Source organism: Pseudoalteromonas distincta (genome assembly GCF_000814675.1).
Lineage (GTDB): Bacteria > Pseudomonadota > Gammaproteobacteria > Enterobacterales > Alteromonadaceae > Pseudoalteromonas > Pseudoalteromonas distincta.
This window is the reverse complement of record NZ_JWIG01000010.1, coordinates 1-57,671: the sequence shown is the minus strand read 5'-3', so window position 1 is coordinate 57,671 and position 57,671 is coordinate 1. Positions and strand designations below refer to the sequence as shown.

Annotated in this window: 49 protein-coding genes and 1 pseudogene (1 of these 50 running past the window's edge); 21 read left to right on the top strand and 29 right to left on the bottom strand. The window is 38.2% G+C overall.

The window, feature by feature from the left end; translation table 11 throughout:
* The 8 genes from QT16_RS07335 to QT16_RS07300 form a co-directional block, all read right to left on the bottom strand.
* Positions 1–1,036 carry the 5' portion of an EAL and HDOD domain-containing protein gene (locus QT16_RS07335; RefSeq protein ID WP_039487615.1) on the bottom strand. Its footprint begins 179 nt before the window's first position, so the window shows 1,036 of its 1,215 coding nt (coding positions 1–1,036); it begins with the start codon at positions 1,034–1,036; its stop codon lies off the left edge, out of view.
* Positions 1,037–1,125: 89 nt separating this feature from the next.
* A complete protein-coding gene (locus QT16_RS07330) occupies positions 1,126–2,661 on the bottom strand; it encodes a glycogen synthase (RefSeq protein ID WP_039487613.1) in 1,536 nt (511 codons plus the stop codon).
* Positions 2,662–2,741: 80 nt separating this feature from the next.
* Positions 2,742–4,043, bottom strand: coding sequence for a glucose-1-phosphate adenylyltransferase (glgC, locus tag QT16_RS07325; RefSeq protein ID WP_002958601.1), 1,302 nt, complete (start codon positions 4,041–4,043; stop codon positions 2,742–2,744).
* A gap of 14 nt (positions 4,044–4,057) precedes the next feature.
* Positions 4,058–6,595 carry a glycogen/starch/alpha-glucan phosphorylase gene (locus tag QT16_RS07320; RefSeq protein ID WP_039487611.1) on the bottom strand — a complete coding sequence of 846 codons (2,538 nt, stop codon included), beginning with the start codon at positions 6,593–6,595 and terminating at the stop codon, positions 4,058–4,060.
* Positions 6,588–8,651 (bottom strand): glycogen debranching protein GlgX, encoded by a 2,064-nt coding sequence (gene glgX / locus QT16_RS07315; protein WP_052201235.1) that lies wholly within the window; start codon positions 8,649–8,651, stop codon positions 6,588–6,590. Before glgX ends, QT16_RS07320 begins: the two co-directional genes overlap by 8 nt.
* Positions 8,644–10,851, bottom strand: a complete 2,208-nt coding sequence (glgB, locus tag QT16_RS07310) for a 1,4-alpha-glucan branching protein GlgB (RefSeq protein WP_039487610.1) — start codon at positions 10,849–10,851, stop codon at positions 8,644–8,646. The genes glgX and glgB overlap by 8 nt, the downstream gene beginning before the upstream one ends.
* Positions 10,852–12,846, bottom strand: coding sequence for a 4-alpha-glucanotransferase (gene malQ / locus QT16_RS07305; protein WP_039487608.1), 1,995 nt, complete (start codon positions 12,844–12,846; stop codon positions 10,852–10,854).
* A gap of 9 nt (positions 12,847–12,855) precedes the next feature.
* Positions 12,856–13,158, bottom strand: a complete 303-nt coding sequence (locus QT16_RS07300; protein WP_002958606.1) for an isoamylase early set domain-containing protein — start codon at positions 13,156–13,158, stop codon at positions 12,856–12,858.
* A gap of 386 nt (positions 13,159–13,544) precedes the next feature.
* Here QT16_RS07300 and QT16_RS07295 point away from each other — a divergent pair, with 386 nt between their 5' ends.
* On the top strand, positions 13,545–14,477 hold the full coding sequence (locus QT16_RS07295) for a hypothetical protein (RefSeq protein ID WP_039487606.1): 933 nt from the start codon (positions 13,545–13,547) through the stop codon (positions 14,475–14,477).
* Positions 14,478–14,534: 57 nt separating this feature from the next.
* Here QT16_RS07295 and QT16_RS07290 read toward each other — a convergent pair whose 3' ends face one another.
* The 3 genes from QT16_RS07290 to QT16_RS07280 form a co-directional block, all read right to left on the bottom strand.
* The gene (locus QT16_RS07290; RefSeq protein WP_039487604.1) at positions 14,535–15,704 is read right to left on the bottom strand and encodes a cache domain-containing protein; all 1,170 of its coding nucleotides are present in this window, start codon (positions 15,702–15,704) and stop codon (positions 14,535–14,537) included.
* Between the two features lie 101 nt (positions 15,705–15,805).
* Positions 15,806–16,180 carry a hypothetical protein gene (locus tag QT16_RS07285; RefSeq protein ID WP_033020651.1) on the bottom strand — a complete coding sequence of 125 codons (375 nt, stop codon included), beginning with the start codon at positions 16,178–16,180 and terminating at the stop codon, positions 15,806–15,808.
* A gap of 266 nt (positions 16,181–16,446) precedes the next feature.
* On the bottom strand, positions 16,447–16,875 hold the full coding sequence (locus tag QT16_RS07280) for an Lrp/AsnC family transcriptional regulator (RefSeq protein WP_002958609.1): 429 nt from the start codon (positions 16,873–16,875) through the stop codon (positions 16,447–16,449).
* Between the two features lie 194 nt (positions 16,876–17,069).
* Here QT16_RS07280 and QT16_RS07275 point away from each other — a divergent pair, with 194 nt between their 5' ends.
* The 4 genes from QT16_RS07275 to QT16_RS07260 are packed head-to-tail and all read left to right on the top strand — an operon-like array spanning position 17,070 to position 21,674.
* The gene (locus QT16_RS07275) at positions 17,070–18,275 is read left to right on the top strand and encodes an aspartate aminotransferase family protein (protein ID WP_039487597.1); all 1,206 of its coding nucleotides are present in this window, start codon (positions 17,070–17,072) and stop codon (positions 18,273–18,275) included.
* Positions 18,276–18,325: 50 nt separating this feature from the next.
* Positions 18,326–19,360, top strand: a complete 1,035-nt coding sequence (gene astA, locus QT16_RS07270) for an arginine N-succinyltransferase (protein WP_039487594.1) — start codon at positions 18,326–18,328, stop codon at positions 19,358–19,360.
* Between the two features lie 7 nt (positions 19,361–19,367).
* On the top strand, positions 19,368–20,834 hold the full coding sequence (gene astD / locus QT16_RS07265) for a succinylglutamate-semialdehyde dehydrogenase (protein WP_039487586.1): 1,467 nt from the start codon (positions 19,368–19,370) through the stop codon (positions 20,832–20,834).
* 36 nt (positions 20,835–20,870) lie between these two features.
* Complete coding sequence (locus tag QT16_RS07260) at positions 20,871–21,674, top strand: DUF1338 domain-containing protein (protein ID WP_039487584.1); 804 nt, start codon at positions 20,871–20,873, stop codon at positions 21,672–21,674.
* Between the two features lie 80 nt (positions 21,675–21,754).
* On the opposite strand, the gene QT16_RS07255 is transcribed toward QT16_RS07260, so the two are convergent.
* A complete protein-coding gene (locus QT16_RS07255; RefSeq protein ID WP_002958615.1) occupies positions 21,755–23,035 on the bottom strand; it encodes a flavohemoglobin expression-modulating QEGLA motif protein in 1,281 nt (426 codons plus the stop codon).
* A gap of 146 nt (positions 23,036–23,181) precedes the next feature.
* Between QT16_RS07255 and QT16_RS07250 the strand changes: the two genes are divergently transcribed.
* The 7 genes from QT16_RS07250 (at position 23,182) to QT16_RS07220 (ending at position 29,960) form a co-directional block, all read left to right on the top strand.
* Positions 23,182–23,439, top strand: a complete 258-nt coding sequence (locus QT16_RS07250) for a DUF3081 domain-containing protein (protein WP_002958616.1) — start codon at positions 23,182–23,184, stop codon at positions 23,437–23,439.
* Positions 23,439–23,744, top strand: a complete 306-nt coding sequence (locus QT16_RS07245) for a hypothetical protein (RefSeq protein WP_002958617.1) — start codon at positions 23,439–23,441, stop codon at positions 23,742–23,744. Before QT16_RS07250 ends, QT16_RS07245 begins: the two co-directional genes overlap by 1 nt.
* A 409-nt stretch (positions 23,745–24,153) precedes the next feature.
* The gene (gene betI, locus QT16_RS07240; RefSeq protein ID WP_052201234.1) at positions 24,154–24,729 is read left to right on the top strand and encodes a transcriptional regulator BetI; all 576 of its coding nucleotides are present in this window, start codon (positions 24,154–24,156) and stop codon (positions 24,727–24,729) included.
* A gap of 1 nt (position 24,730) precedes the next feature.
* On the top strand, positions 24,731–26,194 hold the full coding sequence (gene betB / locus QT16_RS07235) for a betaine-aldehyde dehydrogenase (protein WP_039487768.1): 1,464 nt from the start codon (positions 24,731–24,733) through the stop codon (positions 26,192–26,194).
* Positions 26,195–26,205: 11 nt separating this feature from the next.
* Positions 26,206–27,873, top strand: a complete 1,668-nt coding sequence (gene betA, locus QT16_RS07230; protein WP_039487583.1) for a choline dehydrogenase — start codon at positions 26,206–26,208, stop codon at positions 27,871–27,873.
* Positions 27,874–28,031: 158 nt separating this feature from the next.
* Positions 28,032–29,249 carry a BCCT family transporter gene (locus QT16_RS07225; RefSeq protein WP_002958621.1) on the top strand — a complete coding sequence of 406 codons (1,218 nt, stop codon included), beginning with the start codon at positions 28,032–28,034 and terminating at the stop codon, positions 29,247–29,249.
* Positions 29,250–29,258: 9 nt separating this feature from the next.
* The gene (locus QT16_RS07220) at positions 29,259–29,960 is read left to right on the top strand and encodes a TorF family putative porin (RefSeq protein ID WP_024603578.1); all 702 of its coding nucleotides are present in this window, start codon (positions 29,259–29,261) and stop codon (positions 29,958–29,960) included.
* Between the two features lie 79 nt (positions 29,961–30,039).
* On the opposite strand, the gene QT16_RS07215 is transcribed toward QT16_RS07220, so the two are convergent.
* The 3 genes from QT16_RS07215 to fdxA all read right to left on the bottom strand — a co-directional run bounded on the left by QT16_RS07215 (position 30,040) and on the right by fdxA (position 35,054).
* Positions 30,040–31,950: a putative bifunctional diguanylate cyclase/phosphodiesterase gene (locus tag QT16_RS07215; protein WP_039487578.1), complete on the bottom strand. Its 1,911-nt coding sequence runs from the start codon at positions 31,948–31,950 to the stop codon at positions 30,040–30,042.
* 400 nt (positions 31,951–32,350) lie between these two features.
* Complete coding sequence (locus tag QT16_RS07210) at positions 32,351–34,594, bottom strand: carbohydrate binding family 9 domain-containing protein (protein ID WP_039487765.1); 2,244 nt, start codon at positions 34,592–34,594, stop codon at positions 32,351–32,353.
* A gap of 136 nt (positions 34,595–34,730) precedes the next feature.
* On the bottom strand, positions 34,731–35,054 hold the full coding sequence (gene fdxA / locus QT16_RS07205; RefSeq protein WP_002958626.1) for a ferredoxin FdxA: 324 nt from the start codon (positions 35,052–35,054) through the stop codon (positions 34,731–34,733).
* Between the two features lie 194 nt (positions 35,055–35,248).
* Between fdxA and QT16_RS07200 the strand changes: the two genes are divergently transcribed.
* Entirely contained in the window at positions 35,249–36,856 is a 1,608-nt protein-coding gene (locus QT16_RS07200) for an NAD(P)/FAD-dependent oxidoreductase (RefSeq protein ID WP_002958627.1), read from the top strand.
* Positions 36,857–36,951: 95 nt separating this feature from the next.
* On the top strand, positions 36,952–38,451 hold the full coding sequence (locus QT16_RS07195) for an amidase family protein (protein ID WP_039487575.1): 1,500 nt from the start codon (positions 36,952–36,954) through the stop codon (positions 38,449–38,451).
* A 32-nt stretch (positions 38,452–38,483) separates the two neighbouring features.
* On the opposite strand, the gene QT16_RS07190 is transcribed toward QT16_RS07195, so the two are convergent.
* Both QT16_RS07190 and dapA read right to left on the bottom strand, forming a co-directional pair.
* Complete coding sequence (locus tag QT16_RS07190; protein WP_039487573.1) at positions 38,484–39,788, bottom strand: DEAD/DEAH box helicase; 1,305 nt, start codon at positions 39,786–39,788, stop codon at positions 38,484–38,486.
* A gap of 129 nt (positions 39,789–39,917) precedes the next feature.
* Positions 39,918–40,835 (bottom strand): 4-hydroxy-tetrahydrodipicolinate synthase, encoded by a 918-nt coding sequence (gene dapA / locus QT16_RS07185; RefSeq protein ID WP_039487570.1) that lies wholly within the window; start codon positions 40,833–40,835, stop codon positions 39,918–39,920.
* Positions 40,836–41,005: 170 nt separating this feature from the next.
* On the opposite strand from dapA, the gene QT16_RS07180 reads away from it, so the two are divergent.
* Positions 41,006–41,659 (top strand): DUF6058 family natural product biosynthesis protein, encoded by a 654-nt coding sequence (locus tag QT16_RS07180; RefSeq protein WP_039487567.1) that lies wholly within the window; start codon positions 41,006–41,008, stop codon positions 41,657–41,659.
* Positions 41,660–41,755: 96 nt separating this feature from the next.
* Complete coding sequence (locus QT16_RS07175; protein WP_039487566.1) at positions 41,756–42,616, top strand: delta-class carbonic anhydrase; 861 nt, start codon at positions 41,756–41,758, stop codon at positions 42,614–42,616.
* Between the two features lie 77 nt (positions 42,617–42,693).
* Here QT16_RS07175 and QT16_RS07170 read toward each other — a convergent pair whose 3' ends face one another.
* The 7 genes from QT16_RS07170 to QT16_RS07140 form a co-directional block, all read right to left on the bottom strand.
* Positions 42,694–43,458, bottom strand: coding sequence for a 2-keto-4-pentenoate hydratase (locus QT16_RS07170; RefSeq protein WP_039487565.1), 765 nt, complete (start codon positions 43,456–43,458; stop codon positions 42,694–42,696).
* Between the two features lie 138 nt (positions 43,459–43,596).
* Positions 43,597–44,001, bottom strand: coding sequence for a hypothetical protein (locus QT16_RS07165; protein WP_002958658.1), 405 nt, complete (start codon positions 43,999–44,001; stop codon positions 43,597–43,599).
* A 294-nt stretch (positions 44,002–44,295) separates the two neighbouring features.
* Positions 44,296–44,640, bottom strand: coding sequence for a hypothetical protein (locus tag QT16_RS07160; RefSeq protein ID WP_039487564.1), 345 nt, complete (start codon positions 44,638–44,640; stop codon positions 44,296–44,298).
* Positions 44,641–44,734: 94 nt separating this feature from the next.
* The gene (locus QT16_RS07155) at positions 44,735–44,956 is read right to left on the bottom strand and encodes a hypothetical protein (RefSeq protein ID WP_039487563.1); all 222 of its coding nucleotides are present in this window, start codon (positions 44,954–44,956) and stop codon (positions 44,735–44,737) included.
* Between the two features lie 449 nt (positions 44,957–45,405).
* Positions 45,406–45,693, bottom strand: coding sequence for a putative quinol monooxygenase (locus tag QT16_RS07150; RefSeq protein ID WP_024605502.1), 288 nt, complete (start codon positions 45,691–45,693; stop codon positions 45,406–45,408).
* A gap of 79 nt (positions 45,694–45,772) precedes the next feature.
* Positions 45,773–46,588 carry a 2,5-didehydrogluconate reductase DkgB gene (dkgB, locus tag QT16_RS07145; protein WP_024605501.1) on the bottom strand — a complete coding sequence of 272 codons (816 nt, stop codon included), beginning with the start codon at positions 46,586–46,588 and terminating at the stop codon, positions 45,773–45,775.
* Positions 46,589–47,005: 417 nt separating this feature from the next.
* Positions 47,006–48,178: an MFS transporter gene (locus tag QT16_RS07140; protein ID WP_039487557.1), complete on the bottom strand. Its 1,173-nt coding sequence runs from the start codon at positions 48,176–48,178 to the stop codon at positions 47,006–47,008.
* Between the two features lie 116 nt (positions 48,179–48,294).
* Here QT16_RS07140 and QT16_RS07135 point away from each other — a divergent pair, with 116 nt between their 5' ends.
* Together QT16_RS07135 and QT16_RS07130 are read left to right on the top strand one after the other, a co-directional pair.
* Complete coding sequence (locus QT16_RS07135; RefSeq protein ID WP_039487554.1) at positions 48,295–49,182, top strand: LysR family transcriptional regulator; 888 nt, start codon at positions 48,295–48,297, stop codon at positions 49,180–49,182.
* 107 nt (positions 49,183–49,289) lie between these two features.
* Complete coding sequence (locus QT16_RS07130) at positions 49,290–50,330, top strand: metal-dependent hydrolase (RefSeq protein ID WP_039487549.1); 1,041 nt, start codon at positions 49,290–49,292, stop codon at positions 50,328–50,330.
* A 74-nt stretch (positions 50,331–50,404) separates the two neighbouring features.
* On the opposite strand, the gene QT16_RS07125 is transcribed toward QT16_RS07130, so the two are convergent.
* Entirely contained in the window at positions 50,405–51,367 is a 963-nt protein-coding gene (locus tag QT16_RS07125; protein ID WP_039487545.1) for a sensor domain-containing diguanylate cyclase, read from the bottom strand.
* A gap of 324 nt (positions 51,368–51,691) precedes the next feature.
* Positions 51,692–51,961: a hypothetical protein gene (locus QT16_RS07120; protein ID WP_039487544.1), complete on the bottom strand. Its 270-nt coding sequence runs from the start codon at positions 51,959–51,961 to the stop codon at positions 51,692–51,694.
* Positions 51,962–52,202: 241 nt separating this feature from the next.
* Here QT16_RS07120 and QT16_RS07115 point away from each other — a divergent pair, with 241 nt between their 5' ends.
* Both QT16_RS07115 and ykgO read left to right on the top strand, forming a co-directional pair.
* Positions 52,203–52,469 carry a type B 50S ribosomal protein L31 gene (locus QT16_RS07115; RefSeq protein ID WP_039487543.1) on the top strand — a complete coding sequence of 89 codons (267 nt, stop codon included), beginning with the start codon at positions 52,203–52,205 and terminating at the stop codon, positions 52,467–52,469.
* Positions 52,466–52,600 (top strand): type B 50S ribosomal protein L36, encoded by a 135-nt coding sequence (gene ykgO, locus QT16_RS07110; RefSeq protein WP_002958669.1) that lies wholly within the window; start codon positions 52,466–52,468, stop codon positions 52,598–52,600. The genes QT16_RS07115 and ykgO overlap by 4 nt, the downstream gene beginning before the upstream one ends.
* A 63-nt stretch (positions 52,601–52,663) precedes the next feature.
* On the opposite strand, the gene QT16_RS07105 is transcribed toward ykgO, so the two are convergent.
* On the bottom strand, positions 52,664–53,050 hold the full coding sequence (locus tag QT16_RS07105) for an OsmC family protein (protein ID WP_002958670.1): 387 nt from the start codon (positions 53,048–53,050) through the stop codon (positions 52,664–52,666).
* A gap of 82 nt (positions 53,051–53,132) precedes the next feature.
* A complete protein-coding gene (locus QT16_RS07100; protein ID WP_039487539.1) occupies positions 53,133–53,522 on the bottom strand; it encodes a cytochrome b562 in 390 nt (129 codons plus the stop codon).
* Between the two features lie 614 nt (positions 53,523–54,136).
* Here QT16_RS07100 and QT16_RS07095 point away from each other — a divergent pair.
* Positions 54,137–56,933: pseudogene (locus QT16_RS07095) on the top strand (TonB-dependent receptor domain-containing protein).
* A 102-nt stretch (positions 56,934–57,035) separates the two neighbouring features.
* Here the strand turns inward: QT16_RS07095 and QT16_RS07090 are convergent.
* Positions 57,036–57,671: integrase core domain-containing protein (locus tag QT16_RS07090; RefSeq protein ID WP_039486341.1), on the bottom strand; the 636-nt coding region annotated here is incomplete at its 5' end.

The following is a 57,671-nucleotide window of genomic DNA, read 5'->3' as shown; positions in this document are numbered from 1 at the left end:
CCGTTTTTATTTCATCAGGGAAAGGTAGCTTTTCAACAAGCAAGCTCATTGGTTGATCAAGGATTGCATCCAGTAACGAGAATAATCCTGTTAAAAATGCTTCGCCTGACTGACTCTTATTAACCTTTTTTGCCACCAGCTCACAAAAGCGAGCGCGTACAACACACACTTGCATTAGCTCTGCAGGTTTTTTACCCGCTGTATGAGCAGTAACAATAAGGCTCACAAACTTTTTAAGGCGTTCGTGTCCTAAATACACGAGCGCTTGCTTTAATGACGATATTTGGCTTTGTATAGGAAACACACCGCTGTTTATTAATCTTAGTAACTTATATGCGAGTGCAGCATCTAGCTCAAACAGGCTTGCGATGGTTTTAATGTCAGGGCTTTGCTTCATGATTTCTGCGTAAATAGCGACGACTAAACCATAATTATAATCAACGTCGTTTTGCTTGATCATGGTAGGCTTTGCAAAAAAATAGCCTTGAAAATAATCAAACCCCATATCAAAGGCAAGCTCATAGTCTTCTTGTGTTTCTATTTTTTCGGCTAGTATTTTTATTTGTTTATGCGCTTGTAACTTAGTAACTATGGGCTGTATTTCGCTAAGAGGTGTAATTGCAATATCAAATTTAATGAGCTTCACAAGCTTTAAAAAACGATCCCATTGTGGTTTATATACAAAATCATCGAGCGCGAGTTTGTAGTTACTATGAAATAAACCTCGGCATAGCTCATAGTTGTCGTCGGTAGGTTCTATGGTTTCGAGCAACTCAATCACAACGTCTTGACATGGTAAGAAAGCACATAAATCGAGTTTTAATGATTCAGGTCCTATATTAATAAGTGCTTTTTTGCCTGATGTAATATGGCGTGTACCTAAATTTAATTGATTTTCCATAATAAGCCTTGCTGTTGCTTGGCCTTCTGCAATATCTGGAAAATAATTTTTTGGACTATCACGAAAAAGTAGCTCATAGGCTACTACTTTTTTACTTCGATTGAATATTGCTTGCCTTGCAACAAATACAGACACATTACCTACTTCTTAGCTTTTATATAATACTAAGTAATTAAACCCTAAGCAGGTAGATTTGTCACTAAACTTTAAAGTACACAAACGTTTTACCGGTATAAGGTTGTTATATAATCAGTTGCCACTTGTGGCCACGAAAAACGCATTTGCTCTGCGCTGTGCTTAATTTTATGCCATCTTTTAGGATTTTGCTTTTTAATTAAGAGAGTTTCGTCTAAACAGCTAATTAAATTACGCGTTTGCGTTGCCAACGTGTCTCCATTAAAGCTAAAACCATTTTCGTGGTGTTTAACAGTATCTTTTAATCCGCCAACACTGTGTACTAAACACGGTTGCCCCGCTCGCATTGCTAGCATTTGGCTAATACCACACGGTTCAAACGAGCTTGGCATTAAAAATAAGTCACCTAATTGATACATTAAATCGCCAACACCTTGCCCATAGCCCTTTAAAAATAAAAGATTGGAATTACGCGCCATTGCTTTGGTAAATATGCTTTCGAGCTCTTTGTCACCCGAGCCGAGAATAATAAGTCTGCCGTTATGTTCATTAATTAATTGGCACACTTTATCAATAGCTAAAACCCCATTAACCTGCTGGCACAATAACAACACTTTTTGCTCAGTAAGACGGCCAACGCTTGTAACTAATGGACCGTTATTAACCGTTGCTTTAAATTGCTGTAGTCGTTGGTGGGCAATATAATAGCCACTTTGTAACTGCTCGCTATTTGCCATCCAAGTAAATAAAGTTTTCTCTGCTTGGCTATAAAAATCAGCGAGAGTTGCTCCTTCAAGTGCATTGATTGGATATTCGCAGCCATTTAAAATACCAACAAGCTTGCCTTGGCTTGCTGCATTTTGCAGATCTTGCTCAAGCCCTTCGCCACCAAAAAAACCATCTTCGTAATTGCTAGGTTCGAGAACCTCTTGGCTATAAGTTGGCGATACAACATGTATTTTATCGCATAGATTTATTGCACTGCGCATAGGATTAAAACAATGAGGGTAACGCGGGTCGCATAATTGCTGGCCATTATAACTAAGTGATGGAAACCACGCCTCTAAGCTTGAATCATCATGTTTGAAAGGTCTTATACCTTGCAGTGCAATATTATGCACTGTGAAGGCAATAGGTAAGGTATTAAGTGAGCTATAACGTGGCTCAAACTTAAGTAAAACTACAACGCAGGCACTGTGCCAATCATGTAAATGCAGCGCTGCAGGGCGCTTTAATACACCTTGTAATAACGCTTCGCAGACGGCTGCGTTAAATAGAGCAAATTTAGTCGCATCAGTTGCAAAAGGCCTCCCCGGTGCATCATTACAATATACACTGCCTGATTCACTAAATAACGGGTGGCTAATAACAATTTGGCTTACATTAGTTTGGGCTTGTTGTACTTTAAAAATGGTTAATACATGGGGTTGAGCATTAAATGCAACAGTTACTTCACCTACATAAATACGCTCAAGCGGCTCAAACCCGTAATCAGGAATAACAACATCAACCGTTATACCTTGCTTAGCGAGTGCCCTAGGTGCATCGCGTACTACATCTGCCACACCGCCTACTTTTGCGCCTGGTAACGCGTCATTTTCTGCTGCAACCATTAATACATGCATTAATTTATTATTTCCTTTAAACCTGTGTGAGCTTGCTCACAAATGAGCAAGCTATGTTGTCGTGCTTATCTAACTTGTTGTTACGCTAGCTTTTTATTTTCTCGCGCTTGGCGTTCTAACTTTTTTGCAAGCTCAGTGAGCATATCACGTGTAACAAGAACGATACCTTTTTTAGATACCCTAAAGCCGTTTTCTTCATCTGTTTTTTTGTCAAAACCGATTTCAAGACCTGCCGGTATTTCACAGCTTCTATCTATTATTGCGCGTTTTATTTTACAACCTCGGTTTATAACCGCACCGGGTAAAATAACCGACTGCTCAATGGTACAAAATGAGCGAACGTGAACGTTAGAAAACAATAGGGATTTTCTAACCGCAGAGCCCGAAATAATACACCCACCCGAGACTGTTGAGTCTAAAGCCATACCGCGCCTATCTTCGTCATCAAAAATAAACTTAGCAGGTGGTAGTTGCTCTTGATAAGTCCATATTGGCCACGTTGGATCGTATAAATCAAGTTGTGGTTCTGGCATTACCAGTTCCATATTAGCTTCCCAGAACGAATCAAGCGTACCTACATCTCGCCAATAAGGTTGCCCTTCTTGGTTTGGATCTCTAAATGGGAAGGCAAACACATTATGCTCTTCTATAATCGCTGGAATAATATCGTGACCAAAATCGCGTCCAGAGCCTTCATTTTCAGAATCTTTTTTAAGTTGCTCAAACAAAAATTCAGTATTAAAGATGTAGTTCCCCATTGATGCTAAACATGTACCTGGCTTGCCGGGTACGGAGCTCGGCATTGCTGGTTTTTCATCAAAACGACACACTCTATTTTCTTCATCAACGGTCATTACACCAAACGTGTCTGCGGCTTCCTCTACTGGGACTTCAATACAACACACTGTCATATCTGCGCCTTTTTGCACATGTTCAGCCAATAAAGCACCATAGTCCATACGGTACACATGATCTCCAGACAAAATCATCACATATTTAGGAAGCTCGTGACGAATAATATCTATGTTTTGAAAAACAGCATCTGCGGTTCCACAATACCAATCATCACCTTGGCGCTGAGATGCAGGTAGTATTTCAACCGACTCTCCTAGCTCTTTTTTAAAGTGCCCCCATGCGCGGTTTACATGGCGTATTAATGAATGTGATTTATATTGTGTAGCAATACCAACACGTCTCACACCCGAGTTAATGCAGTTTGATAGTGGAAAATCGATAATTCGATGTTTACCACCAAAGTAAACTGCTGGCTTTGCTCGCCAATCGGTTAACTCATGCAGGCGAGAACCGCGACCGCCTGCCAGTATTAACGCGTAAGTTTCTCTGGTTAGGCTACTTATGTAGCGATTTGCATAATTAGGCATAATACTCTCTCCATTTAGTCTAGGCTGTTAGTGGCATGGCTTTTAGTTGTCGTTAAGTCTGTTTCACTAATATTGAGGGGTTCTAAATGCCAAATATCTTCACTGTATTGGCTTATGGTTCTGTCACTTGAAAACATACCACTGGCTGCTGTATTTAAAATACTCATTTGTGTCCAGTAGGTCTGATCTGCGTAAGCTTTATCAACTTCTTTTTGAGCTGCTACATAACTTTCAAAATCGTGAGCAACAAGCCATGGATCGTGCGGGCTCTTAATTGCATTTGTTATGTCGTCAAATAAGCATGGTTCAAATAAATTAAAATGCCCGCTATCGAGTAATTGCATCACATTCTTTAAATCGCTATTTTGCGATATTAAATGCTCTGGATTATAACGTGATTTAATATCGTCAATTTCGTGCGCTTGTGCGCCAAACAAAAAGAAGTTATCAGCACCAACAGCATCTCTAATTTCAATGTTTGCGCCATCCAGCGTGCCTATTGTCAATGCACCATTCATCATAAATTTCATGTTGCCAGTACCAGACGCTTCTTTGCCTGCGGTAGATACTTGCTCTGAGAGGTCGGTTGCAGGACAAATAACTTCCATTGCGGTTACGTTGTAATTAGGTAAAAATGCGACGCGTAAATATGGCGCAGCTTGAGGATCTTTATTTATAACCTCTGCCACGTTATTAATAAGCTTAATAATTTTTTTAGCCATGTAATAACCCGGCGCTGCTTTACCACCTAATAGAACACAACGAGGAACAAGTCCTTGGGTATCTCCACGGCGAATACGGTCATATAAATGAATCACATGAAGTATGTTTAATAGCTGACGTTTGTATTCGTGGATACGTTTTACTTGTACGTCAAACATCATTGATACATCAAAATTGATATCGCAGCGCGCCTTAACTAAATCAACTAAACGTTGTTTATTTTCACGTTTAGCATTTTGCCACTGCTCATGAAATGCCTTGTCGTCATAAAAACGACGTAGGTCACTAATTTTTGTAAAGTTTTTAACCCAATCATGGCCAATTTTTTCACCAATTAATTCACTTAATACTGGATTACAAAGCGCAAGCCATCGACGAGGCGTTACACCATTTGTTTTGTTATTAAACTTATCTGGCCACAGTGCATAAAATTCTTTAAATAATCCCGCTTTTAACAGTTCAGTATGAAGTGCTGCTACGCCATTTACAGAGTAACTACCTACAATAGCTAAATATGCCATACGAATTTGCGGCTCATCACCCTCTTCAATCAGTGACAATGCACGTTGCTTTTCAACATTTCCCGGCCATTGCTGTGCAACTTGTGCTAAAAAGCGTGCATTTATCTCGTAAACTATTTCTAAAATGCGTGGCAATAATTTTGAAAACAACGAAACAGACCATTTTTCAAGCGCTTCAGGAAGTAGCGTATGATTTGTATAGGCCATTGTTTTAGTTGTGATTTGCCACGCGTCGTTCCAATCTAATTCGTAATCATCAATTAAAATACGCATTAGCTCTGCAACAGCAATACTTGGATGCGTGTCGTTTAACTGAAAAACATGAAAATCAGCAAAGTCACTAAAGCTCTCGCCATGTTGGGAAACCCATTGGTCTACTACGTCTTGAATACTCGCCGATGATAAAAAGTATTGTTGGCGTAACCTAAGTTCCTTACCATTTTCGCTGCTGTCATTTGGATACAGCACCATGGTGATCTGTTCGGCTAGATTTTTTTGTGCGACGGCTTCTGAATAACTGCCCGCATTAAATTCGGTTAAATTAAATTCATCTGTTGCCTCTGATTTCCACAGACGTAGTGTATTTACGATATTGTTTTTATAACCAGGGACAGGTACATCGTACGGTACAGCTAATACATCTTGTGAGCCCATCCATTGACGGTGCTCTCTGCCAAATTTATCTGTGTAACTTTGCACATAGCCACCAAACTTCACACGTTTTGCATGCTCTGGTGCGCTTAGCTCCCATGGATGTCCTTCACGTAGCCAGTTATCTGGTTGCTCAATTTGGTTACCATCTTTAATCGATTGATTAAACATGCCGTATTCGTATCGTAGGCCATAGCCAATAACAGGCAACGCTAAACTAGCACAGCTATCTAAAAAGCAAGCTGCAAGGCGCCCTAGCCCGCCATTTCCTAAGCCAGCGTCGTGCTCGGCGTCTTCAATTGTTTCTATTGTTGTGCAGTACTCTTGTAGTGCTGAGCTTACTTGTTCATCTAAATCTAGATTTAAAACAGCATTACCTAGCGCACGCCCCATCAAAAACTCAAGAGAAAGGTAAGCCGTTTTGCGGCGTTTCTCTTGCTTAATTTGTTGATTCGTTTCTCTGCAGCGGGCCACAAGTCTGTCGCGAATAGTAAGCGCTAATGCGTGATACAAATAATGCTGCGATTCACCCACCTTATCTCGGCCGAGGGTATAATAAAAATGCCGTGTTAAGTCATCTTTAAGCGTACTTTCATCAATAACGGGACCTTCTTGCCAGCCCTTTACTACACACACTTGATCACTTTGTTTAACCATGACTAACATCCTCTAAATTGGCACTAAAAACCCAACTACTTTGTGCTGAAATTTCAACCATCGCATCTTCATTACTGCTCACAGATGCATTATGTACACTTGATAGAATCATTTGCCACGGCGCATTAATTGGCGATGGGGGCATTTGACAAAAAATTGTTTTTTCACTGGCATTAAATACAATCAGCAATGCATGATTGTTTTGCTTATCAAGTAAGCTGTACATTAAAAACTGCCTGGTATCTTCATGCCAGTGAGCATCAGTCATGGTTTTACCCTGTTCGGTAAACCACTTAACGGTAAAACGCTCGTCTATATCATCTAAAAATACACTGTGTTTAAACGCACTGTGCGCACGTCTAATTTTTAATGCATCATCAATAAATCGTGTTAACGAATGATTAAGTTGAGAATCTTTCCAGGCAAGCCAACTAGTGCGATTATTTTGGCAATAAGCATTGTTATTCCCCCCTTGCGAGTGTGCCATTTCGCTGCCAGCGGCAATCATTGGAACACCTTTTGAGAGAATTAAAGTAAGTAAAAAGTTCTTTTGTTGCTGTAAGCGCAGTGCGTTTATTTTAGAGTCACTGGTAAAACCTTCTACCCCACAGTTAAACGAATGATTTGCACTGTGCCCATCTCGATTTTGCTCGCCATTAGCTTCGTTATGTTTATGCTCATAACTCACTAAATCGGCAAGGGTAAAACCATCATGACTCGTTATAAAATTAATGCTATTGAGCGGCCCACGTTGGCTGTGCTCAAAAATATCAAACGATCCATGCAAACGTTTTGCAACGTTGGCAATAATGCCTGTTTCACTTTGCCAAAAACGTCTAATTACATCGCGGTATTGATCGTTCCATTCTCGCCATGGCGGCGGAAATGCACCAAGCTGATAACCACCTGGGCCTATATCCCAAGGCTCACTTATTAACTTAACTTTGTTAAGCACAGGGTCTTGGGCAACTACTTGTAAAAAAGTATGTGCGGAGCTAAAGCCTGCTTTTGAGCGGCCTAAAATGGTCGCTAAATCAAACCTAAAACCATCAACTCCCATTACTTCAACCCAATAACGAAGGCTATCAAGTACAAGTTGCAGTGTTTTAGGGTGGTCAATATTTATGGTATTACCACAGCCGGTATCGTTTATATAGACGTCAGGCTGGCCATCTACTGTGCGGTAATAGGCTAAGTTATCAAAGCCTCTAAGCGATAGTATAGGGCCATCCGCCCCTGCTTCAGCTGTATGGTTGTAAACAACATCTAATATGACTTCTATGTCTGCAGCATGGAGCTCTTTCACCATTTGCTTAAACTCGTTTATATCGTCGTTTACCAAATAGTCTTTATGGGGCGTAAAAAAGTTAAGCGTGTTGTAACCCCAGTAGTTTTGCAAACCTTTCCCTGTTAAAAATTGCTCACTAATAAAAGAATGAACAGGCAAAAGCTCAACGGCTGTAACACCAAAGCTTTGTAAGTGTTCAATAAAGCTTGGGTGGCTTAACCCTAAAAACTTTCCTTGTAGAGATTTGGGAATTTTAGGATGACGACACGTTGTACCTTTCACATGACACTCATAAATAACCGTGTTTGACCAACGGTGATTAGGCTTTTTATGCGTATACAACGTAGGAGCCGCTACTTTTGATTTAGGTATATCAATTGCATTATTTACAGTGCTTTTAGTACCGATTGGCATTTGCCCGTAATGGCGTTCACTCCAAGTAAACTCACCAAACAAGTCTTTTGCATATGGGTCTATCAGCAGCTTATTTTCGTTAAACAGTTGACCATTTTTAGGGTTATATTCACCCTCAACTCTAAAACCATAAAGCGCACCGGCGTTTAATGGCGAAATATGAATACTCCAAATACCACCTTCGTTGATATTCATCGCCATTTTTAGTATTTCTGAATGGCCACTTTTATCAAACAGGCATACATAAGCTTGGCTTGCCCCAGGCGCATAAAGCGCGAAGTTAACCCCATTATCAATAACACTAGAGCCAAGTGGTTCTACATTACCGGGTGCTACATCAAATCGGTTACTCATCATCAACCTTTTGTAAATAAATAGTAGTTAAGCCACCAATGGCAATTGAAATACTGTGTTTAAAACCATGATTTGATTCGTTTATTGCCTGAACTATCTGCGATGAATCTTTAGTTACCTCAACGCCAGAGCCAAAAAACTGAGTATCATCTGTATTTAAAATGACCTTGTAACGCCCTTTACTCGGTACGCCAATAACGTAGTTTTCATAGGACGCGGGGGTAAAATTAGCAATAACAACCACAAAGTTTTTTGCGTTTTTAGCATAGCGAACAAAGCTCAAAATGCTCTGCTGATTGTTATTGTTATCTATCCAGGTAAAACCAGCCGCGCTCGAATCTAGCTCATACAACGCAGGTTGGTTTTTATAAACCGTATTTAGTGTTTTTACCGTTTGCTTTATACCATTATGGCTTTGGTGCTCAAGTAAATGCCAATCGATAGAATGATCGTGCCCCCACTCTTTTCGCTGTGCAATTTCACCGCCCATAAATAAGAGTTTTTTACCCGGGTGTGCCCACATAAATGCGTAATAAGCGCGTAAATTTGCAAATTTTTGCCAATCATCGCCTGGCATTTTTTCAATTAACGATCCTTTACCGTGTACTACTTCATCGTGGCTTAATGGCAATATATAGTTTTCGCTAAACGCGTATACCATCGAAAAAGTCATTTCGTGATGATGATGCTGACGATAAAGCGGGTCGTGCTGCATGTAATGCAAACTATCGTTCATCCAACCCATATTCCACTTATAACCAAAGCCTAAACCGTTGTGCTCAACACTTTGGGTGACACCCGGCCATGCTGTTGACTCCTCAGCCACCATCATAATGCCTGGGTTGTTTTTATAGCTGCGCATATTGACTTGCTTTAGGCACTCAATTGCACCTAAGTTTTCACGCCCACCGTAACAATTAGCAACCCACTCGCCTTCTTTTCGGCTGTAATCTAAATACAACATAGAGGCTACGGCATCTACACGCAGGCCATCTAAACCAAATTGATGTAGCCAATACATAGCATTTGATATTAAAAAGCTTTTAACTTCAGGACGGTCGTAGTTATAAATGTAGGTATTCCAATCAGGATGAAACCCTTGGCGCTTATCAGCATGCTCATATAAATGGGTGCCATCAAATCGATGTAAGCCATGCGGATCGCTTGGAAAATGCCCTGGTACCCAATCAAGTAAAATACCTAAATTAGCTTTGTGGCACTGCTCTACAAAGTATTTAAAGCTGTTGTAGTCGCCAAAGCGGCTGGTAGGTGCAAATAATCCAACAGGCTGATACCCCCACGAACCATCAAACGGGTATTCACTTATTGGCATAAGTTGCAGGTGAGTAAAATTCATTTCAAGAGCGTAGCTAACGAGTTTGTCGGCAAGCTCTGTGTAACTTAAATAGCGGTTGTTTTCGGCGCGTTGCCATGAGCCTAAATGCACTTCGTAAATACTAATTGGTGCATCAATATGGTTACGCTTTTGTCTGTTTTGAAGTGCCTGTTCGCCAAGCTTTATAGGTTCTGGTTTATACTGCAGTACACTTGCAGTGCCAGGTGCTTGTTGCATTTTAAATGCATAGGGGTCGGCTTTTTCGAGCACCTCTCCACTTTGCGCGGTAATTGCAAATTTGTAGCACATGTCAGCTTTAAGGCCTGGTACAAATAACTCCCATACACCACTTGCAGGATGAAAGCGCATAAAGTGGCGATTCGCTTGCCAAAAGTTAAACTCACCAATAATAGAGACACTTGCCGCATTAGGCGCCCATACACAAAAACGCACACCGTCTACGTTTTGTTGAGTACTAAAATGTGCACCAAAATGCGAGTAAGCATGTTCAAGGCTGCCTTCGTTAAATAAATACATTGCCTCTGCATCAAGTGTGCTTTCAAAGCTGTATTCATCATAAAAGGTAACGCTGCTATCTGTGTACTGAGCAATGCATTCATATGGCGCAGTGGGCAAAGCATCAACTTTGGCTATAAATAAGTCACTTTGCTGGTAGCGCTGCGCCTTAATAGTTTTATTATTTAATGTAACACTTACGCTTATTGCACAAGGTAGATAAAAACGAACTTCAACCTCAGCATCCGTTTTATGTGCCCCTAAGAAGCTAAATGGGTCTTTAAATCGCCCTGTATTTAATGCGTGTACTTGTGCATCGTAACTATTTTCATTAGTTGTACTGCTCATTTAACCTTTCCTTATTGAATCGATAGCAGCTAAAAGTGAGGCATTTTTGGTAAAAATTTCTTCACTGGTATGCGTTAATACACGTCGCCAATTAGGATATTCTTTATCTGTTCCGGGGATATTGACCGGATACTTCTGCTCATCTAAGTCATCTATTTGTATTGCAAATAAACGCGATTGAGAGCCTGCTAAACACAATGCAAGTGCGCTATAAACAGTCACTGCTTCACTATGTAATAAAAGCTCAGTTGTATTGCCATGGTGATTAATAAAACGTAGTAACCTTTGTTGCTCTTCTATTCGCTGTTGCTTTAGTTGCTCGTATTCATTGCAAGTTATAAGCTTATATTGTTGCTTAATATCTAAATCATCATGTTGCCACCAGCCTGTAAATGGAGGGACATCGTGATTGGCTATCATTAACAAACAATGTGTTGCTAGCTCATCTACCGATAAAAACTCTCCACTGTGTTGTTTCTCAAAATAAAATAAGCTGTTGGAAAAAATACCGCTAGATGCCAAAGCTTCCCTAACCTCTGGCGGTACGATGCCTAAATCTTCACCAATAACAATACTCTGATTAATATGCGATTCAATTTTTAAAATGGCAAGTAAATGCTCAAACGGATAATAAACATAACAGCCGTCTTGTTCGCCATTGCTTTCAAAGCACCACCATAGGCGCCTAATAGCCATTACGTGGTCAATTCGAAGTCCACCTACGTTTTGCATGTTTGCGCGAATGAGCGAGCGGTAAAATTGGTAGTGATTATTGATAAGGCTTTGGGGATTGAGGGCTGGGAGGCCCCAATTTTGACCTGCTTCAGCCCATGGATCGGGTGGAGCGCCTACACTTGCACCTTGGCTAAACAACGATTGCTGATTTTTAAATTCAGCCCCATCGCCGGCACAACCAACAGCTAAGTCGTTTATTAAGCCAATAGCCATGCCTCTCTCTGCGCAACTTTTTTGACACAGTGCCAGTTGCATATGCGCTTGCCATTGCAGGTAATAAGCAAATGTTAGGTTATCTGATTCGAGGGTATTTAACGTAGTAGAATGAGCATTACAAAAATCAGTAAACGCTTGGCGACGCTCATCACTTGCCGTTAATTCAAACTGATTATAAAGCGCTTCAAATAACGTATACTTTATACGACTTACATTTTCATAATCTATAAACTGATCATTACTTTTAATAAGTGCAGCGACATCATCTTGCTGCATAATGGCGTCAAGGTTTTCGTTATTTATTGCGTCTTCGCTTAGTACGATGGAAATATAAAGAGGATTTAATAAAGCGCGACTATTAGGGCTATAAGGACTGGCTCGCTCTGGCATATCAGCGAATAGCAAATGCAGTGGATTAAGTAATATGTAATCCATGTTTTGGGAGCTGCATAGTTTTGTAAGCGCTAATAAATCGTCAAAGTCGCCAATACCCAAATTCGCTCTATTTTTTAATGTGTAAAGCTGAATAGATAATCCCGTGCGCTTTGTGTCTTCCACTTGATAGACTTGCTCAGGCACGCACCAAATTTGTGTAATAGCGTGTTGCTCACCTACCTGAACATTAGCGTCATGATAGCCAATTGGCATATTATCAATGGGTAGTGCCAGCTCAATATAGCGAACGCCATGCAAGTAATATTCACCAGTGACGGCCAAGTTATAAAGATTATCAAATGCTATGTGCATTCCAAGTGAAGGGACATCAATATTAGCGGCTAAATATTGCTGACGTTCATCTATACGAAGCTTTAACAAACATGTACTTTGCTCAACTAAACTCACACTAGGTACTAAATCCAGCCAAAGCGATGCATCTAAATCATAAGTTAGTTGAGCTATTCCTGCTTCATTATTTGTATCAACACCACAACATTGCAAAGCACGTTTACGCGTTTCTTCGCTAAAAAACACCTGTTCACCTGTATACTTAGTGAATTCAAAGCCAATACCATGCAGGTAAAACAACTGCGAAAGAGCATCCATTGAATCGCCTTAATTAGTGCGTTGAGTATTTACTATGCTGTTTTCTGTGCCAAAAGTATTGCCGATATAACCGTCAGCTTGATGGTCGTTATCCCAAATGTCTCCATTAATCAGATAACGAAAGTGAAATTGTTGATCGATAGGTAAGCGTTGCTTAAATTTAAACACACCTTGTTTTTTATAAAGCTTCATTGGCACTGGTTGCCAATCATTAAATTCACCTAATAAGCAAACTTCTTCTGCCTCTGGATGAGAAAATTCAAAAGTAACTTCAGCTTCATCTTTTGTTTTAAAAAAACGTTTATTCAACATAGCAGGCTCCAACTAAACCAAAAAGGGTACTTAATCTTTGCCACAGGCCATACAACTAAACAAAAAGGCGATGTGGTAACCATCTAAAAATCATTAAACGTGTTATTAGTTAAACAAAACTTTATTTACGCTTTATTACAGTGCAAATAATATTTCAATTACACCAAAAAGGTGCATTAACCTTATATACAATACGCTTTAAATGATACTTAACATACAGAGCAATATTCAAACCAACAAACTATTAAAAACCTCATTAGTTCAATATATAAATATTTATAGCTGCAAATATCCGAAGAAAATTTAAAATCCTAAATTACTTTTTTTATATTACTTCATCATGGATAATACACATCATTCTAATACTCTGAAATATCATTAATTTCATGTTGAAAAAAACCATTTTAATAACTACCACCATCATTTTTTTAGTTGTAGCTGCATTTATTGGTACCTCAATTTATACCCTATACAGTAAAAAAGAAATCTCAGTTGATCCTAAATTAAAAGAAATATCAGGAATAGAATTTGATAAACAGCAACGTTTATGGGCTATTAACGACGGAGGCAATGAACCAAAGCTATATAGACTCAATAAAGACGGTTCTATTGCTAAAGAAATTTTAGTTGAAAACGCTAAAAACATTGATTGGGAAGACATGACCCAAAACAAATTTGGGCACTTCTTTTTAGGCGATTTTGGTAATAACAAAAACGATCGTAGATGGCTCACTATTTATAAAATAGAAAACCCGATAGATATAAAAACAGATACGACTCAAGCAGAAATAATTAAGTTTACCTACCCCGAAATGGATGGCACTCCTATAAAGCCTAATAACCGTAATTTTGATTTAGAGGCATTTGTAGCTCTAGGACGTCACTTATATTTATTTACTAAAAACCGCACAGAACCATTTGATGGTATTACTAAGGTTTATAAAGTGGGCGATCATGCCGCTAATTTTAAAGCCGAGTTAATAGATTCATTTAAAACATGTACCACTTTAGAAAAGCTATGCTGGATAACATCGGCTGCTTTAAGCCCTGATCGTAAAAAGCTGATATTACTTGATTCAACCAGTATTTGGTTATTCGAAAATTTTGAGGGTGATAAGTTTTTTTCTGGCGATGTATCAAAAATTGACTTAGGGATAGTAACTCAAAAAGAGGCTGTCACTTTTTTTGATGACAATACTATTGTATTTACAGATGAAGAGTTTAAAGGTATTGGCGGTAATGCTTATTTTATAAAGCTTGATGAAGCCAAAAAAGAAATTATAAGAAAAAAGCCGACCTCAGAAAAAGTACATCCATAATATAATGTTAGCTAAGCAAAAGTTCCAAAGCTTAGCTAACTTATGAAAGGTATCGAGTTAGTTACTCTTTTCGTTTGACGAATGGAGTGCTTTTTCTACATCAACACCTAAAATCAACACTCCAATATGACTATTATTATCATCTAAAACAGGAAAACTTAGCTGTACTTGAAAATGATGTGTTGATGCATCATATGTAACGCTATCAAAGTTATAGTCCTTTGACTGTTTAAATATTTTAGTAAACTTATTTTCATCTCCTTGCCAGTAATCACTGGTTAACTTACTTATTGCTATATTTTTTCCTTGGCTATCAGTCAATATAAGCTCAGTAACAACACCTTTAAACTGCGATTGCCATTTTTTAAATACCTTAGATAACGGTAAATCAAGCATAGTTAACCCATAAGCATGCCCAACGTGTTTACTTTCTTTTATCCATAGCTGGTCTCGTTTCTTAATTTCAGGCTCACTCAAAGGAGACTCATTACTTATTTGAACTTCTTCGACTAAACTAGGTAAGTTTAATAAGGTTTTAGCGCTACTGTAGAGCCTATCAAGTATTTGCTTTTCTTCACTTTTTGATAGTGAAAATGGAGCTTGCGCACAAGTATTTATATTTTCATCGAACTGCTGCATAAATTCAGGAAGGCGTTTGAGAAGTGAATGCGAAGCAAATAATCCCAAAGGTACATATCTAAAAAATTCTTTTTGGTACTCGTCTTTATTAATGCCTAGCTTAGAGGCTGCTAATTCAAAATCGTCTAAATCAAGTAGGATTCTATCAATCCGTTTATGGTGCATTACATTTACTATTTCTTCTAATGAATTTACTTCTACCTCAGCAATAATATTCTGAGTTTTAAACCAATTTGCTTGATAACTTCCTCTTACTGCACCGTAACGCATTTTGTTTTTTGGTTTTTTAATGCTCTCTGGGTGGGTAAACCAGTACCAGCTTTCTAAAAAAATGGGTGATGATATACGTCCATAAGCTTTCATTTCAGGCATTAAATGGGTTGTGAAATATCCATCTAAGCGCTCTAACTTTACTTCTCTACGTGCACGTAACCATGGCAAGGTTTGTAGCTGAAAAGGGGCTCCCATTTCAAATAAAATACACTCGACTTGGTTGACTGCATTATTAGGTGCCGTGGTGGGTAAGTTTGTCCCAAACTGGAGAGGCTCAGTTAAACCTAATAAAAGAGTAAAAAAATATGCGGGCATAATCTATTGCTAAATAATGTACAAATTAAAATAAGTGTAGCCAAACAGATTAAAATTGCATTATTTGCTGTAATTATTAGGTAACAGCTCTACTTTCCTCGCTATGCAGCGCTGACACAGTTAATAAACCGTTCTGTTAGCAGTGTTACTGTAGCTTTGTCTGTATAGTGCTGCTTAGCATTTTTCATAATATGCTTTGAGCAAACATTTTTAGATTCTTCAAATTGAGAATTGCAGCTAGCAACAGTATTACCTAAAGCTTCCTGATAAGCTTTATCTGCGCACATAGTTAAAGCAAAATCTGTAGCGCCAGCAATTATTTCATTGATATTTACTGAGGATGTTTCGAGTTTAAAATAGATATCACTATACGTATTAACTTCTGTATTCTTCTTTGAAGAAAAATGACTAGCTTTGGCAGTTAAATAATAGCCTATAAGTATGATTGATAATATCACTGTAAAAACCGTTTTCATAATTTCCCTTAAAATAATAATTAATATTATATTTTTTATAGAATAGTACGAATTTTTACATAAATACGAGGGAGTGAGACTCTCTACATCCATGTAAATACTAAATAAATCCTTGTTAAATAATTACTAAAAACGCAATTAAAAACTGTACCTGATTTTATCACTCAAGCGAAATAAAGCAAGAGTCTATAAACAATTTATTTAGCAATGTTTATAGTGACCCTAAATATGTAAACAGTATTTAACGACTCAAGTGTAAAGGGAGATTAACGCTTAAATTTAGTTTCTAAAATAACAGAAGATGTTGTTCGCTCCACCCCATCAAGATTTCCTATATCGTCTAACAAATGACTGAGCTGTTCTAAATTTTGAGCTTGTACTACAGCAATTAAATCAAACTCACCACTTATGGCATATAGCTGTGAAATAGCATCAATTTGCTTAAGCTCAATGTTTGTTTTAGTCGTTAATTTTTGTCTTACTTTTATAGACACATGAGCTGATACCATTTTACTAAGGTAGTCGTCACCGTAATCAACGCTATAGCCTTTAATCACACCGGTTTCTTCTAATTTGAGCATTCGGCTTTGTACTGTTGAACGAGATAAGTCAAGCATTCGTGCAAGATCAGAAATACTCGCTCTTGCGTTTGTTTTTAGTACAGAAAGTAGTTTCTCGTCTTGTGGAGTTATCATAATGGTTATTTTCTTCGTTATTTTGACTTTTATTTTAATCATTTTTCACAAAATAGCACTGCAATTTTAACAGCTAACCTTCGATAATGACCTCTACAAGAAATAATAACGTGTTTGCTGAAGAATAAAGGCTATATTCTTCTTTGAGTTAGCAACTAATCTTTTATCTAAGCCCATTAAATTTAGGTGTAAAAATGCAAGTAACAAGAGACTTATTTAACGACGTAATGGTACCAAACTATAACCCATCAGCAATTATCCCAGTTCGTGGTGAAGGTTCACGCGTTTGGGATCAAAATAACAATGAGTTCATTGATTTTGCCGGTGGTATTGCCGTTAACTGTTTGGGTCACTGTCATCCTGCATTAGTTAAAGCATTAAAAGAGCAAGGCGAAAAAATTTGGCATTTATCAAATGTTATGACCAATGAGCCAGCACTTCGTTTAGCTCAAAAAATGGTTGAAGCAACATTTGCTGATAAAGTTTACTTTGCAAACTCAGGCGCAGAAGCAAACGAAGCCGCGCTTAAATTAGCTCGTCGTTATGCATTGGACGTATATGGCGCTGAAAAAACGCAAATTATTGCATTTAATAAAGGTTTCCATGGTCGAACATTTTTCACAGTCACTGTGGGCGGGCAAGCTGCTTATTCAGATGGCTTTGGTCCAAAACCTGCTGACATAGTACATTGTGATTTTAACGATATAGCGGCATTTGAAGCGCTGATCAGCGATAAAACATGTGCTGTTATGATGGAACCATTACAAGGTGAAGGCGGTATTATTTCACCAACAGATGAATTTGCTAAAAAAGTACGCGAACTTTGTACTAAACATAACGCGTTACTTATTTTTGATGAAGTACAAACGGGTGTTGGTCGCACAGGCGATTTATACGCTTATGAAGGTTTAGGGGTTGTTCCTGACATTTTAACAACGGCAAAAGCATTGGGTGGTGGTTTTCCAATTGGCGCTATGATCACACGTACACCGATTGCTGAGCATTTAAAAATTGGTACTCACGGTTCTACCTATGGCGGTAATCCGCTAGCTTGTGCTGTAGCTGAAGCGGCATTTGATACAGTAAATACACCAGACGTACTAAACGGTGTTAAAGAGCGCGAGCAATTGTTCCGTGACGGATTAAACGCAATTAACGAAAAATACAACGTATTTAGCGAAGTACGTGGTAAAGGCTTATTAATTGGCGCAGTACTAAATGACAAATTTGAAGGACGTGCACGCGACTTTTTAGTAGCAAGTGCTAATAATGGTTTAATGAACCTTGTAGCGGGCATGAATGTAATTCGTTTTACACCGTCTTTAATTATCCCGTTTGAAGATATTAAAGAAGGCTTAGCGCGCTTTGAAAAAGCCGTTAGCGATGTAGTAAACGGTTAATATAGTTTAAATTAGCACGCCTACAGGCGTGCTATTGGAGCAAGCAATAAATGCAAGTATTACGTCCTATTACTGCCAATGATTTTGACGCGCTTAAACAAATAGCGATTGAATCCGGTCATGGGTTTACCTCTTTACCTGTGGACGATACACAGCTTAAAGAAAAAATTGAACGTGCTGAAAAAAGCTTTGCAAAAAACATTAACCAGCCACTTGATGAAAGCTATTTATTTGTTTTAGAAGACAGTGAAACAGGTGACGTTATTGGCACAACCGCTATAGAAGCCGCAGTAGGTTTATCGGTGCCTTTATATCATTATCATTTGGGTAAAACAGTACACCACTCGCCTACTTTAAATGTATATAACACCGTTGATATTTTAAGCATGTGTAACGACTACACTGGTTGCTCAGAAATATGTACATTATTTTTGCGCGAAAATAGCCGTAAAGGCCTAACGGGTCGATTTTTATCTCGTTCACGCTTTTTGTTTATGGCTCAGCACAGCGAGCGTTTTGCCGATACTGTTATCGCAGAAATGCGCGGTGTTAGCGACGAAGACGGTCATTCTCCTTTTTGGCAATGGCTACAAGAGCACTTTTTTAGTATCGAATTTCCACAAGCGGATCACTTAGTTGGCTTAGGCGATAAGGTGTTTATTAGCGAGTTAATGCCTAAATACCCTATTTATGTGAACTTGCTTAGTAAAAAAGCCCAAGCAGTGATTGGGCATGTGCATGAAAAAACGAAACCTGCGCTAAAATTATTAGAAAAAGAAGGTTTTGAGCACAGAGGCTACGTTGACTTATTTGATGCAGGCCCAACGGTTGAAGCAAAGCTTGGTAATATTCGCAGCATTCGCGACTCTCAAGTTTGCCCTATTACTATTGGTGAGCTTGATCACATATCACAAAATAGCTCTGATACGCTGGCTGTATGTAATCAAGGCGTAAGTGGCTTTAGAGCAACATTTACCAAAGACGCACATTACAATCATGCAAAACATACCCTCGTCATTAGCCAAGATGTGGCTAATGCGCTTAATTTAAGCCAAGGAGATGCAGCGCGATTTTTCCGCCTGTAAATAATTTATGAATACACACCTAATTAATAACCAGTGGCATGTGGGACTTGGTCCAGCATTTGAGTCAATCAATCCTAGTAATGGCGATGTGGTATGGCAAGGTAATGGCGCAAACGCTGATCAAGTAGGTTCTGCTATAAAAGCAGCCAGAGTTGCGCAATTACAATGGGCAGACAAACCGCTTGAAGAGCGTATCGCCATTTTAGAAAACTTCGCAGCACAATTAAAAGAACACAGCGAAGAATTTGCTACTATTATTGCACGCGAAACGGGTAAGCCATTATGGGAAACCCGCACCGAAGTGGGCGCAATGACAGGCAAAATAGCTATATCTGTAAAAGCGTACCATGAGCGTACAGGTACAACCGAAAACTCAATGCCCGGTGCTAAAGCGTTTATTAGACACAAACCGCATGGCGTTGTGGCTATTTTTGGCCCGTATAACTTTCCGGGGCATTTACCAAACGGGCATATTGTTCCTGCAATTTTAGCCGGTAATACTGTTGTATTTAAGCCATCAGAATTGACGCCGCACGTTGCAGAATTTACCCTCTCACTTTGGTTAAAAGCAGGTTTGCCAGCGGGTGTTATCAACCTTGTCCAAGGTGAAATTGAAACAGGTAAAGCACTTGCATCTCATAAAGATATAGATGGCTTGTTTTTTACCGGTAGCTCAAACACAGGTCACTTATTACATAAACAGTTTGCAGGACACCCTGGCAAAATTTTAGCACTTGAAATGGGCGGCAATAATCCTCTTATTGTAAAAGATGTGAGCGATATAAGCGCCGCTGTACACGATATTATTCAATCAGGCTTTATTACCTCAGGTCAACGTTGTACGTGTGCACGTCGCTTATTTATTGAAAAGTCGCTCAATGGCGATGCTATTTTAGAAAAGCTAATAAGCGCAACTAAAAACATAGTTGTAGACGACAGTTTTGCTACAGAGCAGCCTTTTATGGGTGCAATGATAAGCGAAAAAGCAGCACTGGGTATGGTTGCCGCGCAAAGTGAATTAGTCTCAAAAGGTGCACAAATCCTTGTTGAACTTAAGCAATTAAAACCAGGCACAGGTTTTGTAAGCCCTGGCATTATTGATGTAACAAGCATTACTGACATGCCAGATGAAGAGCATTTTGGACCGCTTATTAAAGTGTATCGTTACAACGACTTTGACAGCGCAATCATTGAAGCTAACAACACAAGCTTTGGTTTATCTGCAGGTTTACTTAGCGACAGTGAAGATGATTACACTCACTTTTTAAAGCGTATTCGTGCAGGGATTGTTAACTGGAACCGCCCTATTACGGGTGCCTCAAGTGCAGCTCCATTTGGCGGTATTGGCGCCAGTGGTAATCACAGAGCAAGTGCCTATTACGCCGCTGATTATTGCGCATACCCTGTAGCATCTGTTGAGTCAGACAAAGTGAGCTTACCGCAAACCCTAGCGCCAGGCTTGATAATTGAATAAGCAATAAAACCAAAATTTTAGATTTAAGGATTTAACATGCATACTGATGTAAACACATTATTTGAGAGCCTTTGGAAAAACTACTTAAACGTAACTCCATCGGCAGATAAAATTCATGACCTTTTAGGTTCAACGCAAAAAGATGACATCATTAACGATCATATTGCGCTGCGTACATTTAATATTGAAAAAGTGGGTCTTGAAAAGCTCGCAGCTCACTTTTTAGCAATTGGTTACAAAGAATGTGGTGAGTACCACTTTGAAGCTAAAAAACTTTACGCAAAACACTATGAGCATAGCGATCCTAATCAGCCAAAAGTATTTATCTCTGAACTATTAGTTGAAAAATGCTCGCCTGAGTTACAAGCCATCGTAACCGACATGGTTGACAAAATTGATGAAAGCGCAGTAACAGCAGAGAACTTTTTGTATTCAGGCACGCATTGGCAAGTAAGCACTGATACTTATAAACAACTGCTAGCTGAAAGCGAATATGCAGCGTGGATGTCGGCGTGGGGTTACCGTGCCAATCACTTTACCGTAAATATTAATACGCTTGCTAAGTTTGATAACATTTATGATGTTAACCAAGCTCTAAAAAATGCAGGTTTTTCACTTAATACATCAGGCGGCGAAGTTAAAGGCTCACCAGAGGTGTTACTAGAGCAATCGTCAACACTTGCTGATGAATACTCTGTTACCTTTAGTGACGGTGACATGAGTATTCCTAGCTGCTTTTATGAGTTTGCTATTCGTTACCCTAAAGCAGACGGCGAGCTTTATACTGGTTTTGTTGCAGCCTCAGCTGACAAAATATTTGAAAGCACCAACGCTCGATAGCAAAACCTAAAGTACCTTATTTTAAAAAGCCCGTTATGGGCTTTTTTTATGTCGATGTGTCGATAAGTTATATTGATGAATTATAAAAATAGCGGTTTATAATCGTTTTCTAACTTTTCAAACGACAAGTCGCCAATAAAACGGCCAAAGCTCAACCAAGTTGCCAAACCGCGTAAGTCTTTAAAGTGTGGTGGCACAAATTGTGGGCTCTCTATTACGCCTAAATCATGAAGCTGCGATATTAATCTAAAATCATCTATCGATATTTTACCTACCAGTAATAAAGGGAGTCTATCGATTCGTCCAAGCTGTATTGCAACGCGTATTAAGTTATAAACCAGTACAAAGCCTTTAATGTAGGCAATATCTTTTGTAAAAGGCAAGCCTGTTGGCGTACTGCCTCTAAATACACGCTGCGCAAGTGTGTAGCTGTCATCTTTTGATAAACCTTGCGCTACGTAATCACGGTAAATATCTACAAACTCAGCGCCATCTATTACCTTTGTAACGGCTTGAATACGATTCACTAATTTAGATAAACGCCTTGGAGTCGATTTTAAAGTAATAATTTCGGTTAGTACCGCTAAACCTTCTTGGGTAATAGTGGAGCTTGGCGTACCTTTACTCAAACACGTTAAATAAGGCTGAGCTAAACCATTTTGAGTGGTACCTACGTGTATCCACCCTTCGTGAACTTCTAAGATATCAAGTTCACGCTGCGAAAACTTAACATCTTGATTAAGCTTTATATTATTAGCACCTGCGGCTGCATCACTAACAATACCATCGCTAAGCATTACCTCTACGTTTATGCCTGCCATACTAGCGGTTACTTGCTCAGACAAAATACGCACTGCATCAACAGCATCAATATTTTTAGGGTCGTCAGGCAGTATGTCGGCTATAAGTAAATTTTGCAGCGGTTTATCTAGCATATTAGCTAGCTCAGAAAGTGAGGGCTCACCAGCATGAAATAAATCTTTAGGGTGACCAAATAACTCCACCGATAAGTCATGAAACTCTGGTGTGCCACGATACTCAAGCATACTTAATACTGTTTTATACTCTGTGCACATTTTTCCCATGTATTGAGCTATGGGATTTAACTGCCCCAATTGGTTAATAATGTTACGGTGCAAAGTAGAAAACGCTTGGCGTAACTCGCTAGGTACAAAACCAAGATCGCGCTGTTGATAGTATGCACGATCGATCAGTGGATTTTTTTGACATTTTTGTCTAAAAAACTCCTCTTTAGTTTGTTTATCCCAATTAATAGCATCGAGTATCCTAATAGGCGTTTGCAATGCAATTAATTGATCCGATAACTCACGAGTTTTTAGTAGTAACGCCTTGTCTATCATGGTGTAAGCTCAACAATAAATGAATTTTGAGCATAATTTAAAAAGGCCAAATTACAAAGCAATATCACATTTTTTTAGCTATTGTTTTTAAGATGATCGACCCTCATATCTATATCGTATTAGCTTTTTAATAAAAGGTATAAAACATGAAAAACGAAATCGACAATAAACAGATTTTAGCCGTATATGAACGCATAATTCAAAAAGGTGAAATGACTGATGAAGGCAAACATTATCAGGGAGTTACTGCATATTCAGACGTAGACGGTTACACCGTATATCTACAAGGTAGCGGCGTAGAACTGCGCTTTGGTTTTCATAATACTTACCACCTTGACTACGAACATGAAAAGCATAAAGACGACTTTTTGAAAAAATTATATAACATTGCAAACGAGAGCTAATGCACCCACGAAAACTAAGACACCGCCCGACCAGTAAGCTCAATACTACTTTTATTAATCAAGTAGTAGAAGAGCTTAAAGCTAATCCAAGTAAAGTCTCTATTATTCAAGACAACCTAGAACAGTACCGTTCTCAAACTCATTTAAAGCGTGGTTTTTTACTGGCTATAGAACGCTTTGATTGGGTATTTGAAGCAAGCAAAGATATTGATTTCATTTGCCAGCAAATTTTAGCTGATGACTACATTGGCAATAGACTAAGACGTTACCCCCTACTTTTTAAAGGCGTTATTAATAATGCCTGACCTTTCAATACCAAGCGCTTTAAAACGATAAAACCACAAAGTTTACTCTCCATATAAATTTATTAGAGCACTAAGCAATTGCAGGTTTAGTGCTCTTTTGTATCAAAATAATACTATTAGTACTCTAACTATTATTGTTCTAATGGTTTTTTGACATTTTATTCATTTATTACTGTAAACAAATCATTACTATTATTGAATTTAAAAATTAAATTCTCAAGCCACTGTTTTAAATGAAATTAAACAAATAAAAACCACATCTTCTTTGTCCTATTAATTGCTCTTTTATTAATGATTAATCTACATTTTGGCATCTAGGTATTTACTTCAGCCTTGAATTGTTAGAGCTATTACCTTAAGCTTATGTTTATTGAACGTTCAATTAATAAAAATTATGCCTAAAGTCGGAATGGAACCTGTCAGACGTCAGCAGCTAATTGACGCAACTATAGAGTCAGTTGCTACTAAGGGACTACAAGGCACAACAATAAACAGCATTAGTAAAAATGCAGGTTTATCGTCAGGCATCATTAGTCATTATTTTGGTGGTAAGCAGGGGTTAATTGAAGCCACGGTTAGATACTTACTAACAAGCTTAAAGCAAGGCTTAATAAGTAAAGTAAATCATCAAACCACTGCCATTGAGCGTTTAATGTTTATTATCGAAGCCAACTTTGCGCTTGTACAACAGCGTAATGATACAACCCGAACGTGGTTAAGTTTTTGGGCGCAATCGATGCATGATGAAGAATTACACAGACTACAAAACGTAAACAGTAAACGCTTGCAAAGTAATTTAGCATTTTCTTTTAAGCAATTAATGCCTATTGAGCAAGCAAATCAAGCTGCAGAACTTAGCGCCGCAATGATCGATGGCCTATGGTTAAGAGCAGTACTGAGTAAATCAGACAATAATCAGTTTAAACACAGTGAAAAGTTAGCAAAAAGCTATGTACTTTCACTTATCAAGCAATATGGAGCCTAGCGTGACTACACCTGTCTATCAAAATTTTATTAACGGCCATTTTCTTGCAAACCAGAGCGGCAAAACATTTGATGTAACAAACCCAGCAACGGGTGAGGTTATTTACGCAGTAGAAATTGCCGATGAATTTATTCAAAACGCAGCCATTGCCAGTGCAAAGCAAGGTTTTGCTCAGTGGTCAGCAATGACACCTATTGAACGTAGTCGTATTTTATTAAAAGCAGTGGCTATTTTACGCGAGCGCAATGATGAGCTAGCACTTGTAGAAGTACTCGACACCGGCAAACCAATGCAAGAAGCTAATTGTGTTGATATTGAAACCGGCGCTGATGTAATTGAATACTTTGCAGGCCTTGCGCCAGCACAAGTAGGCCAACAACAAATGGTTGGTGAGGACTTTTACTACACACGTAAAGAGCCATTAGGTATCTGTGCGGGTATAGGTGCATGGAACTACCCACTACAAATTGCATGTTGGAAGTCGGGCCCAGCCCTTGCTGCTGGTAATGCATTTATATTTAAACCATCTGAAGAAACACCACTTGGCGCTATTAAACTTGCAGAGGTATTTGTTGAAGCTGGTGTACCTGCAGGTGTGTTTAATGTTGTTCAAGGCGCAGGCGATGTAGGCCAGTGGCTAACGCAGCATAGCGATATTGATAAAGTATCGTTTACGGGTGAAGTAGGCACAGGTAAAAAAGTAGTCGCGAGTGCTGCCGGTACGTTAAAAGATGTCACGATGGAACTTGGTGGTAAATCTCCACTATTAGTATTTGATGATGCCAACATAGAGCAAGCGGTTAGCGCTGCTATGTTAGGTAACTTTTATACGCAAGGCGAAATTTGCACTAACTGTACACGTATTTACGTTCATAAAAATGTATATCAGCAGTTTATTGATGAGCTTAAAGCGCGCACTGAGAAAAACATTATTGCTGGCGACCCACAAGATTTAAATACAAATTTTGGCGCACTTATCTCTAAAAAGCACCAAGAACTAGTGATGAGCTACGTTAATAAAGGCATCGAAGAAGGTGCAACGCTATTAACTGGTGGTACAACGCTTTCACCTGAATCTGCACCTAATGGCTATTTTGTAGCACCAACTGTGTTCATTGATTGCAACGACGATATGACAATCGTTAAAGAAGAAATATTTGGCCCTGTAATGAGCGTGCTTGCTTTTGACGACGAAGACGATGTTATTGCACGCGCTAACGCAACCCACCTAGGCTTAGCCGCAGGCGTATTTACTAGCGATATTAAACGTGCGCACCGCGTTATTCATAAGTTACAAGCTGGTATTTGTTGGATTAATGCATACGGTAACTCACCTGCTGAAATGCCAGTTGGCGGTTATAAGCAATCGGGCATTGGCCGTGAAAATGGTATACAAACTCTTGATCAATACACGCAAACTAAGTCTATTTATGTTGGTATGGCCGACATAGAAAGCCCATTTTAAGGCGCCCTACTATGAGTAATCATTACGACTATATTATTGTTGGCGCGGGTTCGGCGGGTTGTGTTTTAGCTAACCGTTTATCTGAAGATTCAAGTAACCGCGTGTTACTGCTTGAAACTGGCGGTAGTGATAAAAGTATTTTTATAAAAATGCCAACCGCGTTATCTATTCCTATGAATAGTGACAAATACGCATGGCAGTTTCATACGCAGCCTGAGCCTCATTTAGATAACCGTGAAATGCATTGTCCTCGAGGCAAAGTATTAGGCGGCTCGTCATCTATCAACGGCATGGTATACGTACGTGGCCACGCAAAAGATTTTGACGAATGGCAGCAACACGGTGCAAACGGCTGGGATTACCAATCGTGTTTACCGTATTTTCAAAAAGCAGAAAGCTTTTACCTTGGTGAAAATACTTACCGTGGTGGCAAAGGCCCGCTTGGCGTTAATAACGGCAACGAAATGAAAAACCCGCTTTACCGCACCTTTATCAAAGCAGGTGTACAAGCCGGTTACGCGTCTACAAATGATTATAATGCATCGCAGCAAGAGGGTTTTGGCCCAATGCACATGACCGTAAAAGACGGCGTGCGCAGCTCTGCTTCGCGTGAGTATTTAGACCCTGTTAAATCGCGTAGTAATTTAACAATTATTACAGGTGCACTAGCACAGCGCGTGATTTTAGATGGTAAAAAAGCCACAGGCATAGAATACAAAGTAAATGGCGACGTTAAAACTGCACATGCTGCAAAAGACGTAATATTAAGTGCAGGCCCAATCGGCTCTCCACATATTTTACAACTCTCTGGTATTGGTGATACTCAAGCGCTTGAAAAAGCAGGCGTTGAAGTACAGCATCATCTACCAGGTGTAGGTCAAAACTTACAAGATCATCTTGAGTTTTATTTTCAATACAAGTGTAAGCAACCTATCACGCTTAACGGCAAACTAGGCATTGTTTCAAAAGGGTTGATTGGTGCGCGCTGGTTATTAACGCGTTCGGGTTTAGGTGCAACGAATCATTTTGAATCGTGTGCGTTTATTCGCTCAAAACCAGGTGTTGAATGGCCAGATATTCAATATCACTTTTTACCAGCGGCTATGCGTTACGATGGTAGAAGTGCATTTGCAGGTCATGGTTTTCAGGTACATGTTGGTCATAACAAACCAAAAAGTCGTGGTAGTGTCACTATTGCTTCTGCGAACCCTGAGCAACCACCAACCATTTTATTTAATTACCTTGAACACCAAGACGATATTGAAGGCTTTAGAGCGTGCGTTCGCTTAACACGCGACATAATCGAACAAAGTGCCTTTGATGAATACCGCGATGAAGAAATTCAACCAGGTAAACATATTCAAACAGATGAAGAAATAGATGCCTTTGTACGCCAAGCCGTAGAAAGTGCCTACCACCCTTCTTGCTCATGCAAAATGGGTGAAGATGATATGGCCGTTGTTAATTCAAATACGCAAGTACATGGTATTGAAGGACTACGTGTTGTTGACTCATCTATATTCCCAACAGTTCCTAACGGAAACTTGAATGCGCCTACTATTATGGTTGCTGAAAAAGCAGCTGACATAATTTTAGGTAAAGAACCATTACAGAAATCGGATGTGAATGTTGCCATAACAACAAATTGGCAAGAAACACAACGTAGTTCGGAGATCTAACTTTAGCCACATGCTCAGGTTTAGCCTCGTCGGGCTAAACCATTGCGTGCCTTGCAGTGGCACACGATGTAAATAGGTTACGTTGTGTTAATGCGAGAATAAAACAATAAAATACGGAGTGCTTATGAATTATTTTTATTCATTATTGGAGGGTAACAATGACTATTTGGCTTAATGCAGGCATCATTTTTACCTTACTTGCTATTATCACTATTTTAATTAAATGGGGTAATGTTCGCGTAGTAGGTGTAACACCAGTTCGAACCTTTACGTTTATAGCAATACTATTTACTTCTGGCCTTGATGTTGGCCTTATTATGTTTCCTTTAACTGAGTTTGCAGGTTATGCAGACATAAAAGCAAGCCCAGAATACGCGTTTGCAAATCCACTGGCTATTGAGTTTGGCTACTGGGGATTTTTGATCTGGGGATTTTACTTTCTTACGTGCTTTTATTTCTGTGTAATAGAACCTAAAGTGAAATTTTTCGAAATTCCTTGGGTTAAATTTATCAATAACGTTGTAATTATTGGTACATGTGCATTTACCGCTTATTTACTGCTTACAAACCTACCATGGTATTTACCCGAATTAGGCGATGGAACAAGTATAGTTTCTGAGTTTTATTTAATTGTATTCGCGGCTATTTGTTTTGCTGTGTATTCAAGTACTGATATTAAATATGTACGTATTTTAAGTATTTCTACTACGTGGTTATTCTTAGCTTTAATCGCCTTTATGTGGGCTGGCGCATTTGTGATAGGTGATAGTCAAATGTCAGCATTTACAGATAACTTAGGTTCTATTGGTACTTACTTTGCAAACATTAATGAATTTGTTTTACCGCTTAATGATTACCATGAGTTTTACTTATTCTGGTGGTTTGCGTGGAGTATAATGATTGGTCAATTTACATCACGCTTTGTTGGTGGACTTAAAACATACCAAGTATTAGGTGCTATGTTGATTTTCCCTTCTATTCCTATCGCGATTTGGTTTAGCGTACTTTATCACTACCATGAAGCGGGCATCCCAACTCAAGGTATTAAAAACTTCGCTATGGTATTTGTAGGTATTGTATTTGTAATTAACTCACTTGATTCGTTAGTGCGTTTATATACAGATAACCTAAACTTTACCGTAAAGCGTTTTGGCAAAATGAAATACATAATCGGAAATGTTGTTGCTCTATCACTACTTACACTATTGTTTAAATTAGAATTTTTACAAATTCAGTGGGTAGGCGCATTAGTTATCGGCTTGTTCTTTATCTGTGCAGCATTTATTGGTTACAGTAAATTTAAAACAGTAACGAATATAGATAGCTCACCAAAAGCAAACGCAATTGATTACACAAAAATAGACACAGTACACTAGGGATTAATAATGAATAACAAACTAAAACAACTTGTCGTAGCACTACCATTTGCACTTTTATCAACAACTGCAGCAGCTGATTGGTCAACAACAATCACTGCAGCGTCTGACTACACTTTTAATGGTGTAACACAGACCGATAGCGACCCTGCAATTCAAGGCAGCTTAGATTATGCCTTTGATAGTGGTGTTTACGCTGGTGTTTGGGCCTCAAACGTAGATTTTGGTGACGATACTGATTTTGAGCTTGATGCTTACTTAGGTAAATATGTACAACTTGATGAGCAATTTAGCGTTGATTACGGTATCGCTTATTACACTTATCAAGGTAATAACAGTGACGGTAACTACGCTGAAGCTTACACTAAGTTTGGTTATGCAAGTGAATACGGCCAAACTGAACTTAACTTTTGGTACAGCTGGGATTACTTTGGAACAGGTGCGGGTCATGTAATTTCAATGGTTGCTCACACTTATGAACTAGCTCCAAATCACGCATTACGTGCAAGTTTTGATATTTCAAACTCACTTGATGGTGAGAAGTGGGCTTGGGATACAAACCAGAAAAAATCGTACAAGCACTACCGCCTAGCTTATCAAACAAGCTACGAAGGTTTTGGTATTGAAGTGGCTGCTGAAAACACTAGCTTAGATTACGATTATGCTGATGAGCGTATTGTACTTGCTGTTTCACGCACATTTGATCTTTAATACATTAATTACTGATTAAACAAAAAATGCCACTCTATTTAGAGTGGCATTTTTATTTGTAAAATAAATAAATAACTAACTAGCTAACAATATCCCACGCACTTGTACCCGATGCAGAAAGATTGCTGGTGTTATTACGTAATACTTTATTGCCTACATTAACTGATGACTCAGGACGGCTCACTAAATACCCCTGAACTGAACTCACCCCCATTTTTTTAACAAGCTCAAACTGCCCTATTTCTTCAACGCCTTCAGCTACAATTTTAAGGCCCAGCTTTTGCCCAAGCTCACTAATTGTATTTAATATATCGTTATATTTTTGACTTTTATTGGCTTGAGCTATGAACGAGCGATCAATTTTAATAACATCAATTGGTAGATCCGCTAATGTACTTAACGAGCTAAAACCTGTACCAAAGTCATCAATTGCAATAGTGATGCCTTCTTCTCTTAATCTACTTAGCTCTTTAATTATTCTAGGGCTGGCTTGAATAAATGTTGATTCGGTAATTTCAAGCATTAAAGACGTCGCCGGTAAGCCGGTTTTTTTGAGCTTATTCATTATCCAATCATAAATATCACGGTGCTTTAACTGAATGCCCGAAACGTTAACTGATATTTTTACTTTGCGCATACCTGCATTATGCCATGCGGCCATTTGCCGACAGGATTCAAGCATAATCCAATCGCCAAGCTCTAATATTAAATTCGACTCTTCTGCTATTGGAATAAATTCTGAAGGTGGGATCATACCCTCAACAGGGTGGTCCCAGCGTGTAAGCGCTTCAAAATAATCAATCATACAATCTTCAACATGCACAATTGGTTGAAAAGATAAGTAAAAATCTTTACACGCGAGCGCTAAACGCAATTCTTCGAGTAAATAATGGTAGCGGCGCATTTTGTTACCCATTTCTGGCGAGTAAACTTTAAATATTCCTTTACCATCACTCTTAGCTCTGTACATAGCAACATCAGCTAATTGTAAAAGTGCTTGTGGGGTTGACGCACTTTCTGGGTAAGCTGCAATACCAATACTGGCACTAATTTTTACTATTTTATTGCCAAGCACAAAATCTTTTTCAAGCTCACTTAGCACGTGTTTTGCAATTTCAACAACTCTGTCGCTATCATCAAGTAATTCTATAAATATGGAAAATTCGTCTCCTCCTAACCTTGATAAATTTTGCTCTAATTGGTTAGTGCTATTAATATTACTTAACTTATGGTGACGTAAAACATTTGCAAGTCGACTGGCCACTTGAACTAATATTTCATCACCAAAACTGTGGCCAAACGAGTCATTTACTTGTTTAAAGCCATCTAAGTCGATAAATAGAAGCGCACACTTGAGATCTTCCTGATTCGCATGATTTATTTGTCTGTCTATGTGTTCAATATATGCATGGCGGTCAATTAACAGCGTCAGTTTGTCTTGACAAATACTTGTTTGAGTTTGTTTTACATAATTAACTACGTGTGAATTTAAGCTATTTATAGATTGGCTTAAGCTGCTTACACCTAAAGGGTTCTCTGCCGGTTTAACTTGTAAATTAAATGCAGTAAGTAAGCTATTGGCTTGGCGGTTGAGTTCCGCTATTTGATTTTTATAATGACGTTTTCTACGTTCTCTACGTAAGTAGATACCTGAGCCAAATATCAATATACATAAAAATAAAAAGTTCATGGGTGATGCGAGCGTCATCATGATTAACTTATTAGAATCAGCGGCTACAAATTGGGTATCAGTGGTTTTAATAAGTAAAAAATCAGCTGTTGGCTGCTTAATTATATAATGGCCATTTAAAATGGGATTATACCAAGGAGCCATATCAAGGGAGGTATTCGTGATCTCGAAACTTCGTATATCAATATTAGTCTGAAATAGGTTTATACGGTTAATCTGATTAGTTAACTCTATATTTATGCAGAAACAAAATAGAATTATGACTAAGAAAATAAAACCAAGCGGCTTAAGTTTACTCATAAAAAAAATCCATTTACCTTACTTCTCCCTTAAACCTATTACCAAAAACGGATTATATCGCTTGCATTTAGTACTACGCAAGCATTGATATAACCCTAAGCCATTAAAGTAACAATAACGGATTGATTAACTATATCTTATATATACTATAGGTGGGATTAATAAAAATAAACAAAAACGTTTCAATTGTTTAAAATTTAATACATTCGGTATATAAGCTTTGTTGTTTTTTCTGCCGCATTAATCTATGCCTCACCACTACAGCTTTAAGTACTTATATTTACTCAACCTTAATCGCATTTGCTCCGCTGTTGTACATCATTTAAAAAATTATTCTTGCGCATTATGCATTGCTACTCAAACTAGTAGGAATTATCGCTAATAAAGTTATTATTAATATTTAAAGCTGCCATGCATAGCTAACTTTTGTAAATAAGGTACGTTGATCCCGCTCAATATTTTTAAGTGAATCGTCTTGGTAACCTCTATCTGAGTAACCCAAATAAAACAACGTTTGTGCATTAATTTTATATGAGTAAACAAGCTGACTACCATAGTCTTTGTTAATTTGACTCACTTGGTAAAAGTAGGCATTTTCGTCTCTATCAATATCTTCAAATTGTAAAATAAGCTTAAGGATTGAACGCATACTAAATTTATAATGAAGCCTAAAATCAACTAAGTTAGCTGTAAATACACGCTCTCCTTGTGGGTTATCTAATTGGCTATAGTTATGTTTTACATCGAGCTGCCAATGGTCGTTAATGTCCCACACCATTTGGGTTTGGGTGTCAAACGCATCGCCTAATTGCTCATTTGCATAATCAATGCGGCTAGCGTATTCAACATATAATGATAACTTTAAATCTTTAGTGGGTTTAAAGCCTGTATAAATGTAACCAATATTTTGGTTATAAAAATTGTCATTATAATTTTCATAACGGTGTACTAAACCAATTTCAAAAATAGATTGTTTTTGACCTTTAAAACTCAAAAAGCCTTCGTATTCTTCTTCAAGTAAGTCGCCATTTTGCGCCCACGTTTTATCCCAGTCAGCTTCGTATGACCATGAGGTAAGTAAATCAGACTCATCTCTGTACCATGTTTGTCCGCCACCAAAGCCTACTTTTTCATAATCGACTTTAGCTTGATAACCTAAATCAGTGCGGTAGTCCTGCCCAATATTTTCATAAGATGCAAATAATTTGTAATCACGCTTATCGCGGGTAAATTCTAGAGCATAAGCTTCATCTGATTGAGTTTCGGATAGATTATAATTTTGAATTAAAAATTCAGAGTTACGAGTATCAGCAGATGATACTTGATACAAAAGAGTATCCGATTGATTAAACCAGTAGCTACCATCCACTGATAATACAGTGTTGTGATAGTCATCACTTTCTCTGTGCGTGCTTGAAATACCAATAGTACCTTGCTGACCTAAGTCATATTGATAACGCCCTGCGGCTGCATTCGTTTTTTCGTTTAAGCTTGCAAAGCCAGAGCCCTGATTCGTTGGCAGTAAAATATTACTATTGTCGTCATCAGCTAGCATTAGCGCATAACTATGATCGCCCGTTTTACCCGTCAGCTTTGCACCTAAAGTAGGCTCTGCAATTGTACGTGTATATAAAAGCTCAAATAAGCTACTTTTAAAGTAAGAAGCACCATCTAAAAAGAAAGGACGTTTTTCAGCGTAATAAATTGAGAAGGTTGTATTTACATCAAGCTCTAAAGAGTCAGTTTCTACTTGCGAAAAATCAGGATTAATTGTCGCGTTTAAAACAGCATCTTTTGTTAAACCCCAGCGTAAGTCTAAACCCACTTCAGTATCTATATCACCCTTATCCCAATCACCTGGCAACGCAGATTTATTATCGTTACGCAGTGTGGTTAATGTAGGTGTTAATTGGATATTTTTACTTGATTCAATGTCACTAAAGCCAACTAACTTATCAAACTGGCAAAGGCTGCATTTCACATTTCTATCAAACCCCATATTTGATAGCTGATATAGCACATCACGTTGGTAGTTTCTCATTACAGAAAAACCCCACGTTAGCTCATTTTTATTTTCAGGAAAACGCAGTGCTTTAAAAGGAATGCGCATTTCAACAACATAGCCTTTGTCAGTAATTTGTCCTGCGCTATCCCAAATAGCATTCCATGAGGTATCAGAACTCCACCCATCGGTGTCGGTCATTCGTATATCGCCTTGCGCGCCCAGCGGGTTAACATGGAATTCATAACCACTGCGTTCATCATTAAATGTATCAATAACAAGAATAACTACGTCGTCTTCCCATAGCGTATCGCGGTCACGAAGTGATGCACGAATTTGCTCAGGGTTAGGATCCTCAGCAATAAAACTAACATATAAGTTAGTGCCATCTTCGTAAATAAAGGCATCAGTTTTTACAGGAGGAGTGCCTTTTTCGTTAGGCTCATCTTGGTAGAGTAAAGATATACGTGTTGCATTTTGCCAGTGCGCCTCATCCATAACACCATCAACGGTGATATTTGAATCAATACGGGATAAGGATACTTGCTGTTTTTTAGCCGCTACATCAAGGCTTGAAAGTAATAAAGCAAAACTTAAAAATAGGAAGGTAAACTTTTTTATTATAGTTATAAAGTACTGCATAAACATCCATTTAGACTGTAATTACTCATAAGGAGCAACTTAAGCTGAGGATTGTAATTTATCCAGGTACATTTGTTAATACTTTGAAATGAAAAATTAACTATTTAATGATAAAGGAGTAACTAATTGTTATATATTACGTTTCGAGTAGTTTAAGCTTATCGTCTATGCCATTCCATACATCAGCGTCCTCTGGAGCAGGTTTAACCTCTGTAATGCGCGGCCAGACCAGTGCAAGTTCAGCATTTAATTCAGTAAACTCTTTTTGAGACTCTGGTAGCTCATCTTCTTGGTATATCGCATCAGCTGAACACTCAGGGACACATAAACCACAATCGATACAATCAATCGGGCTAATTGCTAAAAAATTAGGGCCTTCAAAAAATGCATCTGCTGGGCACACTGATACGCAATCGGTGTACTTACATTTTATACAATTTTCGGTGACAACAAACGCCATACTATTTTAATACCTAAGATTTTGAACAACAGTTGTGGATCATACCCATCCACTCCAAAAATACAATAAATAAGTGCCATATCAGGCTATTTTAACGTAAAATGCGCGCCTAATGTTTGCACACTCGTTGTGCCCTGCATCCCCTTATTGTGAGCGGTAATAATACCCCGCTATGACACCTAAAAGAGATATAAATGATACGTTTAACCGAAATAAAGCTGCCACTTGATCATGACGAAGACGCAATTGGTCAAGCAATTGTAAATAAACTCAAAATCCAACCTGAACAATTGCACAGTTTTAATGTGTTTAAACGTGGTTATGATGCACGTAAAAAATCAGCTATTTTACTTATTTATACACTCGATATAGAAGTTGATAACGAAGCCGAGCTACTCGCAGCATTTGAAAAAGACCAACATGTAAAAGTAGCACCAGACACAAGTTATAAATTTGTAGCCCAAGCTAACAATAATATCAAAGAGCGCCCTGTCGTGATTGGTTTTGGTCCTTGTGGTTTATTTGCGGGCTTATTACTTGCTCAAATGGGCTTTAAACCCATTATATTAGAGCGCGGTAAAGAGGTACGTGAACGTACAAAAGACACGTTTGGCTTTTGGCGTAAACGCACACTTAATACAGAATCAAATGTACAATTTGGTGAAGGTGGCGCAGGTACATTCTCAGACGGTAAGTTATACAGCCAAGTAAAAGATCCAAAGCATTATGGCCGAAAAGTCATTACTGAATTTGTAGAAGCAGGCGCACCCGATGAAATTTTATACGTAAGTAAGCCACACATTGGTACGTTTAAACTTGTCACCATGATTGAAAAAATGCGCGCTCGTATAATAGAGCTTGGCGGCGAAATTCGCTTTAGCACACGTGTTGACGATATTCATTTAGACGACGGGCAAGTAACAGGTTTAACACTTTCAAATGGCGAGCAACTAAACACTCGACATGTTGTATTAGCCGTTGGCCATAGCGCACGTGACACGTTTGATATGATCCACAAAAAAGGGATTTATGTTGAAGCAAAGCCATTCTCAGTCGGTTTTAGAATCGAACATAAACAATCAATGATCGATGAATGTCGTTTTGGCACAAATGCAGGAAACCCAATTTTGGGCTCTGCCGATTATAAACTTGTTCATCACTGTGACAATGGCCGTACAGTTTACAGCTTTTGTATGTGCCCAGGTGGCACAGTAGTCGCTGCAACCTCTGAAGAAGGTCGCGTTGTTACCAATGGTATGAGCCAATATTCACGAAGTGAGCGCAACGCTAACAGCGCTATTGTGGTAGGTATATCACCAGAGCAAGACTTCCCTGGTAATCCACTTGCTGGAATAGACTTACAACGCAAACTTGAAGAGCAAGCGTATGAGCTTGGTGGTAGCAACTACGATGCACCAGCACAGTTAATTGGAGATTTCTTAAAAGGTAAATCATCTGCAGACTTAGGTGAAGTACAACCCTCTTACACTCCTGGTATTAAGTTAACTGACTTGAGTAAAGTGTTACCACAATTTGCAATTGATGCCCTTCGCGAAGCGATACCAGCGTTTAATAAACAAATTCGTGGTTTTTCAACTAACGACGGTTTATTAACCGGTGTGGAAACGCGTACTTCGTCGCCTATTAGTATTAAGCGTGATAAAACATTCCAAAGTATTAACACCAAAGGGCTTTACCCTGCAGGTGAAGGCGCAGGTTACGCTGGCGGTATTTTATCAGCGGGTATTGATGGTATTAAAGCAGCTGAAGCAGTCGCACTGTCTATGTTAGAAAACGCTTAAACCTCTTTTTTAAGCTGTTTATCGAAAAGCCTCACTTTGTGAGGTTTTTTTGTGCTAAATGTATAGAAAATAATGACAACTCAAGCACCTCAACAATGATCAAAACATTTACCTTTTCGTTGCTTAGTGTATTAGCAATTTTTAACGCTAAAGCACAAGAGCTAAAAACCATCGATGAAATCCACACTGCATATAAAAATAATTCTATTAATGCACAGCAACTCACCCAAAATTATATAGACCGAATTAATAAACTTAACCCACAATACAATGCAGTTATTAGTATTGAGCCTACAGCGACTGCTCAAGCTAAAACGTTAGATGAACTTGCCGCCAAAGGCACTTGGGCAGGTCCATTACACGGAATACCTGTACTTCTTAAAGATAATATAGAAACGAAAGGCACACTTCCCACAACGGCTGGCTCTTTAGCACTTAAAAATAACATTACTGATAATGATGCTTTTGTTGTTAAACAACTACGTAATGCGGGCGCTATAATTTTAGGCAAAGCTAATTTAAGTGAATGGGCAAATTTTCGTTCATCCTATTCATCGTCAGGCTGGAGTGCCGTAGGTGGACAAACACATAATGCGCACGATGTAACACGTAATCCATGTGGTTCTAGTGCAGGCTCTGCTGTGGCAGTCGCACTTAACTTTGCGCCCATAGCATTAGGGACTGAAACAGACGGTTCAATTACGTGCCCTGCCTCAGTAAATGGAGTTTATGCAATAAAACCGAGTATGGGCCAAGTATCACGCTCAGGTGTAGTGCCTCTTTCTAGCAGTCAAGATTCAGTAGGGCCGATGGCGCATTCACTTAAAGATGCACTGCTGGTTTTATCAGTTTTGCAAGGTGAGGACCCCCTTGATGCAACAACTACAGGGTTTGAATTAAAAGCAGGTAATCTAAAATCAAAATCGTCACTTATTATTGGTGCGCTACCTAGCGCTAAGTTTACAATTGAAACGCAGCGCCTTTATGCCAAGCAGCTACAATCATTAAAACAGGCTGGGCACACTGTTATTAATATAGATATTACTGATAACTTAGATACGCTATTTGTTGATGAATACTATATTTTACTTTACGACTTTAAAGCCGAAATTAATCACTACCTCGCAAGCACTCCCGCACAAGTAGCTGTTAAAAGCCTAAAAGCACTTATTAATTTTAATATTCAAAATAAAAATACAGAAATGCCCCACTTTGAGCAAGATATCCTAGTTCAATCGCAGGCTATTGATTTAACTAACAAACAAAAATACCAAGAGACTAAAGAACGCTATCGCACTTTAGCAACGACAGCCATTGTTAATGTATATAAAAACAACAAGCTTGACATTGTTATAGCGCCTACAGTATCACCCGCCTGGAAAACAGACTTAGTTAATGGTGATAATTTTAATGGCAGTAGTAGTTCGTTATCTGCTATTGCAGGCATAACGCACATAACCCTGCCGGTAGGCAAAGTAAGTGGTTTACCGGTTGGCTTGTCCATAATAGCAAATAAAGAGGACGAGCAAGCGGCTTATTTATACGCAAATATTATTGATGAGGTGTTATCGTCAGATACAAAAAAACCTGAGTAAACTCAGGTTTTTTTTAAACTAAACGGCGTTAACTATGACTTTTTAAGTGACAGTTTTTCGCCTTTTAAGCTTTTACGAACGCTTGAAATACGTGAGCGATTTACTGCTCTCGCTTCACCGGTTGCTTGTCCTGATAACTTGTTAGAACGTGTACGGCGTAAATGCGCTGGTTTTTTACCAATTTTGTCAATTAGTACTTCACGGTTACTTACTTCATAACCTTCTAAATATACACGTTTGATTTTTTGGCCGATTAGCGTTTCAATTTCAAACAAAGTGTTTTCTTCTTCACGGCTAACAAATGAGATTGCTTGACCTTGGCGACCAGCACGACCTGTACGGCCAATACGGTGAACGTAATCTTCTGCAAGCCAAGGTAAATCAATATTAATTACACGAGGTAAGCCATCAATATCAATACCACGAGCAGCGACTTCTGTAGCCACTAATACGCGTACCTTGCCTTCTTTAAATTCACGTAAAGCACGACGACGGTTACCTTGAGATTTATCACCGTGGCAAACGCCTGCCGGAATACCATCAAGGTTAAGCTCTTTAACAAGCTCATCAGCTGTTTCTTTCATGTTTACGAAGACAAGTACTTGTTGCCAGTTTTTCTTACCAATCAATTCAGAAAGTAGCTCTTGCTTACGACGTTCTTCGACTGGGTAAACAACATGCTCAACGGTACTTGCTGTACTGTTAGTTTGATCAACGCGAACAATTTCAGCTTGTTTTAATACCTTAGATGCAAACTGTTTAATTGCTGCAGGGAAAGTAGCTGAGAAAAGTAAAATTTGGCGCTCTTCTGCACAGCTTTTAATTACGTTTTGCATATCTTCGATAAAGCCCATATCAAGCATACGGTCAGCTTCATCAAGAACAAGGTGCTTAACACTTGCAAGGCTTAAGTTACCTAGGCGAATATGGTCAAATAAACGACCTGGTGTAGCAACTACAACATCAACGCCTTCTTTTAAAGCGTTTGCTTGGCCAGCAGTGCTCACACCACCAAATAAACTAACTACTTTAAGTGATGTATGCTTTGCAAAGTCTCTAAAGTTATTAGCAATTTGCTCTGCAAGTTCACGCGTTGGTGCAAGTACTAATGCATGAGGTGCATTAGTTGTGCTGAGTTCAGACTCAACCAATTTTTGGATGATAGGTAAAGCAAACGCGGCAGTTTTGCCGGTACCAGTTTGTGCACTGGCTAAAACGTCTTTACCTTTACGAACAGCAGGAATTGCTGCGCGCTGAATGGGCGTAAGAGTGTGATAGTTAAGTTCGTCCAACGCCTGGATGATCTCAGGAGCGAAACTAAAAGATTTAAAATTCATGCTGTATAACCTACGGCCACATTATCAAGGGTCGCAAATTATACAGCAAAAACGAGTCAACAGTTAGCTTTAAACTGGATTAAAAGCTAAAAATTAGTTTGTTAAGTCATTAAAATATTGATTATCAACTCAAGAAAGCGTTAATACCTCATTTTGTTTTAATAACTGTGCTTTACCACCGACAACTTCACGTTCGTTAAGCTCATTTATTAATGGCAAACCTACTTTTTGTTGCTCATCACTAAGCGGTAAATACGGTAATCTAAATACTGGATTTACTGCACCTGTCATCATCATCGCAGTGTTAATAGCAATAGGGTTTGGCTCACAGAACAACCAGTTCATTAATGGTTGTAATGACGTATTTAACTCATCATTTTTAGTATCCATTAATTGGCGAAACAACCCAGGAATAAGGTTAGAAGTAACCGAAATAACACCGTGAGCTTTGTGTACATGACGAGCGTCGTGTGCTTCATCGTCGTTACCCGACCAACACGCAATGCCTTGCTGCTCATACTGTGCAATGCGCTCATTGCCGCCACATTCTTTAATACCAATGAGGTTCGAGTGCTGTGCTAATGGTTCAATAATATCAGGTGTTAGGTCTTGGCCTGTGCGACCGGCTACGTTGTAAATAAAGGCAGGTCCAATATCAAGTACGCGTTTAAAGTGCTCTTTAACACCCGCGATTGACGTACGTCCGTAATATGGGTTAATTTGCAGTGCTGCATCCATACCGCTGGCAAAGCCATATTTAGTTGCTTTAATCGCTTCACGGGTGTTGTTACTACCGGTATTACCAACAATAACCAGTTTGTCACCATACTTGTTTGCACTGTGCGCTATAAGCATTAAATGCTCTTCCCAGTTCATTAACTGGCCTTCGCCTGTTGTGCCACCGACTACGATGCCATCAACACCCGCTGCAATTTGTATTTCAACGAGTTCATCGTACTTTGCGAGATCAATTTCACCGTTTGCTAAATATGGCGTTTTAATAGCTGTAATAAGGCTTGCTTGTTTAATTTGGTCTAGGGTGCGCATAAAAATTCATTATTTATAAAACTTGCGCTATTTGTAACATACTTGCCGGTACTTTTGGAGGTATAAGCGCACATTTAATTATAAAATCGCTTGTGTTATTGAGTTTGGTAATACAAAATGAATAACTGTATATATAAACAGTATTTTATTTTAACGATACCAGAGGCTTTATGCGTTTATCTGACTACTTAGCAACTCATTTTTATAACACCGATGAACTGTGCCAAGCATTAAACATAGATGCAGATACACTTTTAGCTTGGCAAGAGCGAAGTGTGTTCCCCAAACCAAGTTACTGTATTAAAAGTCAACTTAGCTGCAGCTCATATTCGGGTTTGTATGAATGCGAAGAATATGACGACTATTATCCGCGCGGCTGCGTTAATTGGGGGCAAGGTCTTTTAAAACAAAAAATAGAATCATCAAGCCATGCTTTTAATTATTTTGCGCAGCAATATACTGCAAGCCTAACTAAACTCGCTCAGCAAGGATTTACGTTTAGCGAAGAGCTATTTGGCTGTGAAATAGACGAGCACTTACAGCAAGTTTGGCAACAGTTTTTATGCAGTAAATATGGCGTACTTACTCAAAATGGATTAATAGACGAAATAGTCTCGGTAGACATTGGCAGGCTATTAGTTGACGACATTACAGAACTGCGCAGTAAAGCGAGTTTAAACCAAGAAGAAAGAGCGCTACTACACCCCGCCATGAAGCTTTTAAACAAAGCGTTAGGGCATGGCGCCGATCATGAAAAACGACATACATTACGCACCCGCTATATAGATGCACTTATTTTAAAATACGATTTATCTATTAAATAGTTTTGCATTAGTCTAATTATTTTAGGATTATTTGACGAAAAACAAGAGCTGTTAACTTAATTGTTACGCAAAAAATAATTTAAAGGCACTGACTCAATGACAATCAAAACACAAATAAGTGTAATTTCTGCTGTAATCACTATCCTATCTTTTAATACACCAGCTAAAGCTAACCACGAAATAGTAAATGACGACATAATAAAAATACAGCGTGCAGCGCTTGATAAAAACACCGCTAATAAAGGTTTTGGGCCACAATCTCCACGCAATATTGATAATTATAAAGGCGAAAACACGGCAGTTTTCTCTCATGCCCCAACTTCATCAAATATGAACTTATGTAATATACACTTTCATAAAAATGCTGAACATGCCGGTGGCGAATTTAGCAAATATGCAGGAAATGGTAATGGAAAAGGTTTTCAAAGTGGCTACTTATATTCAGGCTCTTTAACTAAAGGTGAAAGTAAACCAGCAAAAATTGAAATTTGTCCGAGCGATCACGGCGCGCTTTTAATTGGCGATACCATTGAAGTGCATAACGTTCATAAGTCAGCAATTGTAAAACCAGGCCCTACCTTGGGGAGTTGTTTAAGTGATTCGATTAAAAATCCGCAACTACGTGTTGAAGCTCAAGTATATGTATTAGTAAACGATGCTAACGCACTTGATTTTTCTCAAATAAGCGCCGTGTCATCTGTTAATGGTTACTATCAAGCTATTGCTACACCTACAAATACGGGTAAACCTGTTGTTTATAGCGGTTCAACTACTGGCCCGAGTTACAACGAAGCAGGTTCTCCTTTTCAAGTAACATGGTCAGTTAAACCAAAAGTAGCAAAGGTTGATATAAACAGTGTGGGTAAATGGTGTGAAAGTAACGCCTTTGATGAAGATCATGCCCACGGCGTACGAAATCTCGTAATAAACCCTGCATTACTCTCTAAAATCAAATAATTAAAATTTAGCCAAATAAAAACAACCCACTAATTAGTGGGTTGTTTTTATTATGACCGTTAAAATGAGTACTTCGCTTAATGGGATAAAAATGTCACATTAAATGTATTTAAATCTTCATATGTAATACATGTTTGCTCATTAGTATTAAGCTCAACAACACCACAGTAAGAACCAGTTATAAACACTTGCCCTGCTTTTAAGTTAATTCCCTTTGCTGATAAGTAATTAACTGCCCAATAAAGAGGAAGCTGCGCAAGTTCTGCAGGGTGCACACCTGCCAAGTTTAACTCCAGCTCAGTTTGCTTAACGTTAATATTTACAGTACTTGCGTTATACGCTTTGGTTTTATCTATTTGCGGGCCTAAATACACGCCTTGATTGGATAGGCCATCGGCCAGTTTTTCAATGTGAGTGCTTGGAGTGTCTTCATCAAACCTTTTTTGGATAAGCTCAAGTGCCAAGTGGGCGCTGGCAAATGCAGTATCTACGTCTTCATTTGTATAGGTTTTATTACTAGGTAAATCGCTTTGTAAAATAAATGCAATTTCTGGTTCTATCAGCGCTTTATTGTTTGTTGTATACAGTGGGCAATTTTCAGCTTGTTTTATAGGTGCATGTAAAAGAGGCGCTAATATAATTGAGCCATCATCTAAAGGCAGCATACACTTCCAGCCATATACAGTTTGCTCATTTAAATAAATCATCAACTTTTGTACTTCTATCGCATCGTCAGTCGAGTCTAGTACTAACTCTTTAGGAAAGTTTGAACGCGCTGGGTTTTCTTCTCTTTGTGCTAATAAGTGAGTAGCAATTAGTTTTAGCTGTATTGAGTTGTTCACATAAATCTCTTTAAAATACGTTACTGGTTAAACAGTAAATAGGAAGGATTACATTACTAATGTATTAGCTTAGGCATTAGAACATCATGTTAAATGCCTATAATTAAAATTGTATTTAAAACAAAGCGTGGTAATTATTTAAGTATCAATAGATTTAAGCGAACGTAAAAATAGCCCTAAGCCGCCAAATGCTAAAATTATAATAACAATCAAATCAAACGACGTCATAGTTCGCATACTAAATCGAACACTCGATATAACACCAAATATTAGTGCGGTTAACGAGCCAAGAGATAGCACCCAGCCTAAAATATTTTTAGAATTATAAAAAATCAGACCCACACCAAAAATAAACGGGATCATAACCATGCCGCCTGTAACGCCAAAGCCACCTAAAGCATTAACACTATAAATGCGAGAACTTAGTCCAAAATTAGAGGTCACCGAAATTGCGTTTAGCAGCATATAAAAGCCACCGCACATCATAATTAAACCAATAAAAAAATGCCCAATACCACCAGAGCTTCCACCCGCACCTTTCATTATTAATTATTCCTTTTATATTTTTAACTTAATAGTTTTAGATGGTAATTGCTCGAGTATTAACATTGACCGAAATATACATAATCAATGAGTGCACACGCGAAAATACTTATCGCGTAATTACATGCCAAATAACATAAAACCAAGACAAAAAACCGTGCAAAATTGCCCATAACACAGACTCATTAGCACTCCATGAAATAGCAATTGCTAGGGCCGTACCAAAAGAGACTCCATATTTTACTATCTCATTTCTTGAGTTTCTCATTAATTATATTCCTAGTTTTTAAATTATTAGCTGCTTGATTTGCTTACTAAAACTGACAGTTCTTTACCATCAATATTAATACTTGCTTCTTTACCTAGTTCAACAACTAAAGAGGGAGCCATATGTTTTCCACCTAGTTTTAGGTCAGTTGCTAAACTAACAGTAAAATCATCAATTGGCGTTACTGTAAGAGCAAAACTATACGAATTATCAACTGAAACTGACGCCTCTTCATTTGAATTGACTACTAAAACAGGTGAACCAATTAAGTTTTTATTATCATAAAATTTAGCATTAACTACAAAACTATCATTAGCTTGTGCAAATGAGGCAAAGCCTAACAACGCTACTATTGCGATTAATTTTTTCATTATTATCTCCATATAAATTATACAGTTTAAAGCTGTTAAGGCTTTATTGGCTGTGATTTTTTAGCTAGCAATTTACCAGCTAATGATTAAAAACTTATGTTTTAGCTCTGATGACATAACCAACGCCCAGCGAACTAATATAGAACAACACTCCAAATACACTAATATCAATGAGTAGCTTTAGAATGTCAAAAGTATCTGTAAACACAAGATACTCAAAAGAAAATAAATGAAATATAACTTTTGATCCAAAATACGCAGTTAATAAAGGAATTACAAAAATAAGAATAGATTGATTAGATTTATTAATTTCCATACCCATGTCTCCATTATTAGTTTAATTAACTCAGCTCTAAAAATATAACACACAAAAAATATATAAATAGTTTGCTATTTTGAGTCTCTTATTCAGTACCACTCGAACTATTTACGGCTGACTAAAATGCCATATTATATTTCTATAATTTACACCAGAGAACTTTAATGTAAACAACAAATTAAATAGGCTATTTATTAGAGTGGGTTGTGATACCAAAACGACTTTAATAAAGTTATAAACCTCTTTTGATTTCGACGCACTGTGCATTAACAAAAAAGAGTCCTAATAGGTTTCATTGATATTGGCGAAGTTGAGTATTTAGGCAGGTTGGAGTGTAAGAATAAAAGGTGATGTAAGTTAACAGCACCTATTTGAGTATTTACTTGGTTACACGTAATTTAGCTAAGTATTTTAATACGTACCATAATAGGCACTGTAAAAAGAATTTAACCAATTGATTTATATACATCAATACTACTATTGGTTAAAAGCCCAGTAACTTGCGTACCAAACGCTTTAAAGTGTGGCTCGTTTTTATGCGCTTCAAAGTGCTCGTCAGACGCCCACTGTTCGCTAACAACGTAATCGGTATGTTCATTATCACTTTTTACCGATAGTTCATAACGTAAGCACCCTACTTCTTGGCGCGATGACTTTTGTAAGTTTTCAAGTGCTGTAAGCATTACATCTGCATCAATATTTTTGCACGACAGTGCAGCTATAACCGTTAACATGTGTATTCCTTTTTAAAAGTTAAGGTGTAGATAATCTACACCTTAAAATATTTAGTTTAACTTTGCGTTTGAGGTAAGTTTACTGATCCCACTGCGGCGCAAAGTCTGGTGTTGCTTGGCGGTCGCCACAATCAAGACCATCAATGCGGGCTATGTCTTCATCATCTAACTTAACGTGGTCGTTAAAGTTATCTTCTAAGTTTTTGCGCTTAGTTGATGATGGAATTGTCGTCATGCCGCTTGCGTTAACCCATGCTAAAACAACTTGTGCTGGACTTGCATCGTGCTTTTTAGCAATGTCGATAATGGTTTGATCTTTAAGTACTTTACCTACTACAAATGGCATATACGCAGTTACATGTATATCGTGCTGAGCACAAAATGCGCGTAATTTAGTATTAGTTAAATATGGGTGAACCTCAACCTGATTGGTAAATATTTCACGCGAGTCGAGTGTTTGCATTGCTTCATTTAAGTTTGCAATGGTGAAGTTTGATACACCAATGTGCTTAGTCAAACCAAGCTGCTTCGCTTTTAGTAATTCAGTGAGGTATTCACTCATTGGCTCGTCGTTAGCAGGCGATGGCCAATGAATTAGCAGTAAGTCGACCGAATCAACTTGTAGCTTTTCAAGTGACTTTTTAACGCTTGGGATAAAGTCGCTTTTATTTAATTTGTTATTCCACACTTTGGTGGTTAAGAATATTTCACTGCGCGGAATATTACTATCTTTTATGGCTTGACCTACTTGCTCTTCGTTGCCATAAATTTGTGCGGTATCAATATGGCGAAACCCAACTTCGAGCGCCATTTTTACTGAGTTATAGGCCGTGTCGCCCTCTAAGCGGAATGTTCCCATACCGAGTTCTGGCATTTCTATTACACGTTTTGTCATGGTTTATCCTTATAAAATAATCGGTTAAAAATACAAACTTTTAAAAGTTTTACGAAATACACCTTTTACTTCTTATTAAGACTGTCACTTAAAATTCTATGACCTCATAACAGGTATGAGGTCATTAATTTTAGTTTCAAGGTTAGGGTCTGTTAATCTTTAGAGATTACATTTGCAGCAGTGTATTTGGTATTTAGGCAAGGCAGAGCCTATGCAGTGTGGTTGTTCCACATTAATAGGCGATAACGCAGCATAAATGCCAAATACGCGCTGCCTGTAGGTTCTTCCTAGGGTGGATTTACTCTTTGTCCCTCGATTTTTACTTAGCCCACTAGGTTACAAACCTCGCTCCGTGATTAAATCCTCCCTAGATTGAACAAATTTAATCCTAAAAGGTCAACAGACCCTGCTAAGGCTTTATGCTTGCTGAATTTCACGTTTATCAAGCATACCGCTGTAGCGTGTAACACCAAGTGCTAAAACAGAGATAACGGCGCCTATCCATGCTGTATCTTGCAGGGTCATGTTCTCTACTACGCTACCGCCAATAATTGAGCCAAGTGCAATACCAATATTAAATGCGGCTATGTTTAAACCTGATGCAACATCTACCGCATTGGGCGTGTGCTTTTGTGCTTGCTTTACTACATAAAGTTGCAAGCCTGGCACATTACCAAAAGCAAATGCGCCCCATACTAAAATAGTAAGTACAGCAGCAATTTTTGATTCCATCGTAAAAGTAAATATCAGTAAAATAATACTCAAAGCGCTGAATATAATGCTCAGTGCGCTAATTGGGCCGCGTTTGTCGGCCAACTTTCCACCCCAAATATTACCTACCGCTACCGATACACCGTAAACAAGCATTATTAAGGCAATAGCCGAAGGCGCAAAACCTGTTTGTTGCTCTAAAATAGGTGCTAAATAAGTAAACGCTGTAAACGTGCCGCCATAGCCCAATATCGTCATTAAATACACCAGTAATAAACGCGGTTTTACGATTACCTGTAGTTGCTCTTTAAACGTCGCTGGTATTGATTGTTTTAAGTTTTTTGGTACTAAAATAGAGCTGCCGATTAATGCAATTAAACCTAATACCGACACAACTAAAAACGTTGCACGCCAACCAAAGTGTTGTCCAATCCATGTACCTAGTGGCACACCAGTTACGAGTGCTACAGTAAGCCCGGTAAACATAATGGCTATTGCACTGGCTTCTTTGTCTTTGCTTACTAGGCTAGTGGCAATCATCGATCCGATTGAAAAAAACACACCATGGGCAAGCCCCGTTAAAATGCGCGCAAGTATTAATGTTTCGTAACTTGGCGCTTGCCATGCAAGTAAGTTACCTAAAACAAATAAGCCCATTAAGCTTATTAGTACCACTTTACGATTCCAACGACCCGTTAAAGCTGTTAGCACCGGCGCACCAATGGCAACGCCAACCGCATATAAACTTACAAGCAAACCTGCTGAAGGTAGGCTTACGCCTAAGTCGTTTGCAATGGTGGGTACTAATCCCACTATTACAAACTCAGTTGTTCCTATTGCAAATGCGCTTAAGGTAAGCGCCCACAAAGCCAATGGCATAGTTATATCCTCATTAATATTTGAAGAATGTAGTTTGGCTAAAATATCGTTTGCAAAAAATAGCATTAGTGACAAAATACTTTTGTTAATAATGCAAAGATGGTGTTGGTATACTTATGGCTGTTCATTCAAAAACTGAAGATTTAGAAACGTTTATAACGGTAGTAGATTGCGGAAGCTTTTCGGGGGCGGCTAATTTGCTTGATCAACAGGTGGCTAAAGTGTCGCGAGCTGTATCACGCCTTGAAAATACATTGCAATGTACTTTGCTAAACAGAACAACACGCCGATTAGAGCTTACCGAAGAAGGCCATACTTTTATAAAATATGCGCGCGAAGGGTTAAATACGCTTTATACCGGTGAAGAAGCCATAAAGCTTTTAAAACAAGCGCCAAGTGGCAAGCTGCGAATAGATGCTGCAAGCCCTTTTGTATTGCACCAACTTACGCCTTTAATTGGCGAATTTGCCAAGCAATACCCCCACATAACGCTTGATATAACCTCACACGACAGCATTATTGATTTACTTGAACATAAAACCGATTTAGCCATACGTATTGGTGATTTAAAAGACTCAAATTTACATGTTCGTAAACTTGGCAGCAGCCAGTTACGTATTGTAGCCAGCCCAGAATATATAAAAAACAACGCAGCAATTACACAAATAGATGACTTACAAAATCACAAGATAATTGGTTTTAGTGACTTCCCTAAATTAAACAATTGGCCGTTAGTAAAGCCCGCTTTATTTACGTTTTCGCTTAGCGCAAGCAGCGGCGAAACAGTGCGCCAACTATGTATTGCAAACCAAGGTGTGGCGCTACTTTCTCACTTTATGATTGGCAATGACCTAAAAACAGGTAAATTAGTTGAAGTGTTACCCAGTGCAGTTAGCTCACCTAATAACCGAGAGGTTGTACAAGCCGTGTATTATAAAAATAGTGCTGTATCGTCTCGCATTACAGCATTTTTAGATTTTATAAAACCTAGGCTTAGTTTATAAATTTTAGGCATTGATGTGCTTATCAAATATTTCACATTATTTTTTGACGCTTTTTAATAATCAAAAAGTATAAATAATAAAAGTAGTAATTAAAGGTATTAATCAAAATGGATTCTTTAACGCAGATAGCATTAGGCAGTGCTGTAGGTTATGCGGTATTAGGCAATAAAATAGGTCGAAAAGCCGTTTTATGGGGAGCAATTTTAGGCACACTCCCTGATTTAGATGTATTTTTGCCATATGGTGGCTCTGTAGAAGCATTTACTTATCACCGTAGCTTTAGTCATTCGTTATTAATACATTTATTAATTAGCCCTCTCATTGTATGGCTAATATTAAAAATACACGCGGGAATGCAAATTTATAAAGTACGCTGGTTTTGGCTAGTATTTTTAAGTTTATCTACACATGCCATATTAGACAGCCTAACGGTATACGGTACACAACTACTCTGGCCTTTTACTGAGTACCCCTTTGCGGTTTCTAGTGTGTTTATTATTGACCCCGCTTACACGCTTCCTTTATTAATTGGCGTAATATGTACGCTAATACCCAAAATACAAGCAGCAACGGCTTATCGTATAAATGCAGCGGCCTTAGTTTTAAGTAGTCTATATTTATTTTGCGCTTTAATTTTAAAAGTAAATATTGATGACAAGGTAAAAACAGCACTCAACAACAGGCAAATACCAGTAAATGCGTATATTAGTACGCCTGCCCCACTAACCACTATGCTGTGGCGTATTGTTGTGATGTCTGACGGACAATACTACGAAGGTTATGCATCAGTATTTGACGCGCCCAGCGATGTTACATTAACGCCTTATCAAACAACGCCTTCATTGTTAAATAATATTAGCGATGAATGGGCTATAAAACGCTTGCAGTGGTTTACTAAAGGGTTTTATTCGGTGCGCCAAAAGCAAAGCAATATTGTACTTTCTGATTTACGTATGGGGATGGAGTGCAACTATGTGTTTAATTTTGTAGTGGGTCAAAAAAATGATTTAGAGGTGAGCATTGGTAACTTTGAAAAAATAAGTCAAAGACCAAACTTAAACAATCTTCATAAAATATGGGACAGAATTTGGCAACCAAATGTGTCTTTAGCATCACCCGCTGCAAAAAATGACTGCAATAGCGAATAACTGCCTATTATAAGATTCGTACTAGCATGAGGAAGTTAAGTGAAGTTCAAGCAGCAATTAAACTAAATAGCTCACTAAAGTGATTGCTGCTTTTTTTGCTGATACATTGCAACATCAGCATCTTGAATCATATCCTCAACCGATTTACCTGTATCGTATTTAAAGTGTGTTACCCCTACACTGTAATCAATTTTGTATGGCTTATTTAAGGTATTATTGGCATACGCAATTGCATCCGCAAACCTTTGTAAAACAAACTCAGCTTTTGTTTCATCTAAATCACTTAGCATTACTACAAACTCATCTCCGCCAAGTCGACCTATTACTTCACAATCACAAAATGAACTAAGCATAATTTGCGCAAATTTATTCAATACAAAATCGCCTTCGTGGTGTCCATAAACATCATTAATTTGTTTAAACTTATTAAGATCAAACAAGATAAACGACATTGATACTTTGTTTCGCCTACATATATTTAGCGTATGCTCAGCAAGGTTCAAAAAGCCACGCCGGTTAGAGATTCTTGTTAACTCGTCAATTGTGGCTAGTTGAATTGATTGAATCTCTTGCTCAACCAACGTGCCTAAATCTTTTAGTAATTGTTTTTCTTCATCATTAAGGTGTCGAGGTTTATTATCGGCAAGGCATAAAGTGCCTATAATAACCCCTTGCCTTAATTTTAAAGGAAAGCCAGCATAAAAGCGTACTTTAGGATCGCCTGTAACAAAAGGGTTATCAAAAAACCTTTTATCTTGGACTGTATCTGGGATTATTAAGAGCTCGTCTTGATTTATGGTATGGCCACAAAATGAGGTTTCGCGAGGAAGCTCAGGCGCATCAAGCCCCTGCCTAGATTTAAACCATTGGCGGTCTTCGTCAATCAAAGTAAGCAATGAAATAGAAACATTAAACATACGCTTGGCAATACGAGTAACACGATCAAAGCGCTCTTCATGCGACGTATCTAGAATTTTTAATGTTTTTAACGCATGTAATCGCTCTGCTTCGTTACTTGGGATCTCAGGTTTAATCATTAAAGCTCAATTAATTTTAAGTGTTTTATGAATTACGAAATGGGAGCGAATATTTTCGAATATATAATCCGATAAACTTATCTAAACTATAAACAGCATACCAATTAAAACTAGAACATTACTTAAAAATAGCAATAAATGAATACTGATAAATATCAGTAACTAGTGCCTAAATAAAGATAATATTAAATCCGAACTTATGGTGTAAACACGTGGGGTTGTGATCAATAAAGCAGCGCTACTGGTTAATACAAAAGGCAGTAGTGGTTATTTAGTTTTATTTAAATAGCCACTGAACCTGGTATACGTACAAAAATACATACTCTAATTTTGGTGCTCATATTGTCCACGGTAAACTTCAAATACTTTTAAAACAGTATGTTGCTCTTTAGTTAGGTTATCAAACCAAGTATCAAACAATTCATCATCTTCTTGCTCACTTAGTGCCATATACCTTGCTAGTAACTCTACAATATCATTATGGTTGCAGGTTAACGGATTTACTTGTTGCGCCAAGGTACTGTGGTCGCGCTCTCTTAGGGTTTCCATCACCCCTTGGTCAATTTGTTCTTGTTGTTGTGTTGCGTCACTCATACATAACCTCTGTAATAACTTTATAACCGTATTTGTTAACGTTTTAACTCTTAAATATAGTTATAACAGCCTAAACGCCAATAGCCAGCATTTTTAATTCAAGTGCTTATTTTTTGATTTATTTGCACAAATAGCCAGCAATTACGCCCCTTTTGGGGAGCATTTAAATAATTTGCAATGAGAGAATAAATACGTTAAATTAAAATGATACATTATCACATATCATTTATTGAGACGTATTATGAAACCAAATATTCATCCTGATTACCAAGAGGTTGCTTTTCACGATACTGCTGCCGATTCTTACTTTATTATTGGCTCAACCATTAAAACAAGCCGCACAGTAGAAATAGACGGTAATACTTATCCATATGTACCTATTGACGTATCAAGTGACTCACATCCATTTTATACAGGCAAGCAAAAAACTGTTGCTACAGATGGCCGTATTGCACAGTTTAACCGTCGTTTTAAAAGTTTATCGACTGTTAAAAAGGAAAAGGTATGAAAGTATTAAGTTCCCTAAAAAGTGCGAAGCAACGTCCGGGGTGTCAAATTGTAAAACGCAAAGGTCGTGTATTTGTAATTTGTAAAAACAACCCACGCTTTAAAGCAGTACAAGGAATGAAAAAAAAATAAGTTAAGCCGTGGGGCACTATACATATTTAGGTAGCTTGTTAAAGCTACCTAATTTAGGGTGGATTACTTTACCACTACTGAAAACTCTGGCACTGCCTGAATTACTTTTTTTACCGTACAGGTGTTAACGGCTGCAATAAGCGCCTTTTTATATTTATCAGGAAAACCGTCTGGTAGGTTAATCTCAATTGAAAATAACTTTTTACCGTTATCATCTACATTTTCATTATTTTGAGTAAGCGTCATACCTTGCGTTGAAATATCACGCTGCTCACAAAATTTACGCGCATAAAAACCTGCACATAAAACCATACTTACTAAAAAGTAATCAAACGGTTCTGGATGCTCTGCGTTGCCACCAGCGTTTACACTTTGATCGCTGATTACTTCTAGGTCGCCAAATTTAGCGCTTTGCTTTTGGCCTTCTAACATTGAAACTGAAATTTCCATTGTGTTTCCTTATATTTATTGCTGCAGATACCTTTAACGCAATTAGCTTAAAAGTAGCGACTAAAGATACATATAGTTAGGTTTATGAACCGAACAGTAATTCAAAGAACCCTGGAGGCTCATGTAGCTCATGATATTTTTTACGTAAATTATCTATATTTTTTAACGGTTCTTTTGCTGCACTTAGACCCTGCTCGTTCGCTGCTTTTTTAGCAAGCTCAGCTTGGGCAATTACTTTATCAAGGCCCTGCAATGACTGCTCAGGTTTTTTGTAAAACTTACCTGTTTTACTTACTTTTACTAGCTTTATAAATTCATCAATCGCAGTATTAAATTCACTAAGTTGAGTTGCCTGTACTGCTTGTTTATACGCAAGGCCCGTATTTTTCATATTTATTTCAAGATCAACAGATTGCTGCGCAAAAGACATTGAACTAAACAACAAGGTAAAAATAATAACTAAATACTTCATGGTCAAACCTATTAATTAAAAACAGCTAAATTGTACCAAGTTTACGCGCTAAAGTAACTTAAGGAGCAATTGAGACCCCAAAAACTGTAAAGGGGGTTTACACGTTTAGATCTTTTTAAACATTAATAATGAAAAATATTCAAACTTCACTTTATTTGAAAATAAAGCCTTACATTAAAGTCATTTTAAAACGGGATTTACATACATAATACTTACAACTAAGTACATATAACACTCACCGCCTGCTCTTTATATAAATTAGAATATTCCTAACTACTTTTAACTAAAAAATAATTGCTATAAAAACCATCTCTAAAATTATAAAAACTATAAAGATGTAAACAGCATAAACACAAAACAAACCTACCATGTACATTAACCATAAAGAGCCACCTAATCCCCCCTCACAAACTAATGTAAAAAATGCAACAATAGCCATTCAAATTATTTCAAGTTGCTTATTTAACAGTAAGTTACTTACTTTTAATAAGATTATCAGCATGCAATAATCGCCGCCCTCATAACAAAAGTTATAGGTTTTTACCTAATACAAATTGTACTAGGTAAAAATAAATATTGTTTTAAATTACTATAAAATGTCCTTTGGGAAACACATGAAACGTCATAATTTACTTTCTACTAGCATTAAATGTGCATTAATTACTGCTGCTGCAACAGCAAGTAATTCTGTGCTTGCACAAGATGAGCAAGCAACAAAAATTGAACGCGTTGAAGTAACGGGTTCACGTATTTTACGTGAAGGTGCTATTGCACCTGCACCAGTAACAGTTATAAGTGGCGAGCAACTAATTAATACAGGCGCTGTAAACATTGGTGAAGCGCTAAACAATTTACCAGCACTTGGCAATACATATTCTATGGCTAACTCAGGCCGTTTTATTGGTACTGCTGGTTTAAATATTCTTGATTTACGTAACATGGGTACAGACCGTACCTTAGTACTTGTAAATGGTAAGCGTCATGTATCAAGCTCAGCTGGTTCTCAAGCTGTAGATACCAATACTATTCCAAGTGTATGGGTTGAGCGTGTAGAAATTATCACTGGTGGTGCATCTGCTGTATATGGAGCTGACGCGGTAACAGATGTTGTAAACTTTATACTAAAAGACAACATTGAAGGTATGGATTTTAGCGTTACCCGTGGTTTTGCCGATTTAAACAGCTACAACAACGAAAAAGCAACGTTCTCGTACGGCTCTAATTTTGATAACGACCGTGGTAATGCCGCTTTTGCTATTGAGTACTCAGGTCAAGATTCATTAAATGCACTTGACCACCCTTGGACTAGCACATCTTTTAGCAGCTTACCTAACCAAGCCCAAACGGATGAGAACAAAAATAGTGCTGACTTTCCTGATGATATTTTAACACCTAATGCGGGTTATTACGCCATCAATGATTCAGGTGTTTATGCACTTGAAGATCCAACTAAGTATATTAATAGCTTTAACCCTGATAGCAGCGCACGTGATTTATACATAGGCAATAACGCAGATCCATATTCATGTGCAGAATGTGACTTTTTTAACTTAGGTCAATTTGAAGAAATACAACCTGAGTTTGAGCGCTACAACGTAAACTTTAAAGTTAACTACGATGTTACCGACGACTTAAACGTTTACTTTGATGCAAAATACGTAAACAGCCAAGGCGAAAGCATAGGCCAACCTGCGTTTTTCTTTTTTGACAGCGACAATGGAAGAACAAGGTGTTGATTCGATCATGGTTAACCGCATGATGAGTGACCTTGGCCGCCGCATTGAAAACAATACGCGTGAAACAACGCGTTTTGTAACAGGCTTAAAAGGGACTGTTTTAGAAGATTGGGAATTAGATACGTCAGTTGTATACGGCCAAACTGATCTTGAGCGTGAAAACGGCGCTAACATGATTTTAGCCAACTACTTTAATGCACTTGATGCCGTTGAAGATACAAATGGTAACGTAGTATGTCGTAGCGCTGCTGCACAAGCTGACGGCTGTGTACCTGTAAATATTATGGGTTTTGGCGCACCATCTCAACAAGCTATTGATTACATAAATACGGTATCAGTTGGTACTTCAACAATTAAGCAAACAGTTGTTTCTGGCTCACTTGCTAATGGCGCTATTTTTGAATTTCCAGCAGGTTATGTAGGTATTGCATTTGGTGCCGAGTACCGTCAAGAAGAAAGCGAAACTAAAGAGCCAGATAACGCAGAAGGTACTTTCTTTAACGCACTGGGCGAAGATAAAGGCTCGTTCAACGTACGCGAAGTATTTTTTGAAGCGACGATGCCAATTTTAACTGACTTACCGCTTATTCAAGATTTAGTGTTTGATACTGCAGTACGTCATGCTGACTACAGTACGATTGGCGAAGCAACTAGCTGGAAACTTGGCCTTGATTGGACTGTAAATGATGAGCTACGTGTACGTGTAACTCAATCTGCAGCACTTCGTGCGCCAAACATTAGTGAAGTATTTGGGGCAGCAAGTCAAACTTTCTACAATGTAGACGACCCGTGTCGCGCCGACAACCTAGGTGACTTATCAAACGGTGCAACACGTACTGCAAACTGTGCCGCATTAGGTGTAGCGAGTGACTTTAACTCAGGTTACGATGCAGCCTCATTAGATGGTTTAACTAGCGGTAACCGCGATGTAAAAGGCGAAGAGTCAACAAGTACAACTGTAGGCATTGTTTACCAACCAGAGTTTCTAGAAAACGCGCTGCTTACTATTGATTACTGGGAAATTGAACTTGAAGATGCGATTGACACAATCGACGCGCAAGACATTCTTGATCGCTGTGTTGATAGCGCAACAGGTATAAACAATCAGTACTGTAACTTAATTACACGTAATGCTAATGGTGAAATTACTTTAATACAAAACTCTGTATTAAATGTTGCCGGCCAAAAAGCATCAGGGATAGATTTTGAACTAGGTTACGACTTTGACGCGCTTGAAGGTAGCTTTAAAACCCGCTTAATTGGTACTTACTTAATTGAACGTAAAGATTACCCGTTCCAAGACGATCCTAGTAACTACATTGAATACGCAGGTACTACAGGTGAAGCTAAGTGGCAAACTAACTTATCTGTAAGCTATGTTATGGATAACTTTTTCTCAACAGTTGAAACACGCTTTTTAAGTGAAGTAGATTTATATACAAATGTTGAGCTTGAAAGTAACTCGAACCCAAGTAACCAAATGTCTTACGGTAAATACTTTATTACCGATATGACTGTTGGTTACAACTTCGATAGCGGTTTAGGCGTTAAAGTAGGTGTTGATAACGTATTTAATCGTAAACTTCCGTACGGTTCACGTGGTACAAGCGCGGGTAGCGCAAGTTACGATAACATTGGCCGCTTTGGCTACATTAACTTAAGCTACAGCTTATAATTAATAAAATAACTTATAATTAATAAAATAACTTATTAGTTAAAATGTACTAGCTCAGACTTGATCTGACAGTTACCCGTTTTTTAATCGGTGACTGTCAGTCTAGATTTGAGCTAAATTTTTCTCAGCCCAGATCAATTTTCCATCTAATAAAGTTTCTAATGGCGTTCTGCCACAGCATATTTTTCCTTGATGAGTTCGGTCATTATTGTAATAAATCATCCATTCGTCCAGATCCTTTTGCAATTCCGCTAATGAGCTATATAGCTTTTTACGGAATGTAACTTGATAGAATTCATTGAGTATCGTTTTGTGGAAGCGTTCGCAGATACCATTTGTTTGCGGTGACATAGCTTTGGTTTTTGTATGATCGATATCATTAATAGCCAGATATAACTGGTAATCATGATGTTCGACTTTGCCACAATATTCAGTGCCTCTATCGGTTAGAATACGTAGCATGGGAAGCTCGTACTGTTCGAAGTACGGCAGTACTTTGTCGTTGAGTATGTCAGCCGCAGTAATTGGCGTTTTCGTGGTGTAGAGCTTAGCGAACGCTACTTTGCTGTATGTATCAACGAAGGTTTGTTGGTAGATACGCCCAACGCCTTTGAGATTACCCACGTAAAATGTATCTTGAGAGCCTAGATAACCTGGGTGAGCCGTTTCAATTTCACCACACGCTTCGTCATCATGTTTTTTCTTTTCAAGCGCAGCTACTTGAGCGTCGGTGAGAAT

Excerpts from the sequence above, each read along its gene's own strand:
- QT16_RS07330 (WP_039487613.1), bottom strand. The coding sequence starts at position 2,661 with ATGCATGTATTAATGGTTGCAGCAGAAAATGACGCGTTACCAGGCGCA.
- glgC (WP_002958601.1), bottom strand. The coding sequence starts at position 4,043 with ATGCCTAATTATGCAAATCGCTACATAAGTAGCCTAACCAGAGAAACT.
- QT16_RS07320 (WP_039487611.1), bottom strand. The coding sequence starts at position 6,595 with ATGGTTAAACAAAGTGATCAAGTGTGTGTAGTAAAGGGCTGGCAAGAA.
- glgX (WP_052201235.1), bottom strand. The coding sequence starts at position 8,651 with ATGAGTAACCGATTTGATGTAGCACCCGGTAATGTAGAACCACTTGGC.
- glgB (WP_039487610.1), bottom strand. The coding sequence starts at position 10,851 with ATGAGCAGTACAACTAATGAAAATAGTTACGATGCACAAGTACACGCA.
- malQ (WP_039487608.1), bottom strand. The coding sequence starts at position 12,846 with ATGGATGCTCTTTCGCAGTTGTTTTACCTGCATGGTATTGGCTTTGAA.
- QT16_RS07300 (WP_002958606.1), bottom strand. The coding sequence starts at position 13,158 with ATGTTGAATAAACGTTTTTTTAAAACAAAAGATGAAGCTGAAGTTACT.
- QT16_RS07295 (WP_039487606.1), top strand. The coding sequence starts at position 13,545 with ATGTTGAAAAAAACCATTTTAATAACTACCACCATCATTTTTTTAGTT.
- QT16_RS07290 (WP_039487604.1), bottom strand. The coding sequence starts at position 15,704 with ATGCCCGCATATTTTTTTACTCTTTTATTAGGTTTAACTGAGCCTCTC.
- QT16_RS07285 (WP_033020651.1), bottom strand. The coding sequence starts at position 16,180 with ATGAAAACGGTTTTTACAGTGATATTATCAATCATACTTATAGGCTAT.
- QT16_RS07280 (WP_002958609.1), bottom strand. The coding sequence starts at position 16,875 with ATGATAACTCCACAAGACGAGAAACTACTTTCTGTACTAAAAACAAAC.
- QT16_RS07275 (WP_039487597.1), top strand. The coding sequence starts at position 17,070 with ATGCAAGTAACAAGAGACTTATTTAACGACGTAATGGTACCAAACTAT.
- astA (WP_039487594.1), top strand. The coding sequence starts at position 18,326 with ATGCAAGTATTACGTCCTATTACTGCCAATGATTTTGACGCGCTTAAA.
- astD (WP_039487586.1), top strand. The coding sequence starts at position 19,368 with ATGAATACACACCTAATTAATAACCAGTGGCATGTGGGACTTGGTCCA.
- QT16_RS07260 (WP_039487584.1), top strand. The coding sequence starts at position 20,871 with ATGCATACTGATGTAAACACATTATTTGAGAGCCTTTGGAAAAACTAC.
- QT16_RS07255 (WP_002958615.1), bottom strand. The coding sequence starts at position 23,035 with ATGATAGACAAGGCGTTACTACTAAAAACTCGTGAGTTATCGGATCAA.
- QT16_RS07250 (WP_002958616.1), top strand. The coding sequence starts at position 23,182 with ATGAAAAACGAAATCGACAATAAACAGATTTTAGCCGTATATGAACGC.
- QT16_RS07245 (WP_002958617.1), top strand. The coding sequence starts at position 23,439 with ATGCACCCACGAAAACTAAGACACCGCCCGACCAGTAAGCTCAATACT.
- betI (WP_052201234.1), top strand. The coding sequence starts at position 24,154 with ATGGAACCTGTCAGACGTCAGCAGCTAATTGACGCAACTATAGAGTCA.
- betA (WP_039487583.1), top strand. The coding sequence starts at position 26,206 with ATGAGTAATCATTACGACTATATTATTGTTGGCGCGGGTTCGGCGGGT.
- QT16_RS07225 (WP_002958621.1), top strand. The coding sequence starts at position 28,032 with ATGACTATTTGGCTTAATGCAGGCATCATTTTTACCTTACTTGCTATT.
- QT16_RS07220 (WP_024603578.1), top strand. The coding sequence starts at position 29,259 with ATGAATAACAAACTAAAACAACTTGTCGTAGCACTACCATTTGCACTT.
- QT16_RS07215 (WP_039487578.1), bottom strand. The coding sequence starts at position 31,950 with ATGAGTAAACTTAAGCCGCTTGGTTTTATTTTCTTAGTCATAATTCTA.
- QT16_RS07210 (WP_039487765.1), bottom strand. The coding sequence starts at position 34,594 with ATGCAGTACTTTATAACTATAATAAAAAAGTTTACCTTCCTATTTTTA.
- fdxA (WP_002958626.1), bottom strand. The coding sequence starts at position 35,054 with ATGGCGTTTGTTGTCACCGAAAATTGTATAAAATGTAAGTACACCGAT.
- QT16_RS07200 (WP_002958627.1), top strand. The coding sequence starts at position 35,249 with ATGATACGTTTAACCGAAATAAAGCTGCCACTTGATCATGACGAAGAC.
- QT16_RS07195 (WP_039487575.1), top strand. The coding sequence starts at position 36,952 with ATGATCAAAACATTTACCTTTTCGTTGCTTAGTGTATTAGCAATTTTT.
- QT16_RS07190 (WP_039487573.1), bottom strand. The coding sequence starts at position 39,788 with ATGAATTTTAAATCTTTTAGTTTCGCTCCTGAGATCATCCAGGCGTTG.
- dapA (WP_039487570.1), bottom strand. The coding sequence starts at position 40,835 with ATGCGCACCCTAGACCAAATTAAACAAGCAAGCCTTATTACAGCTATT.
- QT16_RS07180 (WP_039487567.1), top strand. The coding sequence starts at position 41,006 with ATGCGTTTATCTGACTACTTAGCAACTCATTTTTATAACACCGATGAA.
- QT16_RS07175 (WP_039487566.1), top strand. The coding sequence starts at position 41,756 with ATGACAATCAAAACACAAATAAGTGTAATTTCTGCTGTAATCACTATC.
- QT16_RS07165 (WP_002958658.1), bottom strand. The coding sequence starts at position 44,001 with ATGAAAGGTGCGGGTGGAAGCTCTGGTGGTATTGGGCATTTTTTTATT.
- QT16_RS07160 (WP_039487564.1), bottom strand. The coding sequence starts at position 44,640 with ATGAAAAAATTAATCGCAATAGTAGCGTTGTTAGGCTTTGCCTCATTT.
- QT16_RS07155 (WP_039487563.1), bottom strand. The coding sequence starts at position 44,956 with ATGGAAATTAATAAATCTAATCAATCTATTCTTATTTTTGTAATTCCT.
- QT16_RS07150 (WP_024605502.1), bottom strand. The coding sequence starts at position 45,693 with ATGTTAACGGTTATAGCTGCACTGTCGTGCAAAAATATTGATGCAGAT.
- dkgB (WP_024605501.1), bottom strand. The coding sequence starts at position 46,588 with ATGACAAAACGTGTAATAGAAATGCCAGAACTCGGTATGGGAACATTC.
- QT16_RS07140 (WP_039487557.1), bottom strand. The coding sequence starts at position 48,178 with ATGCCATTGGCTTTGTGGGCGCTTACCTTAAGCGCATTTGCAATAGGA.
- QT16_RS07135 (WP_039487554.1), top strand. The coding sequence starts at position 48,295 with ATGGCTGTTCATTCAAAAACTGAAGATTTAGAAACGTTTATAACGGTA.
- QT16_RS07130 (WP_039487549.1), top strand. The coding sequence starts at position 49,290 with ATGGATTCTTTAACGCAGATAGCATTAGGCAGTGCTGTAGGTTATGCG.
- QT16_RS07125 (WP_039487545.1), bottom strand. The coding sequence starts at position 51,367 with ATGATTAAACCTGAGATCCCAAGTAACGAAGCAGAGCGATTACATGCG.
- QT16_RS07120 (WP_039487544.1), bottom strand. The coding sequence starts at position 51,961 with ATGAGTGACGCAACACAACAACAAGAACAAATTGACCAAGGGGTGATG.
- QT16_RS07115 (WP_039487543.1), top strand. The coding sequence starts at position 52,203 with ATGAAACCAAATATTCATCCTGATTACCAAGAGGTTGCTTTTCACGAT.
- ykgO (WP_002958669.1), top strand. The coding sequence starts at position 52,466 with ATGAAAGTATTAAGTTCCCTAAAAAGTGCGAAGCAACGTCCGGGGTGT.
- QT16_RS07105 (WP_002958670.1), bottom strand. The coding sequence starts at position 53,050 with ATGGAAATTTCAGTTTCAATGTTAGAAGGCCAAAAGCAAAGCGCTAAA.
- QT16_RS07100 (WP_039487539.1), bottom strand. The coding sequence starts at position 53,522 with ATGAAGTATTTAGTTATTATTTTTACCTTGTTGTTTAGTTCAATGTCT.